This window comes from Clostridium sp. MB05 (assembly GCF_046581255.1).
Taxonomy (GTDB): Bacteria; Bacillota; Clostridia; order Clostridiales; family Clostridiaceae; genus Clostridium.
The window spans coordinates 3,014,702-3,072,372 of sequence record NZ_CP174370.1 but is presented as its reverse complement, the minus strand read 5'-3'; the positions used below and the strand labels follow the sequence as shown (position 1 = coordinate 3,072,372).

Sequence of the window (57,671 nt, the reverse complement as noted above, 5' to 3'; positions counted from 1 at the left end):
TGAAAATAAAGAAAAAATCGAAAAAAGTAAGAAGGATATGATAAGAGATATAGCTCATGATATTAAAACACCAATCACATCTATAATGGGGTATTCAAAAGCTTTAAATGATGGAACTGTGCAAGATGATGATGAGAAAAATATATATTTAAATTATATCTATAATAAAACATTAAGATTAAACTATTTAATAAATGAGTTATTCTTATTTACTAAATTAGATAACGTAGATTATAAACTGCATATGGAAAAAAAAGATATGTGCGAATTTTTGAGGAGTGTAGTGGCACTTTATTATGGAGAAATTGAAGATGCAGAATTTAATTTAGAAATAGATATTCAAGAAGCACCTATTTATTGTTATTTTGATTCTAAAGAGTTAGAAAGAGCGATTGGAAACTTAATTACTAATTCACTAAAGTATAATAAAAGAGATACAACTTTATTTATTGGGTTAAATAATAGCAGAGAAGAAATAGAAATTATAATCAGCGATAATGGTATAGGAATTAGTAATAGTTTACAAGATAATGTTTTTGAGGAATTTGTAAGAGGAGATAGTGCAAGAGAATCAAGTGGAGGAAGTGGACTTGGTTTAGCTATTACTAAAAAAATTATCGGACTTCATAAAGGTAAAATAATATTAATCTCTAAAGAAGGCTTTGGTAGTGAGTTTAAAATAGCTTTACCTAAATATAATGGAAATTAAAAGAGATAAAGATACTTAAGCAAGGAAATTTAAGGAAAACTTAAGGCGTAGAAAATTGCTTTTATTTAGTGGAAGTAGTAGTATAAAAAGGTGTATTAATGGAAATGGAGGGAATAATAATGGAAGAAATTCAAGAAAAGAAAAAGCTAGGGGCAGGTATAATTACCATATCTATATTGTATTTTATAGGACTGGGTTTTACACTATTAGGATCAATAATAAATCTGTTATTTAAAGATCAAACAAACAAGATTCTAGCAGAAACAGGGACAGGTGTTCAAGTAACTACTGCACAAATTTTAATAACACTAATTACATCAGCAATAATAATTATATCAGTAGTATTAATTTTATGTAGAAAATCTATAGGAGTAATTTTATTCTTTGCTACACAAATTTTATCGATTGTATATGGAGCAATAACTGTTGGGATTAATATATATACACCGTTAAATTTACTTTTCCCAGGATTAATGGCTTTCTTTATATACAAAAAGAAAGATATATATTTTATTAAAGAATAATTAAGTACTAATAGAGTAAATTTATCTTTATAAGTTTACTCTATTTAATTATAGGAGGTTATAAAATTTTTATAATTTCCTTATCTTCAGTTTGTACGTGGGCATATGCAAGTTTGCGTTGACTTGGAGCGGAGTGACGGAATAAGTAAACTTATATATGTTCACTTTTTTATTTAAGTAATTATATTAGAGGTGATTTTATGAAAAAAAAGAAGGTAATAATAGGAGTAACTATATTTGGAATAGCTTTAATTGCTACTATTGCTGGTGGTTTATATGCAAAAAATAAAATGAAAACAGGCACTGATAAAGAGAAAAAACAAGTTAACTATTTTGAAGTAGAAGATGTTGGTGGCTTAAAGTTTAAAGGAAGTAGTATCATAAGCAAAGAGCAGAAAATAATTTTAGATAAAACTAACGGTGAATTAAATGAAGTATTTGTTAAAGATGGACAATATGTAGAAAAGGATACAGTTCTTTTTAATTACTATAATGAAATGGTTCAAGATCAAGTTGATGAATTAAATAGACAAATCAATTCCTTAAATTCAAAAATTGAAAAAGAAAAGCAAAGAGTAAGTAAATTGGGTGAAGTAAAACAAGAAACAACAGGTATGCCAGCGCAAACAGCAGAACAAGGACAAGTAGCTATGCAAGGACAAAATGGTGTTTCTCTAGAGCCAGCAAGTATGGTAGAAGATTTAAAGGAAAACTTAAATGAACTTGTATCTAAAAGAGATTCTTTAAATGCAAAGGTTGTAAAATCTGTAAAAGCAGAAATTGCAGGGACAGTATATATAAATACTGAAGATCCAACAAAAGAATATATGAAAATAATAGCAAATGATCCATTAATAGCTTCAGAGGCATCAGAGTTTGATGTTGATAAGCTTAAAGTTGATGATAAGGTTGAAATAAAGGTTGTAAGTAATAACAAGAAGGTTTTAGGTAAAATAACAAAAATTGAGGAAATTCCAACTATGTCAGTTGATCAAAAATCAACTTCTTATAAATTTTACGTAAAGCCAGATGAAAGTATAAAGATAGGTTTTAGTGTAGAACTAACAGTAAATCCAGGGCAAATTACAATTCCTAAAGAATCTGTTATAGAAGAAGATGGAAAGCTTTATGTTAAATTAGTTGAGGGTGAAACTAATAAGAAGGTTGAAATAGTAGCTAAATTAGAAGATGATAACTATTTAATTCAAAATGATAGCTTAAAAGTAGGAGATAAAATACTGACAAATCCTTCAGAAGATAGTAAGGAGGAAGTATAATATGATAAAACTGAAGGGTATAAACAAGTACTATTCTTCAGGTGAAGAAAAATTACATGCTTTAAAAGATGTAGATTTAGAAGTTAAAAAAGGTGAATTCTTAGCTATAATGGGACCATCAGGTTCAGGAAAATCTACTATGATAAAAATACTGGGACTTTTAGATAAAGAGTTTGGAGGAAGTTATTTACTTAATGAAAAAGAAGTAAGAACCCTTAATGACGATTTGCTTAGCAACTTAAGAAATGAAAAAATAGGCTTTGTATTCCAGGATTTTAACTTGATAGATAGATTAACTATTAAGGAAAACATAGAACTCCCTATGTTGTACATGGGAAAAGGAATAAAAGAAACAAAGAATAGAGTAAGTGAGCTTTTAGATAAAGTAAAACTTTTAGATAAGATAAATAAATATCCTAATCAATTATCTGGAGGACAGCAACAAAGAATATCCATAGTTAGATCTTTAGTAAATAATCCAGATATAATTATAGCTGATGAGCCTACAGGAGCATTAGATAGTAAAACTTCAAAAGAGATAATTGGAATATTTAACGAGTTAAATGAAGAAGGAATAACGATTATTTTAATTACTCATGATATTAATGTTGCAAGAAAGGCGAAAAGAATTGTAGAGATTTTTGATGGACAACTTAAGGAGGTAGATAATAATGAAGCTTAGAGTATTAGTTTTTGCTGCCTTAAGGAATCTAAATAGAAATAAAAAAAGATCTATATTAACTATGCTAGGAATAATCATTGGTATAGCAGCTGTTATTACAATAGTAGCATTAGGAGAAGGTTATAAAAATAAAACCATTAAAGAATTTACTGGAGAATCAGATGGAGCTGTTGTTCTTATGGCTACTTTTAATCCTAAAACCTTTAATGAAGACATTTCTACCATGGAGTTTTTTAAAAACAAGCATAAAACTAAAGTGGAAGCTTTAGATTCTGTAAAGTCAGTTGAACTCCAGTATAGTAATAACTCTTTTGGCGAATTTATTCAATGTGAAATAAGAGGTAAAAATATCAATGCATTAGCTAAAGCAGTTGAAGAGACTGACTCAAGTGAAGAGCTGTGGGGAAGAAATTTAACTAGCAATGATAATATGCTTAAAAAGAGAGTTATTTTGATTGCAGAACAAACTTTAAAAAATAGCTTTGATAAGCCAGAAGAATTAGTAGGAGGAATAGCAACTATAAATGGAATGGCCTTTGAAATAGTTGGTATTAAAAAGGCTCCACCAGAAGATGAAATAAGCTTTTTCGATATGGGAGGAGACATAAGAGTTCCAAAGGAAACATATAATAAATATTTTGCTGGTTCAAAGAAAGTAGAGTCATTAAAAATAACATTAAAAGAAGGTGCTGATGTAAAAGCTAGTATAAAAGAAATAGAAAATACATTAAATTCTATTGAAGGAAATAGGGTAGAAGGAAAGTATCAAATTACTGATACTAGCGGAATAGTTAAATTATTAGGAGGTGTTCTTAATACTATAACTATGTTTATTGCATCTGTTGCAGGAATATCCTTATTTATTGCAGGAATAGGACTGATGAATATGATGTATACATCAGTTTCTGAAAGAACTAGAGAAATAGGGATAAAAAGAGCTCTAGGGGCAAGGAAGAAAGATATTAGAAGAGAATTTTTAATAGAAGGTATAGTAATCACTATTATGGGAGGCATAATAGGATATATTCTTGGAATAATATTAGCAAATATAATTTCAATGTACTTTAAGCTAGTAATTACTCCAAGCTTATTTACAGGATTATTAGCAATAGGAATATCAATTGTTATAGGTCTTGCATCAAGCTTTATTCCAGCAAGGAAAGCAGCTAATGCAAATACTGTTGATATACTTAAATAGAAAGTGGATTTTTATAATCCACTTTCTTTTTTGTAAAAATTTAGATAAGCTATTTATTATTTTTAATATAAGGATATAATAAAATTATAATGAAATAATTGGAGGGAAAAGCCTTTATGTTTAGACCGATTTAACTTAAATTCTAAATTTACATTTTTTAGCCTTTTTATAAAGGGTTATTTGTTATGTATTTAGGAGGAAAGTTAAATTGAATAATAAAAGAAATATATATTTAATGAACCTTATAGTTTTCTTACAAGGTTTTGTATTTTATGCTCCAATTGCAACAATATTTAGAGAGGATAGGGGTATATCCTTATCTCAAATATTTTTAATAGAATCTATTTCTATGATTTTAATAATTTTATTTGAAATTCCCTGGGGGATATTTGCAGATAGATTTGGATATAAAAAAACTTTAGTAATAGTAAATTTCATATTTTTTATATCTAAAATTGTATTCTTTAAAGCTAATTCATTTTGGATGTTTTTATTTGAAAGAATACTACTTTCAATTTCTATATCAGGATTATCAGGCTGTGATGAAAGTTTAATATACCTATCATTAGATAAAGAAGATAATAGTGAAAGAGTCTTTGCTAGATATGGTTGGTTTTCTACTATAGGATTTTTACTTGGATCTATGATATCATCATTTATTATTAGTATATCTACAGATTTAACAGCATTTTATACCATAATTCCTTATGGGTTAGCATTTTTAGTATCTTTATTTTTAAATGATGTTAAAAATGAAATTGTTAAAAGAGAAAGTATAAAAGATAGTTTTAAGATTGCATTAACTAATAAAGAGATAATAGTATTTATAGTTGGGATTTCTTTAATTAGAGAAGTAGTTCAAAGTATAACTGTATTTTTAAATCAGAGTCAGTATGTTAAAAGTGGAATAGATATTAAATATTTTGGAGTTTTACTAGTTGTGATTCAAGTTATGAAGCTAATATCAGTAAAATCATATAAATTAAGTAACAAGCTTGGGCAAAATAAATCAATAAGCGTATTAATGATATGTATATTATTAAGTTCCTCTACACTAATAGCTATAAGTAATCCAGTAATTAGTTTTATTTGTATAGCCACAATTTCTACTAGTATGGCTTTAATGGAACCTATGGTTATAGATATAAAAAATAAATCAATATTTTCTGGAAATAGAGCAACTATTTTATCAATATATTCAATGTTAGGAAGTATTATTTCAGCAGTTATTAATCCAATTATAGGCTTTGCATCAAATTCATCCTTAGAAAATGGATTAATTATATGTAGCTTAATTAGTTTAGTTTCAATCATACTTATAAGGTATTTTATAAAAACTTTTAACGAAAAAGCAAGCTAATTAATTTGTTTAGTTATAAATAATGTAGCGTGAAATATGATTGAAAATAATTATTTTTTTATTAAAAGAAAGTTTTAAAGATATACTGAAAAAAATATTTTATGAAGAATAGTAAGGCTAGGCATGAAAGAGATGCCTAGCCTTTTTATAATTTAGTATTATTTTGTATAGTTATCAAAGTATCCTTGTATAAATATAATAGGAGTACCTTTATCTCCACTTCCTGAAGTTAAATCTGATAATGAACCTATTAAATCAGTAAGTCTTCTAGGCGTAGTACCTTGTGATTCCATAGCACCTACAAGATCTGACTCTTTATTTTTAATATATTCAGATATGGCTTCTTTAAGTTCTTCACCTCTTAAATCGGCAAAGTTATTATCTGCAAGATATTTTAATTTTACTTCATTAGGTGTACCATTAAGTCCTGCTGTGTAAGCTGGGGATACAACTGGATCAGCAAGTTCCCATATCTTACCTACTGGATCTTTGAAAGCTCCATCTCCATAAACCATAACTTCAACAGTTTTACCAGTCTTTTCTTTAAGTATAGTTTGTATTTTATCAACTATAGGTTGACAGTTACGAGGGAAAAGCTTAACCTTTTCTTCAGTTGATTTATTTGATCCAAGTAAACCATAATCTTCGTTATGTCCACTTCCATCAATTGATTCTGATAGTATGTTGTCAAGGCTATAAATCTTCTCTCCACCATTTGCTTTTAATATTTTTTTAGTTCTAAATCTTGTGTGTATATCACAAGTAAGAACATTTTTTGTATAATCTAAAATAGTTTTAGGATTATTTGAGAATATAACTTCACATTCAACACCATACTCTTCAACTAAGGATTTATAATAATCAATATAATCAACACCAGTAAAAGTATGTTTATTATATCCAAAAAGATCACGGAATTGCTTTTCTGTTAAAACATCTGTCCAAGGATTAACTCCTTTTTCATCAAGCATATCTAAATCAACTAAGTGATTACCAACTTCATCAGCTGGATAACTAAGCATTAAAACAATTTTTTTAGCTCCCTTTGCAATACCACGTAAACAAATTGAAAAACGGTTACGACTTAAAATAGGGAATATTACTCCTATTGTATCTTCTCCAAATTTTGATTTAACATCTTTTGCTATGTTTTCTATAGTAGCATAATTACCTTGAGCACGAGCAACTACTGACTCTGTTACAGTAACTATATCCTTATCATTAATTTGGAAACCTTCTATTTCAGAAGCTTTTAAAACACTATCAACAACGATATCTTCTATGCTATCTCCTTGGTTTATTATTGGGCAACGAAGGCCTCTAACAACTGTTCCAACTATTCTTTCCAATATAATCTCTCCTTATAACTAATAAATTTTGTTTAAATTTACCTATCTACTTGTAATATACACCAATTTAATGGTATAAGTAAAATAAATAGATTGAATAATATATATAAGGAGTACTTATATGATAAGTAAATTAGACTTGTACAAAGTATTTTGGAATGTAGGAAAAAGTAAAAGTTTTTCTAAGGCAGCAAAAGAGCTTTATATGACACAGCCAGCTGTTAGTCAATCAATAATGCAATTAGAAAGAGAACTAGATATACGTCTTTTTAATAGAACAACTAAAGGGGCAACATTAACAAACGAAGGTAAAATTATATTTGAATATGTTAACTCAGCTATTAATTTAATTAATACTGGTGAAGAAAAGATTCTAGAACTTAAGAACCTATCTACAGGGGAGCTAAAAATAGGGGTAGGGGATACTATTTCCAGGTATTTTTTACTTCCATATTTAGAAAGCTTTCATAATAAATATCCTAATATTAAATTTAAAATTATTAATGGTACAACATTGGAACTTTGTTCTATATTAAAATCAGGAGACATTGATATTGCAATTTGTAATTTTCCAATTGATGATACTAGCTTAGAACTAAAGGCATGTACTGATATCCACGATATTTTTGTTTGTGGAGATAAATATAAAAACTTACTATCTTCCCCCATAAGCATAGATGGAATGATAAGGTTTCCATTAATATTGCTTGAGCCTGAATCTAATTCTAGAAAATATATAGAAAAATATATGTTATCTAAAGGAATTAAAATTTCTCCAGAATTTGAATTAGGGTCCCATGATTTATTATTAGAATTTGCTAAAATGAACTTAGGAATAGCATGTGTAACTAAAGAATTTTCTAGTGAATACTTAAACAAAGGACTATTGTATGAAGTAAAATTAAATGAAGAAATACCAAAACGAAGCATAGGAGTATGTTTTTTAAAAGGTGTTCCTTTATCACAGGCTTCAGCAAAATTTGTTGAGATACTAGAAAATAAATAAAAATATATGAGTATAAGTAAAGGAATAAAAGGTATATAATTAATTTAAAGCCAAAAAATATCCTAAAGGATAAGTGAGATAATAATGAAGAAAATAATAAATAAGGAAATAAATAAATTAAACAAGAAGGAAAAGAAAATAATTAATAAAAAAGAAAGTAAGATAATTAAAGATAAATTTGCTCCAATATCTAATAAAATAGAAGAAAAAATACCTGATAAGCTAAAATTAACATTAGAAAATGCTTTTTATAATGGATTTAAGCTAGTTTTAGAAAAAGGGAGCAAGTATATTGAAAAGTTATATGATAAAGATAAAATTCAATTAGAACATGATATAAACAATTATTCAATTGAAAAAAAAGTTACTAAAAAGAGTTTAAGGTTAATGGACTCTCAGGGAAAGAAAAGTAAACTAATAAATTCTACCATATCAACTGTAGAAGGAGCTGGTTTAGGCGTTTTAGGTATAGGATTACCAGATATTCCATTATTTATAGCTATGATATTAAAGACTGTATATGAAATTGCATTAAGTTATGGATTCAATTATGAAAAAGAAGAAGAACAGGTATATATATTAAATTTAATTTGTACAGCATTAGCAAAAGAAGATATGAAAATTAAATATAATGATAATTTAGATAAAATAGGAACTAAAATAGACTTAAATGAAGAATTAAATAGTGACTTAAATACAGAAATTAAAAATGCTTCAGAAGTGTTGTCAGAAACATTATTAATGGCTAAGTTTATTCAAGGGCTACCTATAGTTGGTATTGTTGGAAGCGTAACAAATTATCAAATCATAAACAAAATTAGCAAGTATGCTAGAATAAAATATAAAAAGAGATATTTAAGTAAGAAACTATAGTAAAAAATATTATTATGAAGAAGTTATCATATAACTCCATAAAACAATAGTTAAGATATATTAAATATAGAAAATAGTATGACGATATATTTATGTAGTATCATAAGAGAGGTTATATAATGAATTTAATTATAAAAGATATAAATAACGAAAATTATAATGATGCGTTAAATTTAAAAGTTAGAAAAGATCAAGAGGGCTTTATTGAAACAGTAGAAGAGTGTTTAGATGAAGCAAAGAGAGTACCCTTATGGAGAACAGTTGGAATATATTGCAAAAATGATTTGATAGGTTTTGCAATGTATGGACTATGGAAAATGGAAGGTGACTGTGGTAGATTATGGCTGGATAGATTTATGATAGGAGAAGATTTTCAAGGTAGAGGATATGGAAAAGAGAGTTTAAAGCTTTTAGTAGATAGACTTTATAAAGAGTATAATCGAAATGAAATATATATAAGTGTATATGATAATAATATTCTTGCTATAAGAATGTATGAGAAGATAGGTTTTAAATTTAATGGGGAATTAGATATAAATGGAGAGAAGATAATGAAGTTAGAATTATAGTAAGATCGTTGCAAAAATTTTACAAGGAGCAATAAGAATATTCTAGATAAAGCATGTAAATTAGATATAAAAATATCATAAGAATTTTCAATTATATGGTAAGATATAGATAATGAATATTAAAGTATGTAGAGAGGTGTATTATGAATATTAAATTTGTAACAATTACAGTAAAAAGTTTAGCGGAGTCAATAAAATTTTACGAGAATGTTTTAAATTTAAAGGTAGTTAGAAAATTTGCACCAGTAAATGGAACTAATATCGCATTTCTTAAAGGTGATGAATCAGCGATGTTAGAATTAATAGAATATAGCAACAAATCTACAGTAGATGAAATTTACAATGAACCTAAAGTATCTATTGGATTCACTGTTTTAGATTTAAATGAGACTATTAAGGAATTAGAGCTAAAAGAAGTAGAAATAATAAGAGGTCCTATTAAAACTCCAGGAGGAGAAAAATTTATATTTATAAAAGACCCTAATGGAGTAGAAATAGAGCTTATAGAAGGATTTAACATAAACTAATAGATGAATATTTAAATAAAATTTAAAATAGGATTATTGGAGAGACATATGAATAATAAAGTGTTAAGTAAGATAGCTGATGGATTAAATAGAGTGGGATGTAATTTCGGAATAGGGGGATCAGTTTTATTAAATTTTCATGGTTTAGTTGATAAACCAAATGATATTGATATTTTAATAAATTCTAAAGATGCTGAAAAAGTAAAAGCATTTATGAATACAATAGGAGATCCAATAGAACTATGCTCAAAAGAGCCATTTAAGACTGAAAGTTTTTTTGGATATAATGTAGATGGTGTAATAGTAGAGTTTATGGGGAACTTTAAAATAAGTTTAGAAAATAATAAAATGTATGAGTTTATTTTAGATGAAAAAGCAATAGTAGATAATTTAGTAATAGGTAATAGCAACATAAAATTTACTTCATTGGAAGACTGGTTTGTAGCATATTTAGTTATGAATGACCCAAAAAAGAGAGCACCTTTAATAAAAAAATATTTTAAAGAAAAAGGAATAAAACATAGAGAATTATTGAAAAGAAATTTAGATAATAATTTATCAGACCGTATTAATGAAGCAGTAAAAGAAGTACTATAAGTTAATAAAATTTAGATATAAGGTAGCAAGAAATTTTCTTGCTACCTTATATTTTAATTTTCTTTTAGTGTTTTAAGCTCTTTTAATAAATCAAAATATTGTGATTCTAAATCATTTTTTCTATTTAAGTCATTTTCAAATGATAGTAAAGAAATAACTTCCGAAAGCTTATTTTCTAAAATTAAAATAGATTCTTTTTTCTTTTTTTCATCAGTATTAATTTTAGGCATATTTTTATTCTTTACAAATTCAGAGTAATTACCATCAAATTGAGTTATAGTATTATTATCAACTTCTATTATATAGTTACAAACATTAGAAATAAATTTTCTATCATGAGATACTATTAATAGAGTCTTATTAGTATTTATAAGAGCATTTTCAAGGGACTGCATACATTTAATATCTAAATAATTAGTTGGTTCATCAAGTATTATTAAGTTATTATCTGAAAGAAGAAGCTTACAAATAGCAACTCTTACCTTTTCACCACCACTTAAACATGAAATCTTTTTAAATACTGTATCTCCTTTAAAGCCAAAGCCATCTAAATTTATTCTTATAAAACTTTCTTTGTAAGAAGAGTTAATTTTAATATTATCTAGTATTGTTTTATCTAAATCTAATATATCTTGAGATTGGTCCAAATAACCAATAACTACATTTTTAGAAATTTTTATACTTTCATTATTGTTATTTATAATTTCTTTTAATAATGTACTTTTACCACAACCATTTTTTCCGATTAAAGCAACCTTTTTTTCTTTTTTTATTTTAAAGTTACATTCTTTTAATAGTATTTTATCACCAATGCTAAGAGTTAAATTTTTAGCTTCAATAGGATTTTTTGAAGTAAGCTCTAAATTGTCTATAACATCAATTTTTATATTTTTATCTTCTTTTGGTTTTTCTTTTACTTCTAAGTGCTCAATTCTACTCTTAATGGCCTTTATATTATTATCTAAGTTCTTTTTAGATTTTTGGCCACCCATTTTATGAAGTCTAGCTTCAGAATTACCCATTCTTTTAGGCGTTCTTCTAATGCTATCTCTTGAATTTTCTTTAGATACTATTGCATCTTCAAGCCTTCTTTTTTCATTAATATATTTATTATATTCAGTATTCTGATTTTCTTTTTCCTCTTCTTTAAGGTCTAAATATTTAGAATAGTTCCCTTTATAAATATTTATTTTACCATCTTCAATTTCAATAATAATATTACATAATGAATCTAAAAGATTTCTATCATGGGAAACTAAAAGAAGAGCCCCAGAATAACTTTTTAACATTTCTTCAAGAATTTCAATGCTATTGCTATCTAAATTAGATGTTGGTTCATCAGCAATAATAAGCTTTTTATTTTCACTTAAAGCATTAGCAATCTTCATTTTAACTTTTTCTCCACCTGAAAGATAATCTTTATATTCAGTAGGTGCATTAAAAACACTTTTAACTTTATTAAAGGAACACATAGATGGGCTATCACCAAGTTGGCTAATATAAGAATAACTTTCTGTTAAATAAGATTTACCTTCATCAAAAGGTTCATCACTAACTAAAATTTTTAATAAAGTGGTTTTACCAGCACCATTATTACCAACTAAACCTATTTTATCTCCATCTAATATTTCTAATTTATCGATATCTAATATTAATTTATCTCCATAATATTTTTTTACTTTACTTAATAATGCTAATTGCATAAAAAAATCCCTCCTTAAAATATAGGAGAGAGCATAAGACTTTATAAAAAGGTAACACAAATAAACCTTTAGTCAATAATCCACTCTCCATAAATTTGCACACAACAAAAAAAGCCTAATAAGGTTATAAGTTTTGTTATGAACTAAAAATTATTAAAAGTAGATTAAATTCTCATGTTTGAAATTACCTTTACCTTTCTTAAAACTTGTATTCGATTTCTATTATAACATCTTTTTTTATTATTTCAAATTTTTTCTATGATATAATTAATATTAAATTATATTTCTATTAAGAAAAAGGTGATTAAATGAAAAAAACAATAGGGATACTTGCTCATGTAGATGCTGGTAAAACTACATTTTCAGAGCAAATACTTTATCATACAAAAAGCATAAGAAATAGAGGAAGGGTAGATCATAAAAATTCATTTTTAGATACTCATAACATAGAAAAAGATAGAGGAATTACAGTTTTTTCAGATCAAGCTATATTTGAAATTGATGATTCCACTTATTATCTTATAGATACTCCTGGACATATCGATTTTTCTACAGAAATGGAAAGGGCATTAAGCATATTAGACTATGCAATTTTACTTATTAGTGGAGTTGAAGGTATTCAAGGGCATACTGAAACAATTTGGAATTTACTTAGAAAATATAATATTCCAACTTTCTTTTTTATAAATAAGATGGACAGAACAGGTTCAGAATTAGAAAGAGTTATAGAAGAAATTAATGATAATTTAACTAATGATGTTTGCTATGTAAAATCAATTCATGAAATGAGTGAAGAATTAATAGAGTTTATTTCAGAGAGAGATGAGGAACTTTTAGAACAATATTTAGATGGTAATTATGATAAAACAATTTGGATTAAAGAATTTAAAAAGCTTATAAAAGAAAACAAGGTGTTTCCATGTTTGTCTGGTAGTGCACTTCAAGATGAGGGGATAGAGGAATTTTTAAGTATATTTAATGAACTTACATATACAAATTATGATGAAGATGAAGAATTTTCAGGAAGAGTTCATAAAATACGGTATGATAATAATGGAACTAGAATTACATTTATAAAAGCTATTAAAGGAAAGCTTAAAGTAAGAGATGAAATTACTTATGGATTAGATAATGAAACAACAGAAAAGGTAAGTAGCATAAGGATTTATAATGGAAGTAAGTTTTCTACTGTTGAAAAAGTATCTGCTGGAGATGTGTTTGCGGTGACAGGTCTTACTAATGCTATGCAAGGAGAAGGTATAGGAAAAATTAGAGAAAAGATAGAATTTAAAATGATACCAACATTAATGTCACAGGTTGTTTTTGATAATAAATATAATGCAAAAGAAGTTTTGGGATATTTTAGAATATTAGAGAATGAGGATCCTGCATTAAATGTACTATGGAATGAAACACTACAAGAAATACAAGTTTCTATTATGGGTAAGATCCAACTTGAAGTTATTAAAGAAATTGCATTAGAAAGGTTTAATTTGAAGATAGAATTTGGTCCTTGTGAAATAATGTATAAAGAAACAATAGAAAATAAGATATATGGATATGGTCATTTTGAGCCTTTAAAACATTATGCAGAGGTTCATTTAAAAATAGAGCCAAATAAAAGAGGAGAAGGAATAACTTTTGAAAATAAATGTCATGCTGATGATTTGACTACAGGAAATCAAAACCTAATTAAGACACATATTTTTGAAAAAAATCATCATGGACTTTTAACAGGTTCTCCAATTACTGATATAAAAGTTACTCTTTTAACTGGAAGAGCACATAATAAGCACACAGAAGGTGGAGATTTTAGGGAAGCTACATTTAGAGCTATTAGGCAAGGTTTAGAAAAAGCTAATAATATAATTCTTGAACCTTATTATAAATTTAGAATAGATGTAGAGCTTGATTATATGGGGAAGGTTATATCTGATATTCAAAGATTAAATGGGAGCTTTGACCCTCCAGAGACTAAGTTGAATAAAGTCTCTATAACAGGAAGAGGACCAGTCGCTACATTTATGGATTATAGTGCTGAAATACTTACTTTTACTAAAGGAAAAGGTAGCATAAATTTAATATTTGATGGCTATGATATATGTCATAATTCAGAAGAAGTAATTGAAAAAATAGGATATGATAAAAATGCAGATATAGAATATTCTTCAAGTTCAATTTTTTGTTCAAAGGGGCAAGGCTTTGTAGTACCTTGGGATAAGATTGAAGATTATATTCATTGTGAAGTAAAAGAATAAAAAAGGTAGAGCAATAAGAATTGTTCTACCTTGCTCCAAGACTTTTTAAAACCCATTGCAACTTTTCAAAATCAAATGATAAGGTTGCCACCATGGAATATTCATTAGGTTTATTATAGGAGCCTAGATATACTGTTGTTTCAGAAGCATCTCCGGTCTCTCTAAGTACAGTTAAATTTTTAATATAATTTTTATCAAATTTATATTTAGTTCCATTAAAGGAAAAACCTCCAAGGTTAAAAACTTCAAAGTTCAGTTTATCTAAAAGATATGATCCAGCAGAGATAGCTGGGCTTATATCGCCAGGTTTTAGGTCTTTAATATCAGTAATTATCCATTTATTGTTCTGATATTCTAAAATTATATTACAATTAGTGTTAATGTTAATATCTGCATAGCTTATAATTACATCGGTGTTTATAGACTTTGTCTTTTTATTAATACTATTTAGATCATTTACGTTAAATATATTGCTATAGAGTGGTTCAGATTTATTCAATTTATAGTCTATAGCAGCTTTTTTAATTTTTTGATTTAAAGAATCATCTATATATAATAATTTCAAGGATTCTTCTTTAGAGAGCTCAGGAATATATAATAATTTTTTTGTTAAAAGTGAAGCTGGTATAGACACTCCAATTAAAATCATTAAAATAATAGATAATGTAAATTTGAATTTAGGTGATGATATTTTCTTTTTTTCTTTTTTAAAAACTATACTACTACTATAGTTATCCATATAAGCCTCCTAAAATATATATAAATAAGTAAAATATGTTATAATAAATTATATAGTAAATTCAAATTAATATAAAGGGATGATTAGAAGTGATACTTAAATTTAAATATAGTGATGATGATTATGTAGAATTAAATTGGTTTGTTAATAGCGAAAGAGGAGTAATAAAAAGAGGAAGAATAGTTGATGCTATATTATATCCGTTATTACTTATTATAATTATACTGTCTCTTGTAAGTACACTAGAGGAATATATTATTATTCCAATTGTTATTTGGATAATTTTCACTATTGTTTGGCTTATATTTCATAAGGATATTTATAGATATAGAGTTAATAAAGCAGCTAGACTTGCAATAAAGAATCCTAATTTAAAAGGAGTAGAGTATTTTAAAGATACATTAATAACTTTAAATGATGAGGGGATAAAAAAAGAAATTGAAGGAATAACACTAAGTACTAACTGGGAATCTGTTGAAAAAGTTTTTGTAATGGAAAAAAACATTTTTATAAGACTTCTTAACGCTTCTTATATTAATATACCAATAAGAATTTTTAAAAATAATGAAGATAAAGAAATGTTTTTGAAGTTTTTGGATGAACATATTAAAATTCATTATTTATCAATAAACTAAAAATAAATTTGCGAAATCATGTAGAGTTTATTGAGAAATTAATATTAGAATTGAAGTGATTAAAACATTAATGGATTTATATATTTAAAAATCAAAGAAGCTATATAAGATTTAATTTAAAATTTAATCTTATATAGCTTCTTTTTATTAAAATAAATGAGCAAATAATTTATTACCATCTTCAAAAACTGTTACAGTGAAATAATTCCATGGAACTATAGTGGCTCCAACTCTTGATATAGCAACTCTTATTTTAAAAGTAGAACCTGAATTAGTTTTAGTGCTTGGACCTTCATAAGTAACCCTATCTAACCTTAATACCATTTCTTCTCCATTAGCAAGTCCCATTTGACTTCTTAAAGAAGTTAAATCTTTTTCTAATTTAGATTTATCAGCTTCAGTAATTGATGATATTCCATTAGCATTAGTGCTATCATAGGAGACTAAATAATTATATATAGAGTTATCCTGGTTTACATAAGCATATAGTAAATCGTTTGCAAAATCTAATTCCTTATATTCTCCAGGAGTATAATGTATAGAACTTTGATCATCATAAATATTAGTTCCTTTTTCAATAATGCTTAAATCCTTAGTTGATGAATAACTTTTACCAAGGGCTTCAAAGGAAGTAGGTGTTTTAGGGGTCTCTTCTTTAGCGACCTCATTTTCAGATATATTTTCTTCTTGTTTCTCATTTTCAACAGTGATTTTATCTTTAGTTGTTGTATTACTACATGAAAGTAAAGTGAAAGCAACTAATAATGAAATAAGTAATAAAAATAATTTCTGTTTTTTCATAGTATCCTCCTTTGGTAGATTATTCTAAAAAACAACTCATGTAAATTTATTGTATGATAAAAGCAACTAAATGTAAATTACAAAAGAAAATGTTTAAATAGATTTAATTATTATATTATATTGATAAAATATAATTTAATTAATATAATAAAATAAAAATTGATTTTAGGAGGATAAAAGATGTCAGTAAAGATGTTACATACATGTGTAAGAGTTATGGACTTAGAAAAGTCATTAAAATTTTATAAAGAAGCATTAGGATTAATGGAAACTAGAAGAAAGGAATTTCCAGAACATAAATTTAGTTTGGTTTATTTATCAAATGAAGAAGGCGGATATGAAATAGAGCTTACTTATAATTATGATGTGGAAAAACCATATGAACTAGGAAATGGATTTAGCCATATTGCAGTTGAAGCAGAAGATTTAGAAGCTATGAGAGAAAAGCATGTAGCATTAGGATATGAAGTGACTCCATTAAAAGGATTGCCGGGAACAAAACCATCATATTATTTTGTAACAGATCCAGATGGATATAAAATTGAAGTAATAAGAGCTAAATAGTAGTTTTAATAAAAGTCTAGTAACTTTACAAAAGTTACTAGACTTTTATTATATATAATGTATAAACTACTAATAATGATAAAATAGGGGTATATTTAATTTATATAATAATAATTATCTTAAAAAAGTACAAATTAATAAATAATTGGTATATAATGAAAATAAATAACAATAAATTAAAATAATAGAATAAAGGAGTGTTAAGTATGAGTAAAATATCAATAATAGGAGCAGGATCAATTGGAGCCACTACTGCTTTTGCTTTGTTACAAAAAGAAGTAGCTAGAGAAATAGTAATCAATGATATTAATCAGGAAAAGGCATTAGGAGAAGTACTTGACTTAATGCACGGTAGTTCTTTAAATAGTCCTTGTAATGTTATATTAGGATCATTAGAAGACACAAGAGATTCAGATATAATAATAATTACCGCAGGTGTTGCACAAAAGACAGGAGAAACAAGGCTAGATTTAGTAGATAAAAACTATAAAATATTTAAAAGCTTTGTTCCAACTATAGCTAAATTAAGTCCAAATGCAATATTATTAGTAGTATCAAACCCTGTAGATATACTTGCATATATGACCTATAAATTATCTGGTTTCCCTAAAAATAGAGTAATAGGATCAGGAACTGTTTTAGACACAACAAGGTTAAGAAGTCTGCTTGGGAAGTATTTTGGAATAGATGGAAGAACAGTTCAAGGTTTTGTTTTAGGAGAGCATGGTGATAGTGAGTTTGTTCCATGGTCATCATTAACTATAGGAAATATTCCAATAAAAGATTTTTCTGAACAATTAAAAATTGAATGGGATGAAGCAACAGAAAAAGTTATTTCAGATGATGTTAAAAATTCAGCATATGAAGTAATAAAGAGAAAAGGTGCTACTGCTTTCTCAGTTGCAGCTGTTCTTACAAGAATCGTAGAGGCATTCTTAAAAGATGAAAAGACTATATTAACAGTATCAACTTTGCTTAATGATTATTTAGGGGTTAATGATACTTATTTAAGTGTTCCAACAATAGTAGGTAAAAATGGAGTGGAGAAAGTATTAAATATTGAATTATCTAAAGAGGAGGAAGAAAAATTTGTTTCTTCAGCTAAGATAATGAAAGAGTATATTGATAGAATCAATAATAACTAATTAAATAAGAAAGCTATAAAATTTTAGAGATTTTATAGCTTTCTTATTTTTATAGCAAAATATAATTCTATTTATACTAAATTTATTTTTAATATTTTATAAATATCTCTATATAGGAATTATTTATACCTTAAAAGATAGTATTTATTAAATTCAGATTTAGTTCTATATGTATATTAATAAATTTTTGTTACTAATTTATTAAAAAACATGTATTGAGTTTTAAATTTAAAAATACAAACATATTATAAATTAGTTATTATATGTAAATAGATATATTTTAGTTGAAAGGTGTAAATAAATATGAAAAATATTAATATAAAAGCATTTTTAAAGAATAGAATTATAGGTAATATATTAATTTTAGTTACTTCAATAGTTCTTATATATATGAGTATTTCTATATATTTTGTTAATCATTTCTTTTTTGGGACAAAGATAAATGGAGTTAATGTATCATTAAAATCGCATAAAGAGGCCGCTAGTATAATTTTAGAAGAAGTTAAAGATTATAAATTAGAATTAATAGGTAGAGATGGGTCTGTTGAAGAAATAAAAGGTAATGATATAGAAATAAAATATAATGAAAAGAATATCATATTAAAAGTTAAAGAAGTTAAAGAAAAACAAAATTCATTAAAATGGATTTTAGGATTAATAGCAGGACAAGAGTATTATGGTAGTGAGTTAGTTGTTTATAATCAAGACTTATTAGAAGATAAAATAAAAAATTTAGAAATATTAAATAAAAATATTATAGAGCCTCAAAATGTTAGTTTTAAATATTTAGATGGGACATATGAAATTGTTGAAGAAGTTTATGGAAATAAAATAAACATAGATAAATTAAATGAAAATATAAAGTTAAGCATATCAGAAGGAAAAAGAGTATTAAATTTAAATGATAGTTTTTGCTACGAAGATCCTAAGTATACTATAAATTCAGATAAAACAATTGAAACTCAAAATACATTAAATAAGTATGTATCAACAAAAATTACTTATACTTTTGGAAGCAAATCCGAAGTGTTAGATGGAAGTAAAATAAATGAGTGGGCCAGTGTAGATGATGATTTAGAAGCATCAATAAATGAAAATAAAGTTAAAGATTATATATTAGACTTATGCGAAAAATATAATACTGCAGGTACAACGAGAAAATTTAAGTCAGCTACAGGAAAGATAGTAGATGTTAAAGGTGGGCACTATGGATGGAAAATTAACTCAGTTGCAGAAACTAAATTGTTAATGGAAAATATAAAGCTTGGAGCAGTTCTTGAAAAAGAACCTGCATACACTCAAAAAGCTTTATATAGAGATGAAAATGATATAGGAAATACTTATGTGGAAGTTAATATAACAAGGCAACATGTATGGTTTTATAAAGACGGAAAGCTTATTACACAAGGTGATGTTGTAACTGGGGATCCAGGAAAAGGACACTCAACACAATTAGGAACTTATATGCTAAATTATAAGCAAAAAGAAGCCACATTAAGAGGTAATAATTATGAGGCTAAAGTAGTATACTGGATGCCTTTTAATGGTAACATAGGAATTCATGATGCAAGTTGGAGATATTCATTTGGGGGAAATATATATAAGAATAATGGAACTCATGGGTGCGTAAATTCTCCATCATATCTAGCAAAAACTATTTTTGAAAATATAGAGCCTGGCACTCCTATTATTTGTTATGAAGAGTGATGAAAAGGAGAAATAATTTGATAAAAAATAAATAATGCATGATATAAGATTGAAGAAATAGAAAATTAATATTTATATAATTAATAAAAATGGAATTTTTATATTTTTATAAAAGTAATAATTTACCATTTAGCACGGTTATGCTATGATACGTAAAAGGGGGTATTAATATGGGGAATAATAGAGGTAAGATAATTTTAAAAACTATTATATGGGGGATAGTTTGGTTTGTAGTAGCATCTATAGTTGGGCTTGTAATAGTAAAACTTGATAAGGATAAAAGCTTCGAAAATATATTATTTATAGAAGGAATTATATTAATCTTTGTAGGAATATTTGCGTCAATATCAGGTGATCCAATAGGACTTTCTCTTCAAGGGGCAGGACAAAATAGTGCTCAATATTTATCTAATGCAAACTTAGAGATTACTAAGATGGAGAGGGAGAAATCTAATAGAAAATTAGATATAGCGTTAGCAGTTAGTACATTATCTTTAATTATAGGTGGGGCTATTAGCATAATAGTTACATTTATTATATAAAAACACTAGTTTAAACTTATATAATAAAATTTAAATATCTAGAAGTTAAATAGTATAAATTAAATAATAAAATTAAGTGTTAGAGAGTAAATAGTAAAAATTATTTACTCTCTACTTTTAAGTTATGAGTAAAATTTATATTAAATAATAAAAATTATTATTTAGTCTTGCCTAGGTTAATGTTACTATAGTATTATTTTATATAAGTAAGAAAAACTAATATTTAATTATAGAGAATCAATTTAAGATTAGAAGTAAATATTATGGAGGTATATATGTTAAATATAGGATGTCATTTATCAACAACAAAGGGTTTTCAAAATATGGGAAAAGAAGCACTAGAAATAGGAGCAAATACATTTCAATTCTTTACTCGTAATCCAAGAGGTGGCAAAGCAAAAGAAATAGATATGGAAGATATGCAAGGACTTTTAAAAATAGCAAAGGAAAATAATTTTACAAAGATATTAGCTCATGCTCCTTACACTTTGAATGCTTGTTCAGCAGATGAAAGAACAAGAGAATTTGCAAGAGAAATGATGCTTGATGATTTAGAAAGAATGGAGCTTATGCCAAATAATTTATATAACTTTCATCCAGGAAGTCATGTAAAGCAAGGAGTAGAAATTGGAATTAATTACATAGTTGATTTACTTAATTCTGCACTTAAAAAGGAACAAACCACTACTGTGCTATTAGAAACAATGGCTGGAAAAGGTTCAGAGGTAGGTAGAACCTTTGAAGAAGTTGCAGAAATAATATCAAGAGTTGAATTAAAAGAAAAGATGGGAGTATGTCTTGATACTTGCCATATATATGATGCAGGATATGATATAGTTAATGATTTGGATGGAGTTTTGGAAGAGTTTGATAGAGTAATTGGATTAGATAGACTAAAGGCAATTCATTTAAACGATAGTAAAAATCCATTTAAGAGTCATAAGGATAGACATGAAAAAATAGGAGAAGGTTTCTTAGGATTAGAAGCAATTACAAGAATAATAAACCATCCTAAGTTAAAAGATCTACCATTTTTCTTAGAAACACCAAATGAACTTGATGGATATGCTAAGGAAATTGAGTTATTAAAAAGTAAGCGTGAAGAATAGAAAATAATAATTTTAAATTTTACATTAGTTCATTTCTCTTGATATACTTTTCTTTCTTGTGTATCATTATTATATTAATTATAAACAAAAGGTGTGTTAATAATGGAAGAGTTAAAAAAAGCTATTAACGAAATAACTAATGAAGAGATTATAAAAATAGTTATTAGTAATAAGATGAATAAAGAAGTTAAATATAATAAGATAAGTTTTTTATTAAAGGAAAATAGTAAGAGTAAGAAATATTATCAAATAGAGAAGTTTACTGATAAGCAGGTTTTTCATGAGAATATTGAAGCTTATGAATTAGAAGAAAAAATATTAGAAATTATAGATGGAAATTATAAGCAGTTATCTGCATGGTCTAATGAAACTACTTTCGATTTAAAGTTATCTAAGAAGGGAAAGATATTCTTAGGTAAGAAAAAAAGTAATAATATAAAACTTGCTAATAAGAGTCATAACAAGGAAAAAAATTATATCTTAAAAGAGGGTATGATTATAGAGCCGTTAATAGATCTAGGTGTTTTCACAAAAGAAGGCAAGGTAGTAAATTCAAAGTATGATAAGTATAAGCAAATAAATAGATTTATAGAAATTATAGATGATGAAATAAAGAAAAATGACTATAAGGAACTTACTATTTTAGATTTTGGTTGTGGTAAATCTTATTTAACCTTTGTTCTTTATTACTATTTTGTAGAAATTAAAAAGATAAAAGTAAAAATGATAGGTTTAGATCTTAAAGAAGATGTAATTAAAAAGTGTAATGATATAGCTAAAAGATATAACTATGAAAACTTACATTTTGAGCTTGGAGATATAAATGGATATAAGTATGAAAATAATGTAGACATGGTAATTACTTTACATGCTTGTAACACAGCAACAGATTATGCTTTATATAATGCAATAAAATGGAATGCAAAAATGATATTTTCAGTACCATGTTGCCAACATGAATTTAACCATCAAATGGAGGCAACTTCTCTTTCAATATTAACTAAATATGGTATAATTCAAGAAAGAGTATCAGCCTTAATGACAGACGCAGTTAGAGGTAATCTTTTAGAGGTAGCTGGCTATAAAACTCAGCTTTTAGAGTTTATAGATATAGCACATTCACCAAAGAATATATTAATTAGAGCTTCAAAAGCTAATATATCAAAAGAAAATAAGGAAAAATCATTAAATGAAGTTCATTCATTAATGAAAGAATTTAATTTTAATCCTACATTACTTAACTTACTAAAAAAAGATGATCTTATATAATATACAATGCTATGCTCTAGGGCATAGCATTTGCTGTACTTATGACTAAGCCACATCAATTTTGAGAAAAATAATATAGCAATTCAAAAATATAAAAGCAAAAAAGTTATATCAATGAATGAGAGGTGGATCATGGATACAATGAATATAAATGAAGTAATTTTAAAAATAGAAAAGAAGTTAAATAGAGAATTTATCGGACAAAGAGATTTTATAAAAGAATTAACTCAATACTTTGAAAATAAGATATCAAATGAAGAAAAAGGAATATTAGTTTTAGCAGGACATAAAAATACCTTCAAAAAAGCTAGTGTAAGGTTAGTTTTTGAAGAACTGTATAGCAACACCTTAATTAAGAACAAGAATTTAGATGAGATAGATTTATCTTCCTATAATTTTAATATGGGATATAATGCATTTTTAACTGATTTACATGAAAAATTAGATAATAATAATTCAGAGGGGGTAATGTTTAAGAATACAGAAAAAGCAAACCCTGAAATACTAGAATTTTTATCAATCATATATCCCAATACATGTATTAAATTAGATAATGACTATGTTATAAAAAATAAATTTTTAGTTGAGGCTGGGGCAAAGGATAAAGATAAGATAAACAAAATAGTATGCCATAATAAGTTTTTTATATTTATATATAATTATGAAAATAAGGAGAGTTTTAGAGAATTTTCTGAAAGTACTTTAAATAATAGAGATAAGATTATTTATACAAGAGAGCTTACAGATAAAGAAAAGAATATCATTATAAAAAATAAGCTTACAAATGAAATTGATAAGATAAAGAATGAATTTGGGGTACAGATAATACTAGGATTTAAAGAAAATATCAATGAAAAAGAAGATTTTGAAGTTTTTGAGTACCTACAAAAGAGCTTTAGCAAAAACGGAAGCTTTGATATAACAGAATATATATCCTATAGAATAAGTGACCCTTTAAGAAATTTGATAAATAAGGAATCTATAGAAGAAGATTCTAAAATATTACTTTATATAGATAATAATAGAATTTATTCTAAGGTTAATAACAATATCTATAGGCTAAATAAGTATTCAATACCAACTCTAGATAAGGTTAAGTATAGATTAGAATCAATTATAGGTATGAAGGAACTCAAAGAGTTTTTATTAAATATAGAAAACAACTTTAAGGTTCAAAAAATTAGAGAGAAGTTAGGGCTTAGAACATCAAAAATATCTTTAAATATGATATTTGCAGGAAATGCTGGTACTGGAAAAACTAATGCAGCAAGAATAACTTATGAGTATTTAAATGCTTTGGGTTTATTATCAAAAGGAGTTTTGGTTGAAGTAAGTAAGGCTGATTTTGTAACAGAAAATACTACTGAGACAGCAAAAAGGACAAATGAAATTATAAACTCAGCTTTAGGAGGAGTATTATTTATAGATGAAGCCTATGCTTTATGTGAAAGTGAAGATGACAAGGTTGGTAAAGAAATAGTAGATGCCTTATTAAAGGGGATAGAGGATAATAGAAATAAGTTAACTGTTATATTAGCAGGGTATGAAAAAGATATGGAAAGATTCTTAAGTTTTAATCAAGGACTTAAATCAAGATTTCCTAATACAATTCATTTCGAAGATTATAATCCATCTGAAATGTATGAAATAGCAGTACAAATTGCAAAAACTAAGGGGTATAGAATTGCTAAAAATGTAAAAAATGATTTGATAGATTTATTTACAAGAAATCAACTTACTGGAAAAAATGATTTAGGAAATGCCAGATTTGTAAGAAATATAATAGAAAATGCAATAATATATTCCTCTAGAAAGTATTTAAATAATAATAAAAGTGAAATAGATCTTTTAGAAAGAGAGGACTTTAATTTTAAAGTCAGTGCTAAATTTAATTTAGATGAAAAGCTTAAAGATATTATAGGACTTGAAGAAGTTAAAAATCTTTTAAGAAGTCAATATAAGCTGTTAGTGGCACAAGAAAAGAGAAAATCTGTTGGTGTTAATACAGAAATAGAGCAAAACTTAAATATGGTATTCGCAGGTAATCCGGGTACAGGAAAAACAAGTATAGCTAGATTAGTGGCTCAAATGTTAAATAGTATGGGATTCTTAAAGATAGGTCAATTAGTAGAAACAGATAGATCTAGTTTTGTATCCAATATACCAGGAGAAACAGCAAAGAAAACTGAGAAAAAATTTAAAGAGGCTTTAGGAGGAGTATTATTTATAGATGAAGCTTATACCTTAGCAAATGATAGCTTAGGAAGGGAAGCAATAGAAACACTTCTTAAATTAGTTGAAGATTATTCAAGAGAAGTAATAGTAATTTTAGCAGGTTATGAAAAGGAAATGGAGGAATTCTTTGATGTAAACATAGGATTAAGATCAAGATTCCCATTATGGACAAATTTTGAAGATTATAATCCAAATGAGCTTTTAGAAATGGCAATAAGACTTGTTGAAGCAAAGGGATTTAAGTTATCAAAAAATGGTCATTTAGCATTAAAGAAAAGTTTTGTAGATATTTATGAAAATTCTGATGCTCAATCTGGTAATGGAAGAATGGTTAGAAATTATGTTGAAAATTTAATTAGAATTCAAAGTATAAGAATTGCAGAAGAAGATATAAGTGTTTATGAAATGAATTTAATTACAGCTAAGGATATAGAAAAACTAAATACATCACAACATGATAATGAGTTCGATTTAGAAGAAAGATTAAGAACCTTAGTTGGAAATGAAGATGCTAAAGAGTTTTTAAGAAATCAATATAAGCTTATGAGAGTTAAAGAAAAGAGAAAAAAATTAGGACTATCAACTGATATAAATAGATATATGAATATAATATTTACTGGAGAAATTGGAACAGGTAAAAAGACAGTACTAAATATATTATCAGAAACTCTATATAGTATGGGAATAGTTAAGGCGAAGAATATAGTTGAAGTAAACAAAGATGAATTAATAGATAATATAAACCTTGGAATATCATTAGAAGATATATTAAATAAGCAAATAGGTAAGGTTGTATATATAGATGTAGCTGAGTTTTTGCTAGAAGAAAATTTAAGTAGAATAATTAAAGATCTTATAAAGTTTATAGATAAGAATAGTAACAAAATAGTTATTACATTATCAGGTAAATCAAAAGATATTAAAAAACTTATGTATTTAAATCCAGAGTTAAATTATAGATTTCCATCTATGTTAAGCTTTAAGGATTATAATAAAGAAGAGCTATTTAATATGTCCTTAAGTATTTTAGAAAGTAAGGGATATATATTAGATGAAACTTCAAATGAAGCATTAGATCAAGCAATACTTGAGCTATATCATAATAGAAATTTAAACCTTAGAAATGGACTTATGATAAAACAATACTTAGATATTTTAATTAGAGAGCAAAGTATTAGAATTTGTGATACTAAAATAAATAACAAAGAGATGAGCATAATTATTCCACAAGACATTATTAAAAGTAAAAATGAATTTTTGTTTAAAAATATTCTAGAATAATATAAATAAAAAGTAAGTAGATATATTTAATTTAAACTGTCCTTGACAAGGGAGAGAGTTTAATTGTCTACTTACTTTTTTATAAAATTAATTTGTTTTATAAGGCTCTGCGTCAGAGAAGTGTGCAGTAAAATATCCCTCAGGAAGGTCGCCTCTTAAAGAAGTATATAGCTTATCGCCAAAGTAAATAGCTACTTTATCAACTCCAAAGTTATACGCATAGGTGCAAATTAATGAAGAGGCTAGTCCACTTTCGGTAGCAGAACCAAGGGTCATTTTGTCTGAAAAGGAATCTGAGAATACAACTGTTAAAACCCCAGATTTTTCATCTAACTTAGCAGAAGTTACTCCTATTTCTTTAGTTAAAGCTAAAAAGTCATCATTAGGCAAGTTGTTTTGGAGTTCATTAGTTAAGGCTTTTACTAAAGCTTTATCTTCTACTTGTATAGTTTTATCATAGTAGTATAACTTAAGCTCTTGGCTATTAAAAGCATAAATTCTACAGTCTCTTTTTGTTATTTTATTTTCCTTAGTATCAGTATTTTCATCTTTTTTATCATCAATAGGTTCTTCTTTATCTTTATTTTTATTTTCTTTAGTAGAGTCTTTATTAGGTTCTTGTTTAGAGTCTTCTTTAGTTTTTTGTTTTTCAGGCTTTATAGCATCTGCTATTTTATCACAGCCAATTAAAGAAAGTGAAAATAAAGTAGATATAAATAGTATAAATAATTTTTTCTTCATTTAATCACTCCTAGATAATATTAAAAAATATTGCTATATATATCATAATATGAATTTAATAAATTTTTAACAATTATTTTCTTAAATTTCCCTAATAATTATTTTTTAATAAATGCTAGCAATATTAAGTTGTAGATAATTAAATTATAGAGGTTTTACATTAGTAACATTTATATTTATATATTCATTAGGTTCCATAATTATATGACTGCCTTCATAAGGCTTACCATTAACTAAGATAATAACTTTATTAACTTTATAATTATAACTATAAGTTAAAGCTAAGGTTTTTAATGCTGAAGCCTCACTTCCAGAGCCAACATGCTTTAAGATGTTATAGTATGAAGAAGATAAATCTACAGTTAAAATTCCATTAGCCTTATCTAATTTAGCAGAACGAACAGCTAAATAATCTTTAAAATTAAATAACTCTTCATTAGGAATATTTTTCATTTCATTAGTTAGAGCTGTTACTAAAGCACCATTATTTACATTAATAGATTTATCCTTATAGTAAAAAACATCATCAGCACCGTTATAATAGTAAATTCTACAATTCATAGTTTTAACTTTATTTGTTTCTGGATTTGAAGATGTTAAGCTATAAGGAATAGCAGAAGAGTAATCTACTTTAAAATAACCCTCAGGAAGGCTACCTTTTAAAGAAGTGTATAAATCATCGCCAAAATAAATAGCAACCTTATCAACTCCTAAGTTATATCCATAGGTGCAAATTAAAGAAGAAAGTAAACCGCTTTCAGTAGCGGAGCCAAGAGTCATTTTATTTACATAAGAATCTGAAAAGACGACCTTTAAAACTCCTGTTTTACTATCTAGCTTAGCAGATGTAATTTGAACCTTATCAGTTAAAGCGAGAAAGCTAGATGTAGGTAAATTACTTTGTAATTCTTTAGTTAAAGCCTTTATAACAGCTTTATCTTTAACAGCAATTTCTTTATCTACATAGTAAAGTTGTAACTTTTCTGAATCAAAGTAAAATAATCTATATTGCTCATGGATTATAGATGCATTATCTTTATCAGAATTACTTAAAGGTGGTTTAGTAGGTTTTGACTTATCGTTATTATCCTTTGGAATCTTGTCTTTATCTTTCTCATTTTTATCTATATTATCTGTTTTATTAGTGTTATCATTGTTAGTATAATTATTAGAATGCACAGAGTTATCCTCAGTTTTATTGCAACTAATTAGCATAAGTGAAAAAAATAAAGCGAAGAACAATGAAAATAGACGTTTTTTCATTTAATCACTTCCTAAATATCTTATTAATATAGTTTATTGATATACATAATTTTTATTGACAAAAATTTTATATAAAAGATAAATAATTAGAATAATTTTTTAAATTTTAATAAAAGATTAATTTATTGCATAAATATTTGAAATATAATATAAATTAAATTAATAAAATAAAAGAAAGGAGAAGCGATGAAAAAGTTTTTTAAATTTTTAGGAATAACTTTATTAATAGTGATTTTAGGATCAGGAATATTTTTATTTTCTATAAGAGATAGAGTATCTTTATATGTAAATATATTTAAAAAGTATAACTCAGTAATAAAAAATGGTTATAATATAGAGGATAAATCATCTTTAGAAGCAATAGAGTCTATTGATTATAAAGATGTTGAATATAAAAATACAAATGGTGTTCCATTAACATTAGATATATATGGGCCAAAGAAACAGGTAAAGGGAGGCTCTCCAGTAATACTTTATGTCCATGGTGGAAGCTGGGTATATGGAAATAAGGAAATACCTCAGGCCATATCTCCGCTTTTAGACTCCTTTAGAGAAGAAGGCTTTACTATAATAAGTACTAGTTATCAGCTAATGAGAGGAGAAGAAATATTTAATAAACAAATTAGTGATGTTAAGGATACTATTAGATGGATTCATAAAAATAAGAGTGTATATGGATTTAATGATGAAAGAATAGGAGTGATAGGAGCATCTTCAGGGGCACATTTAGCTTTAATGGCAGCTTATACAGATAAAGAAGAATTTGTTGATGCAAAAGAACTCAAAGACTATCCTTCAGATGTTAAGTATTTAATTGATTTTTTTGGACCAACAGATTTAACTACATTAGATATGGAGAATGTTCAATGGGATTTAGAGCAAATTATAAATTCTGTAGGTGAATATAAAGATCATATATTGGGGGAATATAGTCCAATTAATCATGTGAACAAAGGTGAGCCTAATACACTTATAGTTCATAGCAAAAAAGATATTATAGTACCTTATAAAAATGCAGAAGAATTATATGCCCAATTAAAAGAGAATGGAAATAAAACAGAACTTATAAGCTTAGAGGGAGCTAGTCATGACTTCTCTGAAATTGATTTAGATGAGATTATGTCTGTTGGAATAAAAATGTTAGAGTTTATATCAAAAAATATGTAGTGGCATATAAAATAGAAAATATTTAAACATAAGAAATTAATTTAAATATATAAAAGTGATTTTAATATAAAATTTGATAATATGTATAAAAAGTGCCTTATCAAATTGATAAAAATAGGCTATAAGCCTTAAAAAGATAATAAAATACTACTATTCACCAAAGTGATAAAGAATTATCGAAATGATAATTCTTTATTTTTTTTAACTGAAAAGACTATGAAAACATTGAAAAAACATTAAAAAGCTTATTAAAAACCTTAAAAAACTTGGCACAGGTTTTGCTTAATATATAAGTGAAGATTCTGATAACAAAATATTAAATACATTTAAACTATAAGGGGGAAAAGAAAATGGATTTTAAAAATATTAAAGTAAAGGCAGAGGGATATAAAGTTCAAATGACTAAATTTTTAAGAGATTTAGTTGCTATTCCTGGAGAAAGCTGTGAAGAAAAAGGTGTTGTTAACCGTATAGCTGAAGAAATGAGAGCATTAGGTTTTAATAAAGTTGAAATAGACCCACAAGGTAACGTTTTAGGATATATGGGAACTGGTAAGACATTAATAGGGTTTGATGCTCATATTGATACTGTTGGTATAGGAAATAGAGCTAACTGGAACTTTGATCCATATGAAGGATATGAAACAGAAACTGAAATAGGTGGACGTGGTACTTCAGACCAATTAGGAGGAATAGTTTCAGCTGTTTATGGTGCAAAGATAATGAAAGATCTAGATCTTTTAACTGAAAAATATACAGCATTAGTCGTTGGTTCAGTTCAAGAGGAAGACTGCGATGGACTTTGTTGGGAATATATAATTAAAGAAGATAAAATTAGACCAGAATTTGTAGTTTCTACAGAACCAACAGATGGTGGTATTTACAGAGGACAAAGAGGACGTATGGAAATTCGTGTTGATGTTCAAGGAGTTTCATGCCACGGTTCAGCTCCAGAAAGAGGAGATAATGCAATTTACAAAATGGCTGAAATATTAATGAATATTCGTGACCTTAACGAAAATGATGCAGCTGATACTAAAGAAATAAAAGGCTTAGTAAAAATGTTAGATGAAAAATATAACCCAGAGTGGAAAGAAGCTAACTTCTTAGGAAGAGGTACTGTTACAACTTCTCAAATATTCTATACTTCTCCAAGTCGTTGTGCTGTTGCTGACTCATGCTCAATTTCCTTAGATCGTCGTATGACAGCAGGTGAAACTTGGGAAAGTTGTTTAGAAGAAATTCGTGAACTTCCAGCTGTTAAAAAATACAATGCAACAGTAAGCATGTATAACTATGATAGACCAAGCTACACTGGTTTAGTATATCCAATCGAATGCTACTTCCCAACTTGGGTAATTCCAGAAGATCATATTGTAACCAAAGCAATGGAAGAGTCTTATAAAGGTCTTTATGGAACAATAAGAAGTGGTGCTGCTGTAACTGATGAAATGAGAAAAGCTCGTCCGCTTACTGATAAATGGACATTCTCAACAAATGGTGTTTCAATAATGGGACGTAATGGAATTCCGGTAATAGGATTCGGACCTGGTGCAGAAGCGGAGGCACATGCGCCAAACGAAAAAACTTGGAAAGAAGACTTAGTGAAATGTGCTGCTGTATATGCTGCATTACCAACAATTTACTGTGATAATAAAGAAAAATAATAAAATGATTCAATTTGTAAATTGAAATAAATAAAAATTAATATAATGAAGGGTAGGAATTTTAAAATGGCTTTAATGAACAAATATATTAATGAACTTAATCAATTAGATTTCTCAAAAATGCATAATGATGATTTTATGGAAACTTGGAAAAAAAGCGATGATGAATTAAAGGCTGTTTTCACAGTTGCAGAAGCTTTAAGAGAATTAAGAAAAAATAATATTTCAACAAAAATATTTGATAGTGGTCTTGGAATTTCTTTATTTAGAGATAATTCAACTCGTACAAGATTTAGCTTTGCATCAGCTTGTAATCTTTTAGGATTAGAAGTACAAGACTTAGATGAAGGAAAATCTCAAGTAGCTCATGGAGAAACAGTTAGAGAAACAGCTAATATGGTTTCATTTATGGCTGATGTTATAGGTATCAGAGATGATATGTATATAGGTAAAGGAAATACTTATATGAGAGAAGTATCAAAGGCTGTAAGAGAAGGATACGAAGAAGGAACTTTAGAACAAATCCCAACTTTAGTTGACTTACAATGTGATATTGACCATCCAACACAAGCTATGGCAGATGCTCTTCATTTAGTTAATGAATTTGGTGGAATAGAAAACTTAAAGGGTAAAAAAGTAGCTATGACTTGGGCATATTCACCATCTTATGGAAAACCATTATCAGTACCTCAAGGTATTATTGGATTATTAACAAGATTCGGTATGGATGTTGTTTTAGCTCATCCAGAAGGATATGAAGTAATGCCAGAAGTTGAAGAAATTGCTAAAGAAAATGCTAAACTTTCAGGTGGATCATTCACAAAGACTAATTCAATGGAAGATGCATTTAAAGATGCTGATATTGTATATCCAAAGAGTTGGGCTCCATTTGTTGCTATGGAAAAGAGAACAGATTTATATGGAAATGGAGACTTTGATGGAATAAAGGAATTAGAAAAAGAATTACTAGCTCATAATGCTGAACATAAAGATTGGCAATGTACTGAAGAGTTAATGAAGACAACTAAAGATGGAAAGGCATTATATTTACATTGCCTACCAGCAGATATTACTGGAGTTAGTTGTGAAACTGGAGAAGTTGATGCTTCAGTATTTGACAGATATAGAAAACCTCTTTATAAAGAAGCTAGCTACAAGCCATATGTTATAGCGGCTATGATTTTCTTAAGTAAAGTTAAGAATCCACAAGAAATTTTAGAAAAATTAGAAGAAACTCATAAGGATCGTCAACTTAAATAAGCCAAGCATTATAAATAGGCTTTTATCCTAGAATACTAAATGATGGGTAAAAGCCTCTAAAATATTTAGAAAAAATAAAATTATAAATCATAAATTCTAAGGGAGTATTGAGGGAGAGAAATTATGAAAAAGAAAATTGTAATAGCATTAGGTGGGAATGCATTAGGAAATAATTTAGAAGAACAAATGGGTGCAGTTAAATCAACTGCAAAGGCTATTGTAGATTTAATTGAAGAAGGACATGATGTTGTTATATCTCATGGAAATGGACCACAAGTAGGTATGATAAATCTTGCTATGGATGCTTTGACTAAGTCAAATCATAAATATTCATCAATTCCAATGTCCGTATGTGTTGCAATGAGTCAAGGTTATGTAGGATATGACTTGCAAAATGCACTTAGAGAAGAACTATTAAGTAGAAATATAGATAAGTCAGTAGCAACAATTATTACTCAGGTTGAAGTAGATAAAAATGATAAAGCGCTTGATAATCCAACTAAACCAATTGGAAGCTTTATGACTAAAGAAGAAGCAGATGTTTTAATTTCTAAGGGAGAAAATGTAGTTGAAGATGCTGGAAGAGGATATAGAAGAGTTGTTGCATCTCCAAGGCCAAAAAGTATTATAGAGATTGATACAATTAGAAGTTTAGTAGATTCTGGACAAGTTGTTATAGCATGTGGTGGTGGTGGAATTCCAGTAATGAAAGAAGGAAACCACTTAAAGGGTGCTAGTGCAGTTATAGACAAAGATTTTGCTAGTGCTACATTAGCTAAAGAATTAGATGCTGATTTTCTAATTATATTAACAGCTGTAGAAAAGGCTGCTATAAACTATGGTAAGGAAAATGAAAAATGGTTAGATAATGTTACAGTAGAGGAAATGAATAAATATGTAGAAGAAGGGCATTTTGCTCCAGGATCAATGAAGCCAAAAGTAGAAGCTGGAATAGAGTTTGCACAATCAAAAGAGGGAAGACATGCCCTTATAACATTATTAGAAAAAGCTAAAGAAGGAATTCAAGGAAAGACTGGAACAAGGATTATTAGATAATTAGGAGGCTTAATAATGGGAGAAAAGATACTGTGGAAAGAAAACACCATGCCAAAAAGTAAAAAAGATGGTGATTTAGATTTTTTTAGTATGGATGAAATAAATAAAGCTAGGAACTTTCATAAGAGTTTTCCAGAATATAGTGTTACACCATTAGTTAATTTAGAAAATTTAAGTGAAAAACTAGGATTAGGTGGAATTTATCTAAAAGATGAATCATATAGATTTGGATTAAATGCTTTTAAAGTTTTAGGTGGATCTTATTCAATGGGTAAATATTTAGCACAAAGGTTGAATATGGATATAGCAGAATTACCATATGAAAAATTAACTTCAGATGAAGTGAGAAAAGAGCTTGGAGATATAACTTTTGTTACTGCAACAGATGGAAATCATGGAAGAGGTGTTGCTTGGACTGCTAATAGATTAAAACAAAAATCAGTAGTCTATATGCCAAAAGGATCTTCATTAATAAGACTTGAGAATATTAGAAAAGAAGGAGCAGATGCTTCAATTACAGATATGAATTATGATGATGCTGTAAGACTTGCAGCTAAATATGCAGAAGAGCATAATGGAGTAGTAGTTCAAGATACAGCTTGGGAAGGTTATGAAGAAATTCCAGCATGGATAATGCAAGGATATGGAACTATGGGACTTGAAGCATTAGAGCAATTAAGAGATACTTATAAAGTAGAAAGACCTACCCATATATTCTTACAAGCGGGGGTGGGATCACTTGCAGGTGGAATACAAGGATTTTTTGCTTCAGTATTCGGAGAAGACTGTCCAACTACTGTTGTAGTTGAGGCTAAGGAAGCTGCATGTTATTATGATTCAGCAATAGCTAATGATGGAAACCCAAGAGCAGTTGGTGGTGATATGCCAACAATAATGGCAGGACTTGCTTGTGGAGAAGTTAATATAACAGGATTTGAAGTATTAAAGAATTATTCAAAAACTTTCGTTTCAGCTCCAAATTATATTGCAGCAAATGGAATGAGAGTTCTTGGTAACCCATTAAATGGGGATGATAAAGTAATATCTGGAGAATCAGGAGCAGTAACATTAGGATTAGTTTATGAATTAATGACAAATCCAGAATATAAAGACTTAAAAGAAAGCATTGGATTAGATGAAAATTCAAAAGTTTTAGTGTTTAGTACTGAGGGAGATACAGACCCAGATAAATATAGAGAAATTGTTTGGGAAGGAAGCTATAATAGATAATTTACAATTGGTAATTTAGGAGGTAATTCAGAAGCTGAATTACCTCTTTTTCTAATTTCCAAATTTTCATTATTTAATCTTTCTGTATGTTCTCCAAGTTGGCTATAATGTTAAGTGAGAAGAAGTATTAAAATCTATAAAAGAAATTTGAAATGTTTATGAGCAATGATTTTAGTTACAATAATTTCAAATTGCTAAGTTCATATTCAGTTCATAAAACTAAAATATCATGTAATCTATGGTAGTAAAATCTATTATAGGAGGGAAAGTATGTTATCGTTAAAAAATATAAAAAAGTCATATGTAACAGGTGAGTTTAAACAAATTGCTTTAGGTGGAGTAAGTTTAAATTTTAGAGAAAATGAATTTGTAGCTATACTAGGGCCAAGTGGCTCAGGAAAAACTACTTGTTTGAATATTATTGGAGGATTAGATAAGTATGATAGTGGAGATTTAATCATTAATGGAGAATCCACTAGAGAATTTAAAGATTCCCATTGGGATGCTTATCGTAATAACAGCATAGGATTTGTTTTTCAAAGCTATAATTTAATAAGTCATTTAAGTATTTTAGATAATGTGGAAATGGGAATGACTTTAAGTGGAGTTTCTTCATCTGAAAAACATAAAAAGGCAGTAAAAGCTTTAGAAAGAGTTGGATTAAAGGATCATATACATAAAAGACCTAATCAACTTTCTGGTGGGCAAATGCAAAGAGTTGCTATAGCAAGAGCACTTGCAAATGATCCAGATATAATATTGGCTGATGAACCTACAGGAGCTTTAGATACTAAAACTAGTATTCAAATTATGGATCTTATAAAAGATATCGCAAAGGATAAGCTTGTTATAATGGTAACACATAATCCAGAGCTTGCTAAAGAATATGCTGATAGAATAGTAGAATTTAGAGATGGAAATGTTATTTCTGATTCTAATCCATTAGAGGAAGAAAAAAGTAATAGTTCATATATTCTTAAAAAGACCAGTATGAGTTTTTTAACAGCTTTGAAACTATCAGGAATGAATATTAGAACTAAAAAATGGAGAACATTTTTAACAGCTTTTGCATCTAGTATAGGAATTATAGGAATAGCTTTAATTTTATCGCTTTCAAATGGATTTGATAAACAAATAGATATTTTTGAATCTGATACATTATCAGGATTTCCAATTATGATAAGTCAAAAAGCTGCTGAAGTAGATATAAATAATATGATGGAACATAGTAAAGAAATGAAAAAAGAAATGTCTGGAGATAATGATTCAGAAGGAAAGTATCCAAATTCAAATGTAATTTATCCATATAATACTAAGGAAAATACTTTTATTCATAATAATAAGCTTACAGAAGAGTATGTAAATTATGTAGAAAAAATAGATAATAATCTATTGTCAGGAGTTTCATATACTCGTTTAGTAAATATGAATCTTTTAAAAAGTGATGGAAATGTTGCAACACCTGTAAGTGTTTCAGATTTAAATTTATCATCATATCCAATTAATTTAGATAAAAATACACCTGGATATTTAGAAACTTCATACGACTTACTTGCAGGTAAATATCCAGAAGGAATGTCAGATTTAGTTTTAGTTGTAGATGAATACAATAAGATAGATACAGCAATTTTAGATGCACTTGGAATAAATAGTGATAAAGAAGAAATGAGTTTTGATGATATTATAGGTCATGAACTTAAGGCTATATTAAATGATGATTATTATAAAAAGTTGGGTAATTATTTTACCCTATCTGGCAATCCTAAAGATATGAGTGAGTTATATAATAGTGATAGAGCAATTCCTCTTAAAATAACAGGAATATTAAGATTAAAGAAAGATGTAACTATACCTGTTTTACCATCAGGGATTGCGTATTCAGATGAGTTAAGTAAATATTTTATAGAAGATGCTAAAAATTCAGAGGTAGCAAAAGCTCAAGAAGTGTCAGATTATAATGTATTTACAGGGGAAAGTTTTGATATAAAAAGTAGCAGAGCAGATTCAAATAACACTAAGGAAAATGCACTTGCATCAATAGGAGCAGTTGGTACTCCATATATGATAACTTTATATCCAAAGGATTTCACAACAAAGGAATCAGTAACTGACTATTTAGATAAATGGAATGAAGGAAAAGAAAAAGAGGATATGGTAATTTACAATGATATGGCTAGTACTTTTGTAAGTTTATCAGGAGGAATAATGGATGCTATAACAATGGTATTAATAGCATTTGCAGCAATATCTTTAGTAGTTTCATTAATAATGGTTGGAATTATAACATATATTTCAGTTCTTGAAAGAACAAAGGAAATAGGAGTTTTAAGGGCACTTGGAGCAAGAAAGAAGGATATAACTCGTGTATTTAACGCAGAAACTTTTATAGTTGGAAGTTGTTCTGGAATTTTGGGAATATTAGTTGCTTGGCTTTTAACTTTCCCAACTAATAGTATATTATATAAAATAACTGATTTAAAAGGAGTTGCAGTTCTTAATCCAGTGCATGCAATTATTTTAATAGTTATAAGTGTATGCTTAACTATGCTAGGTGGGTCTATACCTGCTAAAATGGCATCAAAAAAGGATCCAGTTGAAGCATTAAGAACAGAGTAATATAATTAAAGTATAGGCAAATACTATTATGGTATTTGCCTATAATTTTAACTATATTATAATATTTAAAGTATAGGAATTTTATTAGGGAGATTATAATGATTAATATATTAATAGTTGAGGATGATAAAAATTTAAGACGATTAATGGAAGTCTTTTTAAAACAAAATGGGTATGAGGTATTTTTAGCACAAGATGGAGAAAAAGCAATAGAAATTTTTGAAGATAAGCATATTGATTTAATTGTTTGTGATATTATGATGCCAAAGGTTAATGGATACCAATTAGTAAAAGATTTACGTAACTCTAATTATGATTTACCAATTTTAATGGTTACAGCTAAAGAAACTATAGAAGATAAAAGAAAGGGATTTTTAGTTGGGGTAGATGATTATATGGTAAAACCAATAGATTTAGATGAAATGATTTTAAGGGTAAAAGCATTACTACGAAGAGCAAAAATATCTAATGAACATAAATTAATAATTGGAGATGTAATTTTAGATAATAGCTCACTAACTGTAACAAGAAATAATAAAGTAATAGATTTAGCTAAAAAGGAATTTTACTTATTATTCAAATTACTAAGCTATCCAAAACAAATATTTACAAGAAATCAACTTATGGAAGAAATATGGGGAGTAGATATAGAAAGCGATGAAAGAACCGTTGATGTCCATATTAAGCGAATAAGAGAAAAACTAAGCGACTTTGATGAGTTTAAAATTGTAACAGTTAGAGGTTTAGGTTATAAAGCGGAGAAGAATATATGAGAAAGATATACAATTATTTTAGAAACACACTTCAAGGAAAAATAATAATATATTTTTTTACAACAATACTATTAAGTAATATCGTTACTTTTTTCATAGTTTCACCAATAATAAATAAAAAGATTTCTGAAAATGGTAAGTGTTTAATTCCTGAAATTAATAAGTTCCATGGAGTTAAATTTTTAATATTAGGTATAAGTTTTATAATTTGTTTAACGTCTTTATGCTTTATATCAACCATAGTTGTTAAGCAAATAAAGAAATTGACTAAGGCAACAAATGAAGTAGCAGAAGGAAACTTTGATATTTATTTAAAAACAAAAGAAAAAGATGAGATAGCGCAACTAATCTTTCATTTTAATGAAATGACAAAGAAACTGAAAAATACGGCGTACATACAAAAAGACTTTGTCAATAATATTTCACATGAATTAAAAACTCCAATTGCATCAATACAAGGTTTTGCTAAAATACTCAAGAATAATAATTTAAGTAATGAAGAAAAAGATGAGTATTTAAATATTATAATTGAAGAATCTAAAAGGCTTGAAAAGCTATCAAGCAATGTTCTTAGGATATCTAAACTTGAAAATCAGGATATAGTAGACAATCAAAATAAATTTTCATTAGATGAAAATATAAGGAAAGCAATTCTTTTATTACAAAATAAATGGATAGAAAAAAATATTGATTTTAATTTAGATTTGCCTGTTACTTATTATTATGGAGACGAAGAATTATTTTTACAGGTTTGGACCAATATAATAGAAAATGCAATTAAGTTTTCAAAAGATAGTTATACTATAAATATTTGGATAGAAAAAAGTATTGATTCTATAAAGGTATATATAAAAGACGAAGGTATTGGAATGAGTAAAGATGTAGTAAAATGCATATTTGATAAGTTTTATCAAGAAGATAATTCAAGAAGTGAATCAGGATATGGGCTTGGGCTCGCAATTGCTAAAAGAATAGTAGAACTTTCAAAAGGAAATATTTTTGTAGAAAGTGAATTAAATGAAGGAAGCACTTTTATTATAAGTTTAAGCAGAACCTAAGAAAATATTTTAGTTCATAAATATATGGATTTTATTTATAAAAGCTATAACCTTAAAATGTAGTTATTTCTTTTGTTTTATAATATAATTACATTATAAAATTAAAATGATAAAGTAAGAGGGATATTAATGAAATCTTCACTAGTAAAAGATAGAAATGAGTTAACTAAAGCAGAAAATAAAATTTGTGATTATATAGAAGAATATATGAACAGTAGCATATACATGACAGTTACAGAAATAGCAAATAATTGTGGAGTGGGTGAAGCTACAGTTACTAGATTTTGTAGAAAGTTAGGATTTAGAAGCTTTTTAGAATTTAAAATGACTATGGCACAAGAATTTAAAAATAACGGATATAGTGATGAAGATATTGATGAAGAAGCATTATCTGAAAATGATTCTTTAAGTGCATTTATAAAGAAATTTTATGATACTAATATAAATTCTTTGGAAGAGACTTTAAAAAAAATGGATTATACAAAGATTGAAGAAGTATCAGATATATTAGTTAACGCAAAGAGGATATTCTTTACGGGAGTTGGTCATTCTGGTGTAATTGCAGAAGATGCATATTATAAATTTATGAAAATAGGATTATCTTGCAATTGTTATAGAGATAGTCATACATTAGTGATGATGGCATCATTAATGCAAGAAGATGACGTTTTATTTATTATATCAAATAGTGGAAATACAGATGAAATAAATATAGCAGCAGAAGTTGCAAGAGAAAGTAATGTAAAAGTTATTTCAATTACTGAAAATTTATTATCTAAATTAGCAAGAGTAAGTGATTATGTTTTAAATTATACATATCAAGAAATGAAATTGGATATGGAATCCTTAGGAACTAAAGTATCACAAACTTTTTTAGTAGATTTAATATGTACTAACGTTATAAGAAAAAATAAGGAAGTAGCATTAGAATCTAAAAATAAAACTGATAAAGCTATTGAAAGATTAAACAAATAAAAAACGATGAGGAATTTAATTCTTCATCGTTTTTTATTGTAAAAATTCTTCAAACTGCTGAATGTTATTTTCAAAAAAATAGAAAAAAGTTTTCAAAAAGTATTGATGAAAAGGTTTAACGGTGATAATATTAAATAAATAATATAGAAAAATTAAACATTTAAGTAAAAAATGAGAAGTTTAAATTTTAGTTCTGCAGACTAATATTATAAATTTTATAAAGTAGACATAATATGAAATCTTCATGATGCAAAAGAAGCTATTTTAAAGCTATGATTAAAATAATATTAAAAGGGGAGAGATATATGAAAAAGTCTACAAAAAAAATAATATGCTTTTTAATTGGAATAGTAGTTGTATTAGGAGTATTTTCTGGAAATGTATATGCTAATTCAGTTGCAAAGTATAAGGGGAGTAGTGTTGCAGATAGTATAAACTGTAAGATACCAGAAGAACTTAAAGAGGAAAATACACCTAATTTAGATTTAATGTATATGATTTATTTAGAAAATAAGGATGGTGGAAGAATTTATCAAGAATTTCCCGATGGGACAACAAGAAGTATGGGAAATGTAATAAGAGCTGGAAAATACCCAACGAATTCTTCAGCAGGATTTTGGGCATCACATTACGATGCTGCTAATGATGGAACCCATTCATGTGTTACAGCTTCAGCATCAAATAATGTACATGTTAGAGTAGGTCCAAATGAAAGTTATGATCCTATAAAAGCAGCAGAAATAACCAAAGAGTCAGTTCCGAGCCTTTCACCCGCAGATATAGAAGCAGCAGGTGTTTGGATGCCTAAACAATTTACTATAGGAACAGAAGATGACTATGTTTATTCAGAAATAAATAATCCATCAAAGTTTACAGATAGCATAATATATACAGATATATTTGGAGGAAATGAAATATTTGGTGGTGAAAGTGGTGCCTTTGTAGGAAATCCTGTACAATTTTTAGATAATGACGGTGAATGGAAATCTTTAGATTATTACTATAATGGTAGTTACGATAAACCTATTCCAGAAGATCTAAGAATAGTAGTAAGTAAACCTTCAATATCTATTGGATCACCTGTTAGTATTGAATTTGAAAATTGGGCAGCTGGTGATACTGTAAATGGTGAATACAAAGAAGCAAATGGAAGAGTATTATTAAATTATGAAGATGGAACTAGTAAACATATAGCAGATATAATTCAAAGAGTAAGAGGAACTGGGCGATTTGGTGGAAGTGAATATTCACATGTAGGAACTTTTAGGGCAAGTCATCCAGGAGTTATATGTTTATCTACATCTCCAAAGGTAGGGAAAACAAATTGGGGTAAGTATATTGATTATTCTGGGGGAATTCAATTAGTGCCAGCAAACCATGCTAAATTCTTATGTTATAATGTGGATCAAAAATCATTTGTAGATGGAGCCTATTCACAGCAACCTCATTATGGAATAATAGCAAGTATTGGATCCACTAAGGAAGAACTGTATAACCCAGAATATGCTCCTAATGGGGAAGTTACATTTGATCCTATTTTAGAGGCAGTAGCTCCACTTTATTCTCAGTATTTAAAACCTAAATATATAGACGGAGATAAAGAAAATAGTACTATGTTTGTCGTATCAGAAGACTTTGGAGAAAGCTGGCAGGAATGTCCTACAATAATGGGATTGACTGGATTTAAAAATCATTCATCATCATTTGAAGAATCACCAGTTGCAAATTGGACAAATATAAAGATAAATTTAAAATATTAATTATGTAGATGGGGTGAGGAATATGGAGAATAAATTAAGGGGTAAGATATTAGTAGGATCAGCTTTATTACTATCAAGCATGGTATTTGCATCTTTTTCACAAAATAAATTAGCTTATGCAGATGAGGTAAGTATTAAAGAAAATATAGATATTAAAAATAATGAAAATATACAAATTAATGAAGAGGATTTAGATAAAGAGTTAAGTGACAGTGAATTAAAAATAATGTTTCCAGATGAAAATTTAAGAGAAGTAATAGTTAGAACAGCTACTTATACTATTTATAGTAATCCTCAAGATATACCAGATATAAAGTCTAATAAAATTACTTTAAGAAAGTTACAGTCTATAAAGTATTTGTTAGCTACAGAAGAAGGAATAGAATCTATACAAGGTATATCCTATTTACCTAGTTTATTAGAAGTAAATTTAGATGGAAACTATATAAGTGATATACCAGAAGAAATAATTAAATTAGAGAGCTTAGATAAACTTATTCTTTCAAGAAATAAATTAAATGAGATACCAACATATATAGGTAATATTAAAAAACTTCGTTGGCTTGATATTTCTAAGAATTCATTAACATCAATACCAGGAGAAATTGGAAATATTGTGACATTAGATAGACTAGATATTTCTCAAAATAATATTTCTAATATACCATCAGAAGTAAATAATTTAAAAAATCTTATAAGATTACTTGCGTACGATAATGAACTAACAAGTTTCCCGAAAGATATAGTAGGATTGCCAGCTTTAAGAGAATTAAATATCTTTAATAATAATATTACAGAGCTATATGATAATATAGGATCTTTCCCATCTCTTATGTATTTAAGAGTAGGTAACAATAAATTAACATGCTTACCAGAAAGCATAGGGAATTTAAAAAATTTATTTACATTAGGAGCAAATAATAATCAGTTAACTTATATTCCTAACAATATAGAGAGCTTAAGTAAATTAACAGAAATAAATGTATCAAATAATAAATTAGATGTATTACCAGAAAATATAGGTAATCTAAAATCTTTAAAGGAATTGAATGTAAGCCACAATAATTTAAGTAAATTACCAAGCTTAGCTAATGCAACTAATTTAAAAACTATATATATATCAAAAAATAATATAACTAATATTGATGCAAATCTATTACCAGCATCATTACAATATATAGACCTATCAGGGAATCTATTAAGAGAAATCCCTATACTAGCCAGTATTAAACATTTGGATTTAGCTTTTAATGAAATTGAAGAAATTCCAGAAGAAATAAATAAAATGACTTCAGCTTCATATTTAGGGTTAAATGGAAATAGGATAAAGGTTTTACCTAGTACTATAGGAGATATGGTGACTTTGACAGGAATAAATCTAAGTAATAATAATTTAGAGAATCTGCCAACGGAATTTGGAAATTTAGTGAATTTACAAGGATTATATCTTAATAATAATTTATTATTGGAGCTTCCAAAAACATTAGGAGGTATTAAAGCTCTTAGATTTCTTGAAGTGGAAAATAATAGATTAACAGTAATACCTAAAGAAATATCATCTATTGAAAAACTGAAAAAAGTTAATGTAAGTAACAATTATATTTCTAAATTAGAGTTTAATGATAAAGTAAGTGTCTTATCAAAAGGAAATTTTATTGATAATATGGAAAATCAATTAAGCTTAGAGAAAAAATCAAATAAAAAGATTGATTTTAAAATAGGAGAGGAAATAAATTTATTAGATTATATAGAAGTTAAAGGTGGAGATAGAAATTTACCTATAGAAATAATGGAAATTGAAGATATATCTAATAAAAATTTCTTTAAACAAGGAAGTAATTCAACTAATATAGTTGGAGAAAAGAAGGGCAATGGTAAAGTTATAATAAAGATTAAAAATTCACTTGGAGAAAGCTCTAAAGAAACCTTGGAAGTAAGGATAAAAAATAAATAAAAGTAATAAAGGAACCTAACTAAAATTTAGGTTCCTTTATCTATAGAAAAATATTTTCAAAATAAATGAAAAAATATTTCAAAAAGTGTTGATAATATAATTTTACGATGCTAAAATTATATTAAAGGAAAAAACAACCAAAGGGGAGGGTTAAATATGGATTTAATTAAGTCATTAAATAAAAAGGAAATATCACTTATAGTAAGTCTTCCGAGAAATGACGTAGAATTAGCAAAATCAGCATTACTAGCTGGGGCAGATGTGTTAAAGGTTCATATAAATGTTGAGCATAGGGCTAGTAAAACAAAATTTGGATCTTTAAATGAGGAATTAGATATAATTAGAAAAATAGTTTCTCTTTGTAGAGAATATGATAAGCCTATAGGAATAGTAGCTGGAGGAAATGATAAAATTCCAATGACAGAAATACAAGGAATATTAAATGAAGGTTTTAATTTCATATCATTATATGATAAACATATGAATCCTTTGATATTAGATAAAGACATATATAAAATGGTGGCGATAGATGATAATTACAAATTAGAATATGTAAAAGAATATGATAATTTACCTATAGATATATTAGAATGTTCAATAATGGATCCCAAAACTTATGGAAATGAACTTACGGTAAGAGAAATATTACAATATCAATCAATTCGAAGTACAACTTCAAAACCTATAGTTATACCTACACAAAGAAATATAACACCAGAACAATCTTTAATATTACAAGAAATGGGTATTAATGCAATAATGATTGGAGCAATAGTAACAGGTAATACTAAAGATTCTATTCATGAAGCAACATTAAAATTTAGAGAAACAATAGATAATTTTAATAATGTGAGGAATTGTAATGAAAAATAATAAAATACTGTATGTTCCATTAGATGATAGACCAGTTAATTTAATGATAGTTAAGCAATTAGCTAATTTAGCAGAATTAGAAATTAAAACACCTATTAAAGAAGATTTAGGATGCTTTTTAAAAGAAGGAAATGTGAATTCAATAAAGAAATGGATTAATACAGAAAAGTGTGACTCTTTAATAATATCATTAGACATGTTGTTATATGGAGGATTGATAGCATCTAGAACAGATAAAAGGTCTGTTGAAGAAGCGATGGATATATTAAAATTTCTAAAAGCCTATAAAAAGGAAAATAGAGATACAAAAATATATGCATTTTCAAATATTATGAGGTTATCAATATCTGTTTCAAGTAATGAGAGTCAAATATGGTGGGATAAAATAAATAAATATAATGAATTAAGATATAGGGTTGAGTCATTAAAAGAAACAAATCTAGAGATCAACTTAAATAAAATTAAATCAGAAATACCAAAAGAAATTTTAAATACTTATTTAAGAACAAGGGAAAGAAATCATAATATTAACATGGAGGCTATAGAACTTGTAAATGATGGAATAATTGATTTTTTGATACTTTCACAAGAAGACTGCTCTAAGTATGGATTACATTTAATAGAACATGAAAGGCTTCATGATAAAATAAATAAATACAAATTAACAGATAAAATATATGTTTATCCTGGGGCAGATGAAATTGGACAAATTCTTATTAGCAGATATGTAAACGATATAAATAAGTTTATTCCTAAAGTTTATATAGATTTTGATAATAAGAAAAATGAAGATATAATTCCTAAATTTGAAGATAGATCTCTTAAAGTAAATATTATTGAGCATTTAAAAAGTACTAATGCAACAATTGTATATGATTATAAAAATTGTGATTATATACTTGCTGTAACAACTCCTAATATACCATATATAGATATGGCTTCAGATAATTTAAATTATTATAATAAAAAATCTATAATTGATGATTTCATAGCTAGAATTAAAAAATATATAAGTTTAGGGAAAAAAGTATCAATTGCAGATTTATCTTTTTCAAATGGTGGAGATGAATATCTTATAAAAAGGTTAAAGGAAGAGGAATTATTATTAAAAGTGATTTCATATGGGGCGTGGAATACTGCTGGAAACGCAATGGGAACTTCTATAGCTCATGGAAATATTATTTCTAATATAAGTTCAAAGGGGTATTTAAACTTTAAAAAATCCTTTGAGAGTCTTAAGTTTTTAATAGAGAGATATTGTGATGATTTTATGTATCAAAGCATTATAAGAAGTAAAGCAAATAAAGAGGTATTAAAAGAAGGTTTAAGTATTTTCAATATGAATAGTCGAGTTGAAAAAATAGATAACTTTGTTGAAGATTCATTAAATAAAATGCTTGAGTTATATTTTAATAAAAATATAGTTAACTACTTAGAAGTAAAGGGATATATTGAAGATTTAAAAATAGATGCAAAGTTACCTTGGAATAGAACTTTTGAAGTTGAATGTGAAGTTACTATTAAATTTAAGGAGGGATGATATGAATATCAAGGATTATAAAAGTTGCGATATTTTAATTATCGGTGGTGGGCCTTCAGGAATAATTGCAGCAAAAGCAGCTGCTTCAGGTGGAAATAAAGTAACTTTAATTGAAAGAGGTGGGTATTTAGGTGGATGTGCCACTAAATCCTTGGTTATTCCCTTAATGACATTTCATGCAGGAAAAAAGCAAATAGTAATGGGATATGCAAATGAACTTATTGAAAGAATAAAGCAAAATGGAGGTACAATAGGTCATATAGAAGACACGCTTGGAGTAGCATCTACAGTTACACCCATAGAAACAGAAATTTATAAATATGTAGCTCAGGAGTATTTATTAGAATCAGGAGTAGAAATTTTATATCATACTGAAGCATTAGATGTGAAAGTTGAAGAAGGTAATATAAAATCAGTACTTACAAAAACAAGATCTGGGATATATGAAATAGAAGCTAAATATTATATAGATGCAACTGGAGATGGAGAAATAGCATATCTTTCTGGAAATAAAATGAAAATAGGCAGAGAAAAAGATGCTAAATGTCAGCCTATGACTATGATGTTTAAGGTTAGTAATGTAGATATTGAAGAAGTGATTAAATATGTTGAAGAAAATAAAAATGAATTTGTAATAGGAGAAAATATAAAAAGTTTTAAAGAATCAAAAAGAATTGCAATTTCAGGATTTTTTTCTAAAGTAGCAGAAGCTTCAAAAAATGGAGATTTTACTATAAATAGAGATCGAGTTCTATTCTTTGAATTGAATAGAAGGGGAGAAGTTGCAGTGAACATGAGCAGAGTTATAAATAAGATATCAGTTAGAGATTTTGATTTATCTGAGGCTACTATAGAAGGTAGAAGACAGGTAATTGAAATATACAACTTTTTAAAAAAGTATATACCTGGATTTAAGAACTCTATATTGGTTCAATCTGGAGATGAAATAGGGGTTAGGGAGTCTAGAAGATTAGTTGGTCAATATGAATTAACAGAAAAAGATATTATTTCAAGAAAAATATTTAAAGATACAATAGCTCTTGGAAGTTGGCCGATAGATATTCACGATCCAGATGGTAAGGAATTAGATTTAATGGAAATGAAAATAGGTGATTATTATGGAATACCATATAGATCATTAATACCTACAAAAATAAATAATTTAATTGTCACAGGAAGAGCAATAAGTACAAATCATGAGGCATTAGCATCAATGAGAGTTTCGCCAATATGTATGGCTTTGGGACAAGCAGCTGGAATAGCTGCTAAAATATGCCTGAAATATAAGAAAACATTTAGTGAGTTAGATTATAAGGGCTTAAAAATAGAACTATTAAATAGTGGTCAAGTTATAGAATAAAATACTTTATAGAATAAAATTATGTAGATTATAAATTATAAGGAGCGTGATATATGAGCGAATAAGATAAATTTGTATAAGAAAAATGACATAATGAGATTTGACCTTGCTTTTATTAAATAAAAACTTATTAAATGCAATTATAAAAAATAGTTTAAAAGGGGAATGAAAATGGGAGATATTTTTAATATTCAAGTTATTCTTATAATATTAGTTTTTGCTGTATGCACGGGTCTTATGGTAGCTAAAAAGTTACCGACACTTATAGCACTGCCACTATTAGGAGTTATAATAGCGGTAATTGCAGGAGTTCCATTTATGACTCCAGCAGAAGAGGGTGGGCAAACTTTAATGGGTCATGTAATAGGAGCTGGATCAGCTAGACTGGCAGGAACTATGATGGCAGTTATTTTTGGAGCTATGTTTGCAAAAGTTATTCAAAAACAAGGGGTATCTAATACTATAATTAGGAAAGCAGCAGAGCTTGCTGGTGATAAGCCTTTAGCTATAGCATTTGTTTTAACTGCAGCTTGCGCAATAGTATTCTCAGCTTTAGGTGGAGCAGGAGCAGTAATAATGGTTGCAACAATAGTAATTCCACTTATGTTATCAGCTGGAATAAAGCCAAAGGTTGCAGCAGGATCATTTCTTATGGGGTTAGGTCTTGGAGGATTATTTAATGTTGCTAATTATAAATTTTATGTTGACGCAATAGGAATGGATATGGAACTTGTAAAATCTACATCATTAGTATTAGGATTGATTTCTACCGTAGTTACAATTGCATATATATTGATTAATGTTAAAAATAAGAGTGTAAGAAGTACATGGGCAATGCCAAGTAGTAGCTTTGAAACAAAGACACATGAAGATGTAAATATATTTGCATTAATATCACCATTGCTTCCAATAGTATTAGTATTTTTCTTTAAATTTAGTACAGAATTTTCATTGATAATTTCTGTTATATATACAATTTTAGTAACTAAGCCATCACAAATAATTCAAATTATAACTAGTTCACTTGTGGAAGGAATTCAAGATGTAGCAGGAGTTATAGGATTGATGATGGGAATTGGTATATTATTAAATGGGGTATCTGCAACTGCAACAATAGCATTAATGCAACCTCTTATAGGAGCTATATTACCTACTTCCCCAATATCATATGTAATAATATTTACTATAGCATCACCACTTGCATTATATAGAGGACCTCTTAATTTATATGGTTTAGGATCAGGTATAGGAAATGTTATGCTAGCAGCTGGAACATTAAGTCCTGCAGCTATAGGAATGGCTTTAAGATCAACTGGGGTTGTACAAGGAGTATCAGACCCAACAAATACTCACAATGTAATTGTTGCAGATTTTGCAAAAGTAGATGTTAATGCAGTATTAAAGTCTACACTTCCATATACTGTTATAATAACATGCTTATCATTAATTTATACGGCAGTAATGATATTTTAACAAATAAATATTAGATTAATTTAAGGAAATAAAAAGGTGCGTTAAATTCGCACCTTTATTATAAAATTCATCAGGAGGGAAATATAATGGGCAAAAAGGTGAGAATTGGAATAGATGTTGGTGGAACATTTACAGATGCTGTAGTAATTGATAACAATAGTTATGAAGTAATAGGAAAAGCAAAAATACCTACAACTCATCATGAAAAAGAAGGAGTTGCAAAAGGAGTAATACAAGTTATAAATAAAGTTTTAGAAGAAAATAATATTTCTCCTGATGATGTAGTTTTTATAGCTCATGGAACAACTCAAGCAACTAATGCTTTATTAGAAGGTGATGTTGCAAAGGTTGGTATAATTGGAATGGGAAAAGGTATAGAAGGTGAAAGAGCTAAGAATGAAACTAGGGTTGGTAATATAGAATTATCTATAGGAAAATATTTATACACAGAACATAGATATATGGATTCAGGGAACATAACATCGGATTATGTAAGAAATTATGTAAATCAGCTTAAAGAAACTGGAGCAGAAGTAATTGTTGCATCAGAAAGCTATTCTGTTGATAATCCGGAAAATGAAAAATTTGTAATAGAAGAAGCTATAAAAGATGGAGCATATGCAACTGGAGGATATGAAATATCTCAACTATATGGATTAAGAGCTAGAACTAGAACTGCAGTAGTAAATGGAGCATTAATTCCTAAAATGATGGAAACTGCAAATATGACAGAGACTTCAGTAAAAAATGCAAATATAAAAAAGCCTCTTATGATAATGAGATGTGATGGCGGGGTAATGACAATTGATGAAGTAAGAAAAAGACCAATACTTACTATGCTATCAGGATTAGCAGCTGGCGTTGCAGGGGCATTGATGTATGAGAAGGTTTCAGACGGAATATTCTTTGAGGTTGGAGGAACATCTACAGATATCTCTGTTATAAAAGATGGAAAAGTGATGATTAAAAATTCACAGGTTGGGGGACATAAACTTTATTTGAGATCTTTAGATGTTAGAACTTTAGGTATTGCTGGTGGAAGCATGATTGTAATTGAAAATAATAAAATAGTAGATGTAGGACCAAGAAGTGCGCATATAGCAGAAAAGGAATATGAGATATTTGCAAGTAAAAATGAAATATCTAATCCAAAACTTATTTATATATCTCCAAGGCCAGAAGATAAATGTAATTATGTAGCTATTAATTGTGATAATGGAAAAAGCTTTGCTTTAACTTTAGCAGGTGCAGCAAATATTTTAGGATATGTACCAGATAATGACTATGCAAAAGGAAATATAGAAGAAGGAAGAAAAGCTTGGGAGGTTATAGCTAAAGAAGTAAATATGTCTGTAGAAGAAGCTGCAACAAAAGTTATGGATATAGCTATAGGGAAAGTGAAAAAAATAGTTGATGAATTAATTGCAGAATATAAATTAAATAAATCTATAATAAAGCTTGTTGGAGGTGGTGGATCAGCATCTATAATTACTCCATATCTTTCAGAAGTCATGGATGTAAAATTTAATATAGCAAAAAATGCTCCATATATCTCTACAATAGGAGTAGCTTTAGCTTTAGTTAGAGAGCAAATAGAAAGAAGTGTTATAAACCCAACAGAAGAAGATATAAGAAAAATCAGAATGGATATATTCGAAGCAGTTGTAAAATCTGGAGCAAATCCAGATACTGTAGAAATAACTGTAGATGTAGATGCTAAAAAAAATATTTTAAGGGCATCTGCAACAGGAGCAACAGAACTTAGAACTAAAGAAATTGGTGCAGAGAAAAAATCAAAGGATGAACTTATAAATGTTGTGTGCGATTCAACTGGAATATCAAAGGAGAATATCAATTTAATTGGTGAGACAGGAAGATGGAGCATATTTAAATGTATTGAAACTACTAAAAAGCTATTTGGATTAATATCAAGTAAAAAAGAAAAAATAAGAGTTATTGATGAAGATGGGGTAATAAGATTGCAAAAGGATAAAGGAAAGTTATTGTTTTGTACAAAGAATGAAATCTATAAAAATTATAGCACCTTTATAGATGAAAATACTTTATTTACAGATGCAGGAGCTCAACTTCCAAAGGTATATATATTATTTAAACAAAAACTTATAGATTTATCAGGCATTATTGATAAAGATCAATTATTATCATTAACTAATTTAGAAATAGAGCTTTTAGATGAGGATACCAAAATAGGAGTATTAGCAACTCAAGAAATTTAGAGGATTATTATATGAAAAATTTATATTTTTTAACTGATGAAATATTATCCTTATTGGAACTTAAAGAAGATAGACTATTCCATAAGATACCCAAAGAAAAATTAAGTTATTATATTGATGAAGCTAATAAAATAGGAAGGGATATTGCAAGTAAATATAAAAATGAGGATATAGACTCACTTTTAAAAAATAATGGAGTAGTTGTATTAGTAAAGGATAATTGTGAGTCTAAAAATCTAGATATTAGAGGGGAAATAATATTTGATGAAAAAGAAAGACAAATAATAATTTATAAAAATTCTATGGAGCAAATAGTAGAAATATTAAAAAGATATGGATTTAATATTTCTAAAAAAGAAGTATATAAAATTCATTTAGCACATGAATTTTATCATTTCCTAGAATATATAAATGACCAAAATACTAATAATTTATTAGACAAAATAGATATAACTTTACTAGGAGTTATTAAAAGAAAAGCAACAATACTAAAAGTTAGAGAAATAGCAGCTCATGCATTTTGTAAAGAGTTATTAAATTTAAATTTTCATCCTAAAATATTAGATTATATATATTTAATAGAAAATAAAAAAATTAAGCTAAAAGAATTTAGAGTTTATATAAATGAATTAGAGCTAAAATATCTAAAAGAATAAAATTAAAATATATAAATATTAATATTAATAAATCACTTATATATATCAAATTTTAAGTTAAGTATAATTTATGACTAGTATTTCTATAATATCAACAGTGATTTTATAGAAAATATTAAAAGTAATTTTATTAAAAAGTTAAAAATATAAGAAAAACATAGGAAGAAATTTAGAATTATTTCCTATGTTTTCTTATATGGAATTTATAGTCATTTTTAGTATAAAGGAAATATATTAATTATAATTTATTTAAGAATGCTTTTAATGTAGTAACTATTTTAGATATATCTTCTTTAGTAATCCAATAATGAGTTACAAATCTCATTTGTCCATTTTCTATATCGTTTATTTTAATATTATTTTCTAAGAAGTAATTAACTAAAGCTGTAGTATTAATAGTAGAATCTTTAAAGCTAAAGAATACCATATTTATTTTAACATTATCTAAGTTAACATTAAGCTCAGGAATTTTATTTAGTTCATTTGCAAGTAACTTTGCATTTTCATGATCATCTTTTAGTCTTTTAGACATATCATTAAGTGCAACTATTCCAGCTGCTGCAAGGAAGCCAGCTTGTCTTAATCCCCCACCCATAAGCTTTCTATTTTTTCTTGCTTTATTTATAAAATCTTTCTTTCCAGCAAGAATTGATCCAACTGGTGCGCATAATCCTTTAGATAAACAGAACATAACTGAGTCACAATATTTAGTAATTTCCTTTACATCAACTCCAAGATATGTAGATGCATTAAAGACTCTTGCACCATCTAAATGAACTGGTAAGTTATACTTTTTTGATAACTCATAAACTTCTTTCATATTTTCAAGAGATAATACATTACCACTAGAATGAGCATTTTCAATACAAATTAGTGATGTAGAAGGGAAATGAATATCATCATCCTCAAAACGAATTCTTTTTTCTATTTCTTCTGCTTTTATAACACCATTTTGTGAATCAATAGTTCTTAATTGGACACCAGCAATTACAGAGCTTGCACCAACTTCATGGGCAACGATATGATTAGAATCTGATAAAATAACTTCACTACCTCTTTTGCAGTGTGTTAGTAATGCAAGCTGATTACCAAATGTTCCACTTGGGACAAAAAGAGCAGCTTCTTTTCCAATCATTTTAGCAGCTAATTCTTCTAGTTTATGAACTGTTGGGTCATCACCATAAACATCATCACCAACTTCTGCATTAAACATAGCTTCTTTCATAAAGGTTGGTTGTTTAGTTACAGTATCACTTCTTAAATCTATAAAATTTTTCAATTTAAACACCTCATTTACATAAATTTATAACAATAATTAAAACTATTATAATATAATAGAAGTATCTAATAAAAGTAATTTTTAAGTAATATAGGAATTGTTATTTTTAAGTAATAAGGAGTGAGTGTTATGGGCTCAGAAAAAAGAAGACTAGAAGGTATAATGTTATTTGGAGTAATAGGTTTACTTTTTGGATTATTAGGCAATATATCTTATTATCTTAAGTTAACAGGAATTTATATTGAATTTTTTTATAATATAGATATAGAATCTGCAAGTATAATGATGATAATTCCAACTATCGGATTAGGAATTGCTGCTATAGCAAATTATAAGCTAAATGTAGATGAGGAAATTTTAGAAGAACTTAAAAATAAAACTTTATTTTTTAAGTTAATTTGTATTTTATTTGCTTTTTATATGTTATTTACTATTGTAGTAATGAAAAACTTAGTTTTATTTAGAACAGCAATTTTAATGGAAATACTATTAATTTTAATGTATATTATTGCAAGGAAAGCAAAAGCATTAGAACTTACGGATAGACAATTGAAATGGAAAAGAGATTATGATTATCCTGGAACGTATAATAAAGAAAGCAGCTTCTTTTGGAGAATGAAATTTAAATTTTCACCACATGTAAAGGTTAAATGGAAAGATAGAGTTAATAGAATAAAATGGATGAAGCTATTATTTATGATTTTTTTTATGTTAGGAGATTTTGATAGAGAAGTTTATATTATTCTAATAATATTTATTCCAGACCTAATATATTTCTTTGAAGTTATATTTGGGTTATATACAAAAACAAGTGGTATATGTACAGGGGTAGTAGAGGTTGGAGAGTCTGAAAATAGTAGTGTAATCATATATAAAGCATATATAACAGATTATGAAAATGAAGAAGAAATAACTTTTAAAGTAAGAGATTATTGTTATATTTCTGAAAGAGATGAAGTAGTTGTAGTTCATAGTATGATAACTAAAAGAGTTATAGAAGTTCAAGGAATAAGAATGGATTTTATATAAAATAATAAAAAGGGCTATCATAAATAATTATTGAAAAATTTATTAATAATTATTTATGATAGCCTTTTCATATAGTCCTCTAAAATAGAAGTTATATTATAGATATGATATTATATAAAGTATGAAATAAATCTACTCTTTACATTAAAGGATGTTTTATTAAAAAGTTGATTTAACGATATAGATAAAAGGATAGGTGAAGAAAATGAAAACTAATTATCATACACATAATTATAGATGTAACCATGCAATAGGAACTATAGAAGATTATGTAGAGGAAGCAATAAAAGAAGGTTATGATGAAATAGGTATATCAGACCATCTACCTCATCCAGGAAAAAATATAGATAATTACAATAGAATGACATATGAGGATTTTGATACTTATTTTAAGGAAATAGATGAAGCTAAAGAGATGTATGGAGATAAAATAAAAATAAAAAAAGCAATAGAATGTGAATACTTTGAAGACTATCATTGGCTTTATGATGAGTTAAAAGAAAAGCATAAGGTAGATTATTTAATTCTTGGAGTGCATTTTTTCCCTTATAAAGGAGAATGGTTATATGTTGGCGGAGTTAAGCTAACACCTGAAGCTTTAGAAAGCTACATAGACTATGTAATAAAATCTATGGAAAGCGGATATTTTCAATACATAGCTCACCCAGATTTGTTTGGAATTTCTTATAGAAACTGGGATGAGCACTCAATTAAAGCATCAAGAAGAATACTAGAAAAGGCAGAAGAATTAAAAATGCCAATAGAAATTAACATAAATGGTATTAGAAGAGGGAAAGTTAAATATAACTTAGGAGAAAGATACTTTTATCCTATGGAAAGCTTTTGGGAGTTATCAAAAGAATATAATGTAGATAGAATAATAGGTGTAGATGCACATAATCCAATAGATTTAAGGGATTTCAATAAAGGTGAAGAGTTTGTAAAATCTTTAAATTTAAAGGTAATAGATAAAATATAAATTTACTTAAAGGGTAACAAATGTTACCGAAAAAGCTGTAACCCTATGTTACACTATCATTAGAAAATTAATGATAGATATTGGAGGAAGAAAAGATGAGTTTATATTTAGGAAAGATTCATTATTGGCTATTTAATAAAATAGTTTGGTTTGAAGGACTTGAAGAGGAAATAATAAATTTAGCAAAAAATGAAGGTTTAGACATAGAAAGCTTATCAAAAGAAATAAATAATAAATACGGAGAAAAGTTACCTAATCTTCCATTAGAAGAAATGATAGATAAATCAAATATTCACGGTTGGCTACAAGAAAAAATACACTCAGCAGAAAAGAGACTTGCAACATGGACTGTCAAACTTTTAGAAAAAGAAAATACAAAGAATAAATTAGAAACTTTATATGTAAATCAAGGGATAAAAGCTGCTAAAGAAGCAAAAGAAGAAGGAAAGTTTTTAGGAAATGCTATAGATATATTTAATGCAGTAAACGACTATATATTAGATGGAATGCCTTGTGATAGAGTAAATGAAGTTTTATCACAGGAAGAAAATAAGGTTTTTTGGAAAAGAAGAATTTGTGTTCATAAAGATATTTGGGATTCTATAGGTGGAGATGTAAATTACTTTTATACTCTAAGGAATTTATGGATAAAAGCTTTTGTTAATGAAGCAAACAAAGAGTTCAATTATATTCAATATGAAAATGATGAGATGTCAATAGAAAGAGTATAGGAGGATAAGAAAATGAATGCAATAGAATTAATGATAGAAGAACACAAAAATATTAAAGAAATGCTTAAGGTAGTTAGAAAAGCTTGTTTTAAAGTTTTAGAAGGAGAAGAGGTTAACTACGATGATTTTTATAAGATGATACATTTTATAAGAAACTATGCAGATTCTCATCATCATAAAAAAGAAGAAATAATGCTTTTTAATAGAATGGTAGATGAAATAGGAGAAACAGCAGAAAAAGTAGTTAAGTATGGAATGCTTGTAGAACATGATCTTGGAAGATTGTATGTAACAAACTTAAGAGAAGCATTAGAAGCCTTAAAAGGTGGAAATGCTGAAGCTAAATTAGATATAATTGCAAATGCAGTTTCTTATACAAATCTTTTAGAAAGACATATCCATAAAGAGGATAATGTAATATACAAATTTGCAGAAAGAGAATTAAAAGAAGAAACTATAGAAGAAATTAATGAAGAATGTGTAAGCTTTGAAGATGAAAATATAAATGTAAAAGATGAAAATTTAGCTATACTAGAAGAATTAAAGGTGAAATATTGCATTTAATATAGGATTTAAATTACAATAAATATGAGAAATATAATTAGAAATAAGTATAAGGATAGGTGATTAAGATGATAACTAAGGACATGACAATAGGAGAAGTTATAAAGGCAAAAGATAATGCACCAGAAATTTTAATGGGCTTTGGAATGGGATGTGTAGGATGTCCATCAGCTCAAGCAGAAACAATAGCAGATGCTGCAATGGTACACGGATTAAATTTAGAAGCTTTATTAGAAGCTTTAAATAACTAAAATTGTTTGAGTAAAGTTTTAAATAAGCAATTATAAGGCTAAGTGATTTTAAGATTGCTTGGTCTTTCTATTTTATGACGGATTAACTTTATTATTGTTATCATACAAAAAGCAGCAGGTAAGGTGGTCATTCACCATGCCTATAGATTGCATAAAAGCGTAAATGATAGTGCTTCCAACGAATTTAAAGCCAATTTTCTTTAAATCCTTACTGATCATGTCAGACAATTCTGTTCTTGCAGGAACCTGAGAGATTTCCGTCCAGTGATTTTGAATAGGTTCATAATTAACATATCTCCAAAAGAAATCATGTAAGCTACCATATTGGTTTAACACCTTATAATATGCTTTTGCATTTTCAACAACAGCTTTTACTTTTAGTTTATTTCTTATAATACCTTTATTTTGTAGAAGTTCTTCTATTTTACAATCATCATATTGAATGATGACTGCAGGATCAAAGCCATCAAATGCTTGACGTAATGTTTCTCTTTTAGCTAGTATTGTGGACCAGCTTAAT

General features: G+C 27.3%; 50 protein-coding genes (2 of these 50 running past the window's edge). 42 read left to right on the top strand and 8 right to left on the bottom strand.

The window, feature by feature from the left end; translation table 11 throughout:
* From ACH36K_RS14375 to ACH36K_RS14350, 6 genes are all read left to right on the top strand, one after another.
* Window positions 1-709: the 3' portion of a sensor histidine kinase gene (locus ACH36K_RS14375; RefSeq protein ID WP_411168297.1), read on the top strand. The gene continues 626 nt to the left of window position 1, outside the view; 709 of the gene's 1,335 nt are visible here — the last part of the coding sequence; its start codon lies off the left edge, out of view; its stop codon occupies window positions 707-709.
* Between the two features lie 119 nt (window positions 710-828).
* Complete coding sequence (locus ACH36K_RS14370; protein WP_411168296.1) at window positions 829-1,233, top strand: hypothetical protein; 405 nt, start codon at window positions 829-831, stop codon at window positions 1,231-1,233.
* A gap of 200 nt (window positions 1,234-1,433) precedes the next feature.
* The gene (locus tag ACH36K_RS14365; RefSeq protein WP_411168295.1) at window positions 1,434-2,510 is read left to right on the top strand and encodes an efflux RND transporter periplasmic adaptor subunit; all 1,077 of its coding nucleotides are present in this window, start codon (window positions 1,434-1,436) and stop codon (window positions 2,508-2,510) included.
* Window position 2,511: 1 nt separating this feature from the next.
* Window positions 2,512-3,192 carry an ABC transporter ATP-binding protein gene (locus tag ACH36K_RS14360; RefSeq protein WP_411168294.1) on the top strand — a complete coding sequence of 227 codons (681 nt, stop codon included), beginning with the start codon at window positions 2,512-2,514 and terminating at the stop codon, window positions 3,190-3,192.
* On the top strand, window positions 3,182-4,390 hold the full coding sequence (locus tag ACH36K_RS14355) for an ABC transporter permease (protein WP_411168293.1): 1,209 nt from the start codon (window positions 3,182-3,184) through the stop codon (window positions 4,388-4,390). The genes ACH36K_RS14360 and ACH36K_RS14355 overlap by 11 nt, the downstream gene beginning before the upstream one ends.
* 208 nt (window positions 4,391-4,598) lie before the next feature.
* Window positions 4,599-5,750 (top strand): MFS transporter, encoded by a 1,152-nt coding sequence (locus ACH36K_RS14350; protein ID WP_411168292.1) that lies wholly within the window; start codon window positions 4,599-4,601, stop codon window positions 5,748-5,750.
* 158 nt (window positions 5,751-5,908) lie between these two features.
* Here ACH36K_RS14350 and ACH36K_RS14345 read toward each other — a convergent pair whose 3' ends face one another.
* The gene (locus tag ACH36K_RS14345) at window positions 5,909-7,099 is read right to left on the bottom strand and encodes a coenzyme F420-0:L-glutamate ligase (RefSeq protein WP_411168291.1); all 1,191 of its coding nucleotides are present in this window, start codon (window positions 7,097-7,099) and stop codon (window positions 5,909-5,911) included.
* Between the two features lie 121 nt (window positions 7,100-7,220).
* On the opposite strand from ACH36K_RS14345, the gene ACH36K_RS14340 reads away from it, so the two are divergent.
* From ACH36K_RS14340 to ACH36K_RS14320, 5 genes are all read left to right on the top strand, one after another.
* The gene (locus tag ACH36K_RS14340; RefSeq protein ID WP_411168290.1) at window positions 7,221-8,105 is read left to right on the top strand and encodes a LysR family transcriptional regulator; all 885 of its coding nucleotides are present in this window, start codon (window positions 7,221-7,223) and stop codon (window positions 8,103-8,105) included.
* Window positions 8,106-8,189: 84 nt separating this feature from the next.
* Window positions 8,190-8,978, top strand: coding sequence for an EcsC family protein (locus ACH36K_RS14335; protein ID WP_411168289.1), 789 nt, complete (start codon window positions 8,190-8,192; stop codon window positions 8,976-8,978).
* Between the two features lie 119 nt (window positions 8,979-9,097).
* Entirely contained in the window at window positions 9,098-9,547 is a 450-nt protein-coding gene (locus ACH36K_RS14330; RefSeq protein WP_411168288.1) for a GNAT family N-acetyltransferase, read from the top strand.
* A gap of 143 nt (window positions 9,548-9,690) precedes the next feature.
* Window positions 9,691-10,074: a VOC family protein gene (locus ACH36K_RS14325; RefSeq protein WP_411168287.1), complete on the top strand. Its 384-nt coding sequence runs from the start codon at window positions 9,691-9,693 to the stop codon at window positions 10,072-10,074.
* Window positions 10,075-10,122: 48 nt separating this feature from the next.
* On the top strand, window positions 10,123-10,671 hold the full coding sequence (locus ACH36K_RS14320) for a hypothetical protein (protein WP_411168286.1): 549 nt from the start codon (window positions 10,123-10,125) through the stop codon (window positions 10,669-10,671).
* A gap of 53 nt (window positions 10,672-10,724) precedes the next feature.
* Here the strand turns inward: ACH36K_RS14320 and cplR are convergent, their stop codons facing one another.
* Complete coding sequence (gene cplR, locus ACH36K_RS14315) at window positions 10,725-12,374, bottom strand: ABC-F type ribosomal protection protein CplR (RefSeq protein ID WP_411168285.1); 1,650 nt, start codon at window positions 12,372-12,374, stop codon at window positions 10,725-10,727.
* A gap of 308 nt (window positions 12,375-12,682) precedes the next feature.
* Between cplR and ACH36K_RS14310 the strand changes: the two genes are divergently transcribed.
* Window positions 12,683-14,632, top strand: coding sequence for a GTP-binding protein (locus tag ACH36K_RS14310; protein WP_411168284.1), 1,950 nt, complete (start codon window positions 12,683-12,685; stop codon window positions 14,630-14,632).
* A gap of 25 nt (window positions 14,633-14,657) precedes the next feature.
* Here ACH36K_RS14310 and ACH36K_RS14305 read toward each other — a convergent pair whose 3' ends face one another.
* On the bottom strand, window positions 14,658-15,371 hold the full coding sequence (locus ACH36K_RS14305; protein WP_411168283.1) for a hypothetical protein: 714 nt from the start codon (window positions 15,369-15,371) through the stop codon (window positions 14,658-14,660).
* An 89-nt stretch (window positions 15,372-15,460) separates the two neighbouring features.
* On the opposite strand from ACH36K_RS14305, the gene ACH36K_RS14300 reads away from it, so the two are divergent.
* Window positions 15,461-16,006, top strand: coding sequence for a hypothetical protein (locus ACH36K_RS14300; protein ID WP_411168282.1), 546 nt, complete (start codon window positions 15,461-15,463; stop codon window positions 16,004-16,006).
* A gap of 147 nt (window positions 16,007-16,153) precedes the next feature.
* Here the strand turns inward: ACH36K_RS14300 and ACH36K_RS14295 are convergent, their stop codons facing one another.
* Complete coding sequence (locus ACH36K_RS14295) at window positions 16,154-16,807, bottom strand: hypothetical protein (RefSeq protein ID WP_411168281.1); 654 nt, start codon at window positions 16,805-16,807, stop codon at window positions 16,154-16,156.
* A gap of 180 nt (window positions 16,808-16,987) precedes the next feature.
* Between ACH36K_RS14295 and ACH36K_RS14290 the strand changes: the two genes are divergently transcribed.
* The 7 genes from ACH36K_RS14290 (at window position 16,988) to ACH36K_RS14260 (ending at window position 26,659) form a co-directional block, all read left to right on the top strand.
* Window positions 16,988-17,371: a VOC family protein gene (locus ACH36K_RS14290; protein ID WP_411168280.1), complete on the top strand. Its 384-nt coding sequence runs from the start codon at window positions 16,988-16,990 to the stop codon at window positions 17,369-17,371.
* Window positions 17,372-17,577: 206 nt separating this feature from the next.
* A complete protein-coding gene (locus ACH36K_RS14285; RefSeq protein WP_411168279.1) occupies window positions 17,578-18,516 on the top strand; it encodes an L-lactate dehydrogenase in 939 nt (312 codons plus the stop codon).
* A gap of 303 nt (window positions 18,517-18,819) precedes the next feature.
* Window positions 18,820-20,223 (top strand): peptidoglycan binding domain-containing protein, encoded by a 1,404-nt coding sequence (locus ACH36K_RS14280; protein WP_411168278.1) that lies wholly within the window; start codon window positions 18,820-18,822, stop codon window positions 20,221-20,223.
* 170 nt (window positions 20,224-20,393) lie between these two features.
* Window positions 20,394-20,765 (top strand): hypothetical protein, encoded by a 372-nt coding sequence (locus ACH36K_RS14275; protein WP_411168277.1) that lies wholly within the window; start codon window positions 20,394-20,396, stop codon window positions 20,763-20,765.
* A 275-nt stretch (window positions 20,766-21,040) separates the two neighbouring features.
* A complete protein-coding gene (locus ACH36K_RS14270; RefSeq protein ID WP_411168276.1) occupies window positions 21,041-21,874 on the top strand; it encodes a deoxyribonuclease IV in 834 nt (277 codons plus the stop codon).
* Between the two features lie 102 nt (window positions 21,875-21,976).
* On the top strand, window positions 21,977-23,143 hold the full coding sequence (locus ACH36K_RS14265; RefSeq protein ID WP_411168275.1) for a class I SAM-dependent methyltransferase: 1,167 nt from the start codon (window positions 21,977-21,979) through the stop codon (window positions 23,141-23,143).
* A 129-nt stretch (window positions 23,144-23,272) separates the two neighbouring features.
* Window positions 23,273-26,659 (top strand): AAA family ATPase, encoded by a 3,387-nt coding sequence (locus tag ACH36K_RS14260; protein WP_411170710.1) that lies wholly within the window; start codon window positions 23,273-23,275, stop codon window positions 26,657-26,659.
* Between the two features lie 87 nt (window positions 26,660-26,746).
* On the opposite strand, the gene ACH36K_RS14255 is transcribed toward ACH36K_RS14260, so the two are convergent.
* Window positions 26,747-27,400 carry a GerMN domain-containing protein gene (locus ACH36K_RS14255; RefSeq protein WP_411168274.1) on the bottom strand — a complete coding sequence of 218 codons (654 nt, stop codon included), beginning with the start codon at window positions 27,398-27,400 and terminating at the stop codon, window positions 26,747-26,749.
* Between the two features lie 144 nt (window positions 27,401-27,544).
* The gene (locus ACH36K_RS14250; RefSeq protein WP_411168273.1) at window positions 27,545-28,663 is read right to left on the bottom strand and encodes a GerMN domain-containing protein; all 1,119 of its coding nucleotides are present in this window, start codon (window positions 28,661-28,663) and stop codon (window positions 27,545-27,547) included.
* Window positions 28,664-28,849: 186 nt separating this feature from the next.
* Here ACH36K_RS14250 and ACH36K_RS14245 point away from each other — a divergent pair, with 186 nt between their 5' ends.
* The 17 genes from ACH36K_RS14245 to ACH36K_RS14165 all read left to right on the top strand — a co-directional run bounded on the left by ACH36K_RS14245 (window position 28,850) and on the right by ACH36K_RS14165 (window position 52,318).
* Window positions 28,850-29,830: an alpha/beta hydrolase fold domain-containing protein gene (locus tag ACH36K_RS14245; RefSeq protein ID WP_411168272.1), complete on the top strand. Its 981-nt coding sequence runs from the start codon at window positions 28,850-28,852 to the stop codon at window positions 29,828-29,830.
* Between the two features lie 350 nt (window positions 29,831-30,180).
* Window positions 30,181-31,497 (top strand): YgeY family selenium metabolism-linked hydrolase, encoded by a 1,317-nt coding sequence (locus ACH36K_RS14240; RefSeq protein WP_411168271.1) that lies wholly within the window; start codon window positions 30,181-30,183, stop codon window positions 31,495-31,497.
* Between the two features lie 66 nt (window positions 31,498-31,563).
* Window positions 31,564-32,757, top strand: a complete 1,194-nt coding sequence (gene ygeW, locus ACH36K_RS14235; protein ID WP_411168270.1) for a knotted carbamoyltransferase YgeW — start codon at window positions 31,564-31,566, stop codon at window positions 32,755-32,757.
* Between the two features lie 123 nt (window positions 32,758-32,880).
* Entirely contained in the window at window positions 32,881-33,813 is a 933-nt protein-coding gene (gene arcC / locus ACH36K_RS14230; RefSeq protein ID WP_411168269.1) for a carbamate kinase, read from the top strand.
* A 15-nt stretch (window positions 33,814-33,828) separates the two neighbouring features.
* The gene (gene dpaL, locus ACH36K_RS14225) at window positions 33,829-35,043 is read left to right on the top strand and encodes a diaminopropionate ammonia-lyase (protein ID WP_411168268.1); all 1,215 of its coding nucleotides are present in this window, start codon (window positions 33,829-33,831) and stop codon (window positions 35,041-35,043) included.
* A 270-nt stretch (window positions 35,044-35,313) separates the two neighbouring features.
* Window positions 35,314-37,659: an ATP-binding cassette domain-containing protein gene (locus tag ACH36K_RS14220; RefSeq protein WP_411168267.1), complete on the top strand. Its 2,346-nt coding sequence runs from the start codon at window positions 35,314-35,316 to the stop codon at window positions 37,657-37,659.
* 98 nt (window positions 37,660-37,757) lie between these two features.
* The gene (locus tag ACH36K_RS14215) at window positions 37,758-38,432 is read left to right on the top strand and encodes a response regulator transcription factor (RefSeq protein ID WP_411168266.1); all 675 of its coding nucleotides are present in this window, start codon (window positions 37,758-37,760) and stop codon (window positions 38,430-38,432) included.
* Window positions 38,429-39,490, top strand: coding sequence for an ATP-binding protein (locus ACH36K_RS14210; protein WP_411168265.1), 1,062 nt, complete (start codon window positions 38,429-38,431; stop codon window positions 39,488-39,490). The genes ACH36K_RS14215 and ACH36K_RS14210 overlap by 4 nt, the downstream gene beginning before the upstream one ends.
* Before the next feature lie 129 nt (window positions 39,491-39,619).
* The gene (locus tag ACH36K_RS14205; protein ID WP_411168264.1) at window positions 39,620-40,465 is read left to right on the top strand and encodes a MurR/RpiR family transcriptional regulator; all 846 of its coding nucleotides are present in this window, start codon (window positions 39,620-39,622) and stop codon (window positions 40,463-40,465) included.
* A gap of 305 nt (window positions 40,466-40,770) precedes the next feature.
* The gene (locus ACH36K_RS14200; RefSeq protein WP_411168263.1) at window positions 40,771-42,225 is read left to right on the top strand and encodes a hypothetical protein; all 1,455 of its coding nucleotides are present in this window, start codon (window positions 40,771-40,773) and stop codon (window positions 42,223-42,225) included.
* 22 nt (window positions 42,226-42,247) lie between these two features.
* The gene (locus ACH36K_RS14195; RefSeq protein WP_411168262.1) at window positions 42,248-44,179 is read left to right on the top strand and encodes a leucine-rich repeat domain-containing protein; all 1,932 of its coding nucleotides are present in this window, start codon (window positions 42,248-42,250) and stop codon (window positions 44,177-44,179) included.
* A 156-nt stretch (window positions 44,180-44,335) separates the two neighbouring features.
* A complete protein-coding gene (locus ACH36K_RS14190) occupies window positions 44,336-45,052 on the top strand; it encodes a hypothetical protein (protein ID WP_411168261.1) in 717 nt (238 codons plus the stop codon).
* Window positions 45,042-46,592: a DUF4127 family protein gene (locus ACH36K_RS14185; protein WP_411168260.1), complete on the top strand. Its 1,551-nt coding sequence runs from the start codon at window positions 45,042-45,044 to the stop codon at window positions 46,590-46,592. The genes ACH36K_RS14190 and ACH36K_RS14185 overlap by 11 nt, the downstream gene beginning before the upstream one ends.
* A gap of 1 nt (window position 46,593) precedes the next feature.
* Entirely contained in the window at window positions 46,594-47,952 is a 1,359-nt protein-coding gene (locus ACH36K_RS14180; RefSeq protein WP_411168259.1) for an FAD-dependent oxidoreductase, read from the top strand.
* Between the two features lie 171 nt (window positions 47,953-48,123).
* A complete protein-coding gene (locus tag ACH36K_RS14175) occupies window positions 48,124-49,425 on the top strand; it encodes a transporter (RefSeq protein WP_411168258.1) in 1,302 nt (433 codons plus the stop codon).
* 86 nt (window positions 49,426-49,511) lie between these two features.
* Window positions 49,512-51,662, top strand: coding sequence for a hydantoinase/oxoprolinase family protein (locus ACH36K_RS14170; RefSeq protein ID WP_411168257.1), 2,151 nt, complete (start codon window positions 49,512-49,514; stop codon window positions 51,660-51,662).
* Window positions 51,663-51,673: 11 nt separating this feature from the next.
* Window positions 51,674-52,318, top strand: coding sequence for a hypothetical protein (locus ACH36K_RS14165; protein WP_411168256.1), 645 nt, complete (start codon window positions 51,674-51,676; stop codon window positions 52,316-52,318).
* A 238-nt stretch (window positions 52,319-52,556) separates the two neighbouring features.
* Here ACH36K_RS14165 and ltaE read toward each other — a convergent pair whose 3' ends face one another.
* Window positions 52,557-53,597: a low-specificity L-threonine aldolase gene (ltaE, locus tag ACH36K_RS14160; RefSeq protein ID WP_411168255.1), complete on the bottom strand. Its 1,041-nt coding sequence runs from the start codon at window positions 53,595-53,597 to the stop codon at window positions 52,557-52,559.
* 129 nt (window positions 53,598-53,726) lie between these two features.
* On the opposite strand from ltaE, the gene ACH36K_RS14155 reads away from it, so the two are divergent.
* The 5 genes from ACH36K_RS14155 (at window position 53,727) to ACH36K_RS14135 (ending at window position 57,151) form a co-directional block, all read left to right on the top strand.
* Window positions 53,727-54,626, top strand: coding sequence for a hypothetical protein (locus ACH36K_RS14155; RefSeq protein ID WP_411168254.1), 900 nt, complete (start codon window positions 53,727-53,729; stop codon window positions 54,624-54,626).
* Between the two features lie 205 nt (window positions 54,627-54,831).
* On the top strand, window positions 54,832-55,605 hold the full coding sequence (locus ACH36K_RS14150) for a histidinol-phosphatase (protein WP_411168253.1): 774 nt from the start codon (window positions 54,832-54,834) through the stop codon (window positions 55,603-55,605).
* 95 nt (window positions 55,606-55,700) lie between these two features.
* Complete coding sequence (locus ACH36K_RS14145) at window positions 55,701-56,336, top strand: hypothetical protein (RefSeq protein WP_411168252.1); 636 nt, start codon at window positions 55,701-55,703, stop codon at window positions 56,334-56,336.
* A gap of 12 nt (window positions 56,337-56,348) precedes the next feature.
* The gene (locus tag ACH36K_RS14140; RefSeq protein WP_411168251.1) at window positions 56,349-56,900 is read left to right on the top strand and encodes a hemerythrin domain-containing protein; all 552 of its coding nucleotides are present in this window, start codon (window positions 56,349-56,351) and stop codon (window positions 56,898-56,900) included.
* Between the two features lie 68 nt (window positions 56,901-56,968).
* On the top strand, window positions 56,969-57,151 hold the full coding sequence (locus ACH36K_RS14135) for a DUF1858 domain-containing protein (protein WP_322412590.1): 183 nt from the start codon (window positions 56,969-56,971) through the stop codon (window positions 57,149-57,151).
* Between the two features lie 72 nt (window positions 57,152-57,223).
* Here ACH36K_RS14135 and ACH36K_RS14130 read toward each other — a convergent pair whose 3' ends face one another.
* A protein-coding gene (locus ACH36K_RS14130) for a DNA-3-methyladenine glycosylase I (protein ID WP_322412589.1) crosses the window boundary here: on the bottom strand, window positions 57,224-57,671 show its 3' portion. Its footprint extends 143 nt past the window's final position; 448 of the gene's 591 nt are visible here — the last part of the coding sequence; its start codon lies off the right edge, out of view; it ends in the stop codon at window positions 57,224-57,226.

Bases quoted from the DNA above. Each gene is read 5' to 3' on its own strand.
- ACH36K_RS14370 (WP_411168296.1), top strand. From the start codon at position 829: ATGGAAGAAATTCAAGAAAAGAAAAAGCTAGGGGCAGGTATAATTACC.
- ACH36K_RS14365 (WP_411168295.1), top strand. From the start codon at position 1,434: ATGAAAAAAAAGAAGGTAATAATAGGAGTAACTATATTTGGAATAGCT.
- ACH36K_RS14360 (WP_411168294.1), top strand. From the start codon at position 2,512: ATGATAAAACTGAAGGGTATAAACAAGTACTATTCTTCAGGTGAAGAA.
- ACH36K_RS14355 (WP_411168293.1), top strand. From the start codon at position 3,182: ATGAAGCTTAGAGTATTAGTTTTTGCTGCCTTAAGGAATCTAAATAGA.
- ACH36K_RS14340 (WP_411168290.1), top strand. From the start codon at position 7,221: ATGATAAGTAAATTAGACTTGTACAAAGTATTTTGGAATGTAGGAAAA.
- ACH36K_RS14335 (WP_411168289.1), top strand. From the start codon at position 8,190: ATGAAGAAAATAATAAATAAGGAAATAAATAAATTAAACAAGAAGGAA.
- ACH36K_RS14330 (WP_411168288.1), top strand. From the start codon at position 9,098: ATGAATTTAATTATAAAAGATATAAATAACGAAAATTATAATGATGCG.
- ACH36K_RS14325 (WP_411168287.1), top strand. From the start codon at position 9,691: ATGAATATTAAATTTGTAACAATTACAGTAAAAAGTTTAGCGGAGTCA.
- ACH36K_RS14320 (WP_411168286.1), top strand. From the start codon at position 10,123: ATGAATAATAAAGTGTTAAGTAAGATAGCTGATGGATTAAATAGAGTG.
- cplR (WP_411168285.1), bottom strand. From the start codon at position 12,374: ATGCAATTAGCATTATTAAGTAAAGTAAAAAAATATTATGGAGATAAA.
- ACH36K_RS14310 (WP_411168284.1), top strand. From the start codon at position 12,683: ATGAAAAAAACAATAGGGATACTTGCTCATGTAGATGCTGGTAAAACT.
- ACH36K_RS14305 (WP_411168283.1), bottom strand. From the start codon at position 15,371: ATGGATAACTATAGTAGTAGTATAGTTTTTAAAAAAGAAAAAAAGAAA.
- ACH36K_RS14295 (WP_411168281.1), bottom strand. From the start codon at position 16,807: ATGAAAAAACAGAAATTATTTTTATTACTTATTTCATTATTAGTTGCT.
- ACH36K_RS14290 (WP_411168280.1), top strand. From the start codon at position 16,988: ATGTCAGTAAAGATGTTACATACATGTGTAAGAGTTATGGACTTAGAA.
- ACH36K_RS14285 (WP_411168279.1), top strand. From the start codon at position 17,578: ATGAGTAAAATATCAATAATAGGAGCAGGATCAATTGGAGCCACTACT.
- ACH36K_RS14280 (WP_411168278.1), top strand. From the start codon at position 18,820: ATGAAAAATATTAATATAAAAGCATTTTTAAAGAATAGAATTATAGGT.
- ACH36K_RS14275 (WP_411168277.1), top strand. From the start codon at position 20,394: ATGGGGAATAATAGAGGTAAGATAATTTTAAAAACTATTATATGGGGG.
- ACH36K_RS14270 (WP_411168276.1), top strand. From the start codon at position 21,041: ATGTTAAATATAGGATGTCATTTATCAACAACAAAGGGTTTTCAAAAT.
- ACH36K_RS14265 (WP_411168275.1), top strand. From the start codon at position 21,977: ATGGAAGAGTTAAAAAAAGCTATTAACGAAATAACTAATGAAGAGATT.
- ACH36K_RS14255 (WP_411168274.1), bottom strand. From the start codon at position 27,400: ATGAAGAAAAAATTATTTATACTATTTATATCTACTTTATTTTCACTT.
- ACH36K_RS14250 (WP_411168273.1), bottom strand. From the start codon at position 28,663: ATGAAAAAACGTCTATTTTCATTGTTCTTCGCTTTATTTTTTTCACTT.
- ACH36K_RS14245 (WP_411168272.1), top strand. From the start codon at position 28,850: ATGAAAAAGTTTTTTAAATTTTTAGGAATAACTTTATTAATAGTGATT.
- ACH36K_RS14240 (WP_411168271.1), top strand. From the start codon at position 30,181: ATGGATTTTAAAAATATTAAAGTAAAGGCAGAGGGATATAAAGTTCAA.
- ygeW (WP_411168270.1), top strand. From the start codon at position 31,564: ATGGCTTTAATGAACAAATATATTAATGAACTTAATCAATTAGATTTC.
- arcC (WP_411168269.1), top strand. From the start codon at position 32,881: ATGAAAAAGAAAATTGTAATAGCATTAGGTGGGAATGCATTAGGAAAT.
- dpaL (WP_411168268.1), top strand. From the start codon at position 33,829: ATGGGAGAAAAGATACTGTGGAAAGAAAACACCATGCCAAAAAGTAAA.
- ACH36K_RS14220 (WP_411168267.1), top strand. From the start codon at position 35,314: ATGTTATCGTTAAAAAATATAAAAAAGTCATATGTAACAGGTGAGTTT.
- ACH36K_RS14215 (WP_411168266.1), top strand. From the start codon at position 37,758: ATGATTAATATATTAATAGTTGAGGATGATAAAAATTTAAGACGATTA.
- ACH36K_RS14210 (WP_411168265.1), top strand. From the start codon at position 38,429: ATGAGAAAGATATACAATTATTTTAGAAACACACTTCAAGGAAAAATA.
- ACH36K_RS14205 (WP_411168264.1), top strand. From the start codon at position 39,620: ATGAAATCTTCACTAGTAAAAGATAGAAATGAGTTAACTAAAGCAGAA.
- ACH36K_RS14200 (WP_411168263.1), top strand. From the start codon at position 40,771: ATGAAAAAGTCTACAAAAAAAATAATATGCTTTTTAATTGGAATAGTA.
- ACH36K_RS14195 (WP_411168262.1), top strand. From the start codon at position 42,248: ATGGAGAATAAATTAAGGGGTAAGATATTAGTAGGATCAGCTTTATTA.
- ACH36K_RS14190 (WP_411168261.1), top strand. From the start codon at position 44,336: ATGGATTTAATTAAGTCATTAAATAAAAAGGAAATATCACTTATAGTA.
- ACH36K_RS14185 (WP_411168260.1), top strand. From the start codon at position 45,042: ATGAAAAATAATAAAATACTGTATGTTCCATTAGATGATAGACCAGTT.
- ACH36K_RS14180 (WP_411168259.1), top strand. From the start codon at position 46,594: ATGAATATCAAGGATTATAAAAGTTGCGATATTTTAATTATCGGTGGT.
- ACH36K_RS14175 (WP_411168258.1), top strand. From the start codon at position 48,124: ATGGGAGATATTTTTAATATTCAAGTTATTCTTATAATATTAGTTTTT.
- ACH36K_RS14170 (WP_411168257.1), top strand. From the start codon at position 49,512: ATGGGCAAAAAGGTGAGAATTGGAATAGATGTTGGTGGAACATTTACA.
- ACH36K_RS14165 (WP_411168256.1), top strand. From the start codon at position 51,674: ATGAAAAATTTATATTTTTTAACTGATGAAATATTATCCTTATTGGAA.
- ACH36K_RS14155 (WP_411168254.1), top strand. From the start codon at position 53,727: ATGGGCTCAGAAAAAAGAAGACTAGAAGGTATAATGTTATTTGGAGTA.
- ACH36K_RS14150 (WP_411168253.1), top strand. From the start codon at position 54,832: ATGAAAACTAATTATCATACACATAATTATAGATGTAACCATGCAATA.
- ACH36K_RS14145 (WP_411168252.1), top strand. From the start codon at position 55,701: ATGAGTTTATATTTAGGAAAGATTCATTATTGGCTATTTAATAAAATA.
- ACH36K_RS14140 (WP_411168251.1), top strand. From the start codon at position 56,349: ATGAATGCAATAGAATTAATGATAGAAGAACACAAAAATATTAAAGAA.
- ACH36K_RS14135 (WP_322412590.1), top strand. From the start codon at position 56,969: ATGATAACTAAGGACATGACAATAGGAGAAGTTATAAAGGCAAAAGAT.